Raw genomic sequence first — 57,671 nt, forward strand, 5'->3', positions numbered from 1 at the left:
CCTCACCACCGCATACACCCCCGCCGTCAACAAACTCCCCGCCACGATCGCCAGCAAATACAACACCCCATGATTGATCGCATTCGGAATCAACATCACGAACAACCCCCCATGGGGCGCCATCAACTTGCAGCCAAAGTACATCGACAAGGCCCCGGTCAACGCCCCACCGGCAATGCTAGCCGGGATCACCCGCAACGGGTCCTTGGCCGCGAACGGAATCGCCCCCTCGGAGATAAAGCACAACCCCAGCACCAGGGCCGCCTTGCCCGCCTCCCGCTCGGTCTGGGCGAACTTGCGCCGAGCGATGAAGGTCGCAATGCCCAGGCCAATGGGCGGCACCATCCCCGCCGCCATGGCCGCGGCCATCGGCGCATAACTCTGGGACGCCAGCAGCCCCACCGAAAACGCATAGGCCGCCTTGTTGATCGGACCGCCCAGGTCCACGCACATCATCGCCCCCAGCAACACCCCCAGCAGGATCGCGTTGGTGGTGCCCATGCTGTCGAGGAAATGCGTCAGGGCCCCGAGCATGCCCGCCACCGGCTTGCCCACCACGTAGATCATCACCAGGCCGGTGAACAGGCTGGCCAGCAACGGGATGATCAGGATCGGCTTCAAGGCTTCCAGGCCCTGGGGCAAATGCAGGTAGCGGTTGATCACCTTGGCCGCATACCCGGCCAGGAACCCGGCGACGATACCGCCGATGAACCCCGCGCCCAGGGTGCTGGCCAGCAGGCCACCGATCATCCCCGGGGCCAGCCCCGGCCGGTCGGCGATGGAGTAGGCGATGTAGCCAGCCAGCAACGGCACCATCAGCTTGAAGGCGGTATCACCACCGATCTGCATCAAGGCCGCGGCCAGGGTGCCCTCCTCCTTGTAGGCCGTGATGCCGAAGACGAACGACAGGGCGATCATCAAGCCGCCCGCCACCACCATCGGCAGCATGAACGAAACCCCGGTCAGCAGGTGCTTGTAGACCCCGGCCTTGTCTGGCTTGGCCGGTGCCTGGGCGCCACTGGCCACGGACTCCGGCCGGCCTTCGGCCAGCGCCTTGTGCAGGGTCGCCTCGGCCTGCTTCAGCGCCACCCCGGTGCCGCAGCGATAGATGCGCTTGCCGGCAAAGCGTTCGGTGGCCACTTCGATGTCCGCCGCCAGCAGCACCACATCGGCTTGCTCGATGGCCTCGGCGCTCAGCGGATTGCGCGCGCCCACCGAACCCTGGGTTTCCACTTGCAGCTGGTAACCCAGGCGCTTGGCCGCCTGCTGCAAGGCCTCGGCGGCCATGAAGGTGTGGGCCACCCCAGTGGGGCAAGCGGTGATCGCCACCAACCGTGGCATTGATTGTTCGATGCTGGGCGCGGGCTCACCCGGCTCTTGCGCGGCCATCAGCACCTGGGCGTCCTCGGCGCCCCGGCGCAGCAAGGCATCCACATCCTGCAGGGCCTGGGACGGGCTGCTGCGATAGACCCGCTTGCCGACGAAACGCGACAGATCCACAGGCCCGCTGCTGACCACCAGCACCCACTCGGCCGCCGCCAGGGTCGCGGCCGACAGCTGGCGCTCGGGACGGGCCGGGTCGTGGACCTCGACGCTGGTGCTCCAGCCCTGGCGCTGGGCCGCGGCGTCCAGCAGGCGTGCGCAGAGCACGCTGGTGACCATGCCGTTGGGACAGGCGGTAACGATGGCTAACTTCATGGGCACCTCTCTTATTGTTCTGCCAGGGGCTGCACGCGCACCCCCTGTTCCAGCCGGGCCAGTTGTGCCCGGTCGCCGATGCCGAAACCGATCTGGGTCACCGCCATGGCGGCGATGGCCGTGGCCGTGCGCAGAGCCTGGGCAGCGTCCTGGCCGGCGAGCAGGCCGTGCAGCACCCCGGCCAGCAACGAGTCGCCGGCGCCCACGGTACTGACCACCGCGACCTTGGGCGGCAGCGCCTGCAAGGCTTGGCCAGCGGCGAACCAGTGGACGCCCTCGGCGCCGTGGGAGACCACCACATGCTCGACACCCTGGGCCTGCAACTGGCGCGCAGCGGCGGCTTGGTCGTCCGGCGTGGCCACCGGCCGGCCCAGGGCATCGGCCAGTTCCTCGCCATTGGGCTTGACCAGCCAGGGCCCGGCCGCCAGCCCGGCACGCAAGGCGGCGCCGCTGGTGTCCAGGGCCAGCTTCAGGCCCATGGCCTTCAGGCGCAGCAACAAGGCCTGGAACCATTGCGGGCCCACGCCCTGGGGCAGGCTGCCGGCGACCACCACCGCGTCATGCCCGGGGGCGATCTGCTCCAGGCGCGCCAGCAGCGCTTGCTGGGCGACGGCGTCGACCCGCGGGCCCGGGCCGTTGACGTCGGTAACCCGTCCATCGGCCTCGGCCAGCTTGATGTTGCTGCGGGTTTCCCCCGGCACGCGAACGAAGGCATCGACGAACCCACGGCGGGCGAACAACTCATCGAAAGCCTGGGGATTGCCGGCCCCGAGAAAGCCGCTGACGGTCAGGCGATGGCCCAGGTCGGCCAGGACCTGGGCCACGTTCACCCCCTTGCCGGCGGCATGCACGTGCAGGGCCTCGCTACGGTTGACCTGCCCCACTTCCAGGCGCGCCAGGGGCACGGTCAGGTCCAGCGCCGGGTTGAGGGTCAGGGTGAGAATCTTCGCCATTACATGGCCTCCACTAAGGCGCGCACATCGTTAGCGCTGCCGACGGCCAGGGCCTGTTGAGCAAGGGTTCGGGCCTGGGCCAGGCTGAGTTCGCGGATGCGCGCCTTGACCTCGGCGATGCTGCGTCCGGAGACGCTCAGTTCATCCACGCCCAGGCCCACCAGCACCGGCACCGCCAGCGGGTCGGCCGCCAGCTCGCCGCAGACGCCGACCCACTTGCCCTGGGCATGGGCGGCGCGCACGGTGATGTCGATCAGTTGCAGCACCGCCGGGTGCAGGCCATCGGCCTGGGCCGAAAGGGTCGGATGGCCGCGATCGATGGCCAGGGTGTACTGGGTGAGGTCGTTGGTGCCGACGCTGAAGAAGTCCACTTCCTTGGCCAGTACCGGGGCCAGCAGGGCCGCCGAGGGCACCTCGACCATGATCCCCAGTTGCAGATCGGCCACGGGGATTTCCTGGCGCAGGCGCTCGGTCATGTCCCGGGCCTGGCGCCATTCCTCGACGCTGCCGACCATGGGGAACATGATCCGCAGCGGGCGGTTGTCCGCCGAGCGCAGCAGCGCCCGCAACTGCGCTTCCATGATCTGCGGGCGTTGCAGGGTCAGGCGGATGCCGCGCACGCCTAGGAAGGGGTTTTCCTCCTGGGCGATCGGCCAGTAGGGCAGCGGTTTGTCGCCGCCCACATCGAGGGTGCGCACCACCAGCGGCCGCCCGCCCAGGCCATTGAGCACACGGCGGTATTCGGCTTCCTGGGTGGCTTCGTCCGGGACCTGGGAATGGGCCATGAAGATCAGTTCGGTGCGCAGCAGGCCGATGCCTTCGGCGCCCTGCTCCACCACCGCGGCGACGCCGGCGCTTTCCCCGACGTTGGCGAACACTTCCACCGCGTGACCGTCGCGGGTCTGGGCCGGCAGGTGGCGCTGTTCGGCGGCGGCCTGGAGCCGCTGCTCGCGGTTGTCGCGTTCCTCGGCGGCCCGCTGCAGGGTGTGACTATCGGCGTCGACATGCAGCCGGCCGCGCTGGCCATCCAGCAGCAAGGGCGTGCCGGACTTGATCAGCAGCACGCTGGCGCCCGCGCCCACCAGGGCCGGGATGCCCAGGGCCCGGGCGACGATGGCACTGTGGGCCGTGGCGCCGCCACGGGCGGTGAGAATCCCGGCCACCCGGGCTGGGTCCAGGCGGGCTACATCCGAGGGGCCGACCTCATCCATCACCAGGATGTAGGGTTGCTCCGGCTCCACCGGCGCCAGCACACCACACAGCTGGGCCAGCACCCGGCGGCCGATGTCGCGCAGGTCGGCGGCGCGTTCGGCCAGCAGCACATCCTGCAAGGACTCCTGTTGCCGGGCGGCGCTTTCGATCACGCTCATCCACGCGGCCTCGGCGCTTTCACCCTGCTTGAGGCGGGCCTGCACCTCGTCCACCAGCTCGGGATCGTCGAGCATTTCCAGGTGGGTGATGAAAATTTCGCGGATGGCCTTGGCCTGGCTGCGCTGGATCAGGCCCTGGATGTCCTCGCGCACCTCGCCCAGGGCCTGCTGCAGGCGCTGGCGCTCGATGGCGGGAGACTCACCACGCAGCGGATAGTCGATGGCCTGCTGGACCTGCACATGGGCCGGGCCGATGGCGATCCCGGGGGCCGCCGGTACGGCCTGGACCAGGCTGCCGGGTGCTGGGGCACTGACCCGGGCGGCGAGTTCTTGCGGCACGTCCACGGGCGCCGCGACGGTCGGCAAGGGCTCGACCTCTTCGCCCAGCCCTTGCTCGATAGCCGCCAGCAACACCGGCAAGGCCTCGGTGGCGATGCTCGGCTCGGCGATCAGTTCCAGCACCTGGCCACGGCGGGCGCCGAGGCTGAGCAACTTGCTCAGGCTCTTGAGCGAGACTGCCGGTTCGTTGCCGTCGGCGAGACGAATGCGGATCTCGCCGTCAAACCCCTTGGCCAGTTGCGCCAGCTCCTTGGCCGGGCGCGCGTGCAGGCCATGGGCGTTGGCCAGGGCGATCCGGGCACTGGGCCAGTCCGCCGGCAACTCGCCGCCCAGTACTTCGAGCACCGCGCGGGTGCTGGTGGCACGCCACAACTCCTGGCCACGACCGTCGATCAACAGGGCGCACAGACGTTCGAGCAGGGCCTGGTGGGCTTCACCAAGGCTGGCCAGACAGAAGAGGCCACTCAGCGGCTGGCCCAGGTAACGGATGGGTTTGTCCGGGGTGACGAAGGCCAGGCCCGGACGCAACACGGTCTGTTCACTGTGCAGCCACCACAGGCCATCTCCCAGGGGCAGCGCCTCGACCTGCTGCAGCACGGCGGCAAAGCCGTTGCTCACGCACTCGGCCTGGCGCAGCAGGCGCGCACCGCGCCACACCAGTTCTTCGAAATCTTCGGCCGCCACCCCAAGGCCGATCATCTGCGCATCCAGCGCCAGTTCCTGGGGCGCGCCCTGCAACAGCTTGAGCAACGCCTGCGGCGAGCTGGCGCGTCGCAGGGCCTGGCCCAGGTCGGTCTCGCCCAAGGCGCGGGTCAACAGTTGCAGGAGGCGCAGGTGCTCGTCGGACTTGGCGGCGATGCCGATGGCCAGGTAGACGATCTGCCCGTCGCCCCAGTCCACGCCCTCGGGAAACTGCAGCAGGCGCACGCCGGTGGCGAAGACCTGGTCGCGAGTTTCAGGGGTGCCGTGGGGGATGGCGATGCCTTGGCCAAGGAAGGTCGAGCCCTGGGCCTCGCGCTGTTCGAGGCCGCTCAGGTAACCCGCGGCCACCAGGCCATCGGCCACCAGTTTGTCGGCCAGCAAGCGTAATGCCGCGGACTTATCCACAGCCGTCTGGCCTATGGATATCTGCTCTACGGTGAGTTCGAGCATGGGTTCTCCTATTTAGCGCGGGGCAGCGCTAGGTATTGTTTTAAGTCAGCAGCGTAGGCGCTGTCATGGCCAAAAATGGGACTGGCCAGCCGGCGGAGGCGCTTCTACGTTTACGCTTTGGCCCAGAAAATACGCCTGCTGAAACGTTTAATCTAGCAGGATCGGCAAGTTACTCGATAATCTTCGCCTCTTGAAGCCCTGCTGGTCGCCTGCCGCTTCCGACATTGGTCGCGTGCCCAAATCAGGTAGGATTGGCGAAAATGTCGGGGCAAGCACCAAAAATAAGGAAATCCCGGGTTGAAACTCAGTGATATCGCTCGACTGGCCGGTGTGTCCGTCACCACCGCCAGTTACGTCATCAACGGCAAGGCCGAACAGCAACGGATCAGCAACGCCACCGTGGAGCGGGTGCGAGCGGTAGTCGAAGAACACGGCTTCACTCCCAACCCCCAGGCGGCCGGCCTGCGCAGCCGCCATACCCGGACCCTGGGCTTCATTCTCCCGGACCTGGAGAACCCCAGCTACGCACGGATCGCCAAGTTGCTCGAGCAAGGCGCCCGCGCCCGGGGCTACCAGTTGCTGATCGCCAGCTCCGACGATGCGCCGGACAGCGAACGGCAACTGCTGCAACTGTTTCGCGCGCGCCGCTGCGATGCCCTGATCGTCGCCAGCTGCCTGCCGCCGGAAGACGACAGCTACCAGCAATTGCAGGCCCAGGGGCTGCCGATCATCGCCATCGACCGGGTAATGCCGGCCGGGCAGTTCTGCTCGGTGATCAGCGACGACCTGCAAGCCAGCCTGCACCTGACCCAGAGCCTGCTGCAACCCGAGCCCCGGCAGATCGTGCTGCTCGGCGCCCGCCCGGAGCTGAGCATCAGCCAGGAGCGGGCCGCGGGTTTCCGCCAGGCCCTGGAGGGTTTCGGCGGCGACGTGGTGATCGAGCACGGCGAGGCCTTCAGCCGCGATTGCGGCCGGCAGTTGATGGAAGAGTTGCTGCAGCGCCTGGGCCACCTGCCCGATGCCCTGGTGACCACCTCCTATGTGCTGCTGCAAGGGGTGTTCGATGCCCTGCACGACTTCCCGCTCAAGTCCCGGCCACTGCGCCTGGGGACCTTCGGCGACACCCAACTGTTGGACTTCCTGCCGCTGCCGGTCAACGCCATGGCCCAGCAACATCAGCTGATCGCCGACACCGCCCTGCAACTGGCCCTGGCAGCTATCGAAGAAGGCCAGTACCAGCCCGGCGTACAAGCCATCGCCCGAACCTTCAAGCAGCGTATCCAGCAGGGCTGAACCGTGGAGCTGATCGACAGCCACACCCACCTGGATTTTCCGGATTTCGACGCCGATCGTGCGGCGCTGCTGGCCGACAGCCGCGCCCGGGGCGTCGGCCGGATGGTGGTGCTGGGGGTCTACCAGGGCAACTGGCAGCGGGTCTGGGACCTGGTGCAAGGCGACCCGCAGCTCTATGCGGCCTTCGGCCTGCACCCGGTGTACCTGGACGATCACCAGCCCGCCGACCTGCAGCACCTGGGCGATTGGCTGGCGCGCCTGGCCGGGCATCCGCAACTGTGCGCGGTGGGCGAAATCGGCCTGGACTACTTTCTCCAGCACTTGGACCGCGAGCGCCAGCAGGCGCTGTTCGAGGCCCAACTGCAGCTGGCGGCGGACTTCCAGCTACCGGCGCTGCTGCATGTGCGGCGCAGCCACGCGGCGGTGATCGCCACCCTGAAGCGCTTCAAGCTCCAGCGCGGCGGGATCATCCACGCCTTCGCCGGCAGCCGCGAGGAGGCCCGGGAATACCTCAAGCTGGGTTTCAAGCTGGGCCTGGGCGGCGCCGCGACCTGGCCCCAGGCCCTGCGCCTGCGCAAGGTGCTCGCCGAACTGCCGCTGGAAGCCCTGGTGCTGGAGACCGACGCGCCGGACATGGCCCCGGCGATGTACCCCAACCAGCGCAACAGCCCCCAGCACCTGCCGGATATCTGCGCGGCCCTGGCCGAAATCATCGGCGTCGACGCCGAGCACCTGGCCAGCGCCAGCACCCGTAACGCCTGCGCAGTGTTCGGCTGGTCCTCAGCCGGCCTGTAGCAGCAGGGGGCGGCGCTGTCGGCGCCGGGCAACCGTCATCACCAGCAGGTACCCCACCAGCACCAGCGCCGAGATGCCCAGTTGCAGGCTGCGCTCCAGCAGCCCGATCCATTGCAGCGCCAGGCTCACCAGCAGCACCGTGGCACAGAGCACGATCAACAGCGCCCGCAGGGTGGCGAACGAGCCCAGGGTCTTGAGGCGCTTGACCTGTGCGGGGCAATCGAGCTTGAGCGGCTTGTGGCAGTGCTTGCAGGCGAAAGGCTCCTGCATGGCCATGGCGTTGAGTTGCCAGGGTTCAAGGTCGAGCAGGGCCTGGCAGTGGGCGCAGCGTCCCAGGACTCCGGAAGAAACAGTCATTGGCGTATTTCCTCAGGGCCATGGACACGCCATGGCTGACTGGCCGGGCGCAGGCGGCGCCCGGAAAAAACGCGCAGGAAAACAGGAAAAACACCCCAGACAAAGCGATTAATTACTACAGCTTGTGGCAGCCCGGCCTGGCCGAGCTGCACTACAGGGCGGGCTCAGACCCGGAACGCACCGATCAACTGCTTGAGCTGGACCACCTGGGCCGCGAGCTGGCGGCTGGCATCCTCGGTCTGGTGCGCGCCTTCGGCGGTACGTTCGCCAGCGCGGTTGATCTCGACGATGTTCTGGTCGATGTCGTGGGCCACCGCCGTCTGTTGTTCCACCGCCGCGGCGATCTGCTGGTTCTGGTCGACGATCATGCCCACCGCGCCGAGGATGTTTTCCAGGGCCTGCTGGACCTTCTCCGACTGATCGACCGTGCCATTGGCCATGGCATGGCTGCTGCCCATGGCCTTGACCGCCGCACTGACCCCGCCGTGCAGCTTGCCGATCATGTCTTCGATTTCTTCGGTGGACTGCTGGGTGCGCTTGGCCAGGGTCCGCACTTCATCGGCCACCACGGCGAACCCGCGCCCCTGCTCGCCGGCCCGGGCCGCCTCGATCGCCGCGTTGAGGGCCAGGAGGTTGGTCTGCTCGGCGATGCTCTTGATCACCTCCAGCACCCGGCTGATGGATTGGCTATCGCTGGCCAGCTGGTTGATCACCAGCACCGACTGGTCGATCTCGCTGGCCAGCCGGGCAATGCTGCCTTGCTGGGATTCCACCAGGCCCCGGCCACTGATGGTTTCGTCGTTGACGCTATGGGCGCTGCTGACCGCCGCCGCAGCGCTGCGGGCCACTTCCTGAGAGGTGGCGGACATCTGGTTCATCGCCGTGGCCACCTGCTCGATCTGGCTGCGCTGGCCGGCCACCGCCTGGTTGCTCTGGGCCGAGACGTTTTCCACTTGCCCGGCCTGGCGCTCGACCTCGCTGACGGTATGCCCGACCCGCTCGATCAAGTCGTGGATCTTCAGCACCGTGCCGTTGAACAGGCTGCCCAGCTCTCCCAGCTCATCGCGACTGTGGGCGGTGAAGGTGACGGTCATGTCGCCGGCCGCGACCTTGTCCATCATGGCGCCCAGGCGACGCAGGGTGGTGCGGGTCGAGGCGTAGAAACCGCCATACAGGTAGACGATCGAGAGGAATACCAGGGCCAGGGCCGCCACCAGCAGCACCATGTGGCTACGGTTCTGCGCCAGGCGCTTTTGCAGCTCGACGTCGAGGAACTTCAGGGTGTTTTCGTTGAGCTGGTAGGTCTGCCCCATCAGTTGGCTGACCTGCTCGTAGAACGCCGGCCAGGGCGCCTCCAGGGTCTCGGCCATCACCACCTGCTCCTCGAACAGCTCGCTGGCCTGCTTGAGGCTGGCCTTGCTGGCATTGGCCGCGCCGTCGAGGGCATCGTGGGCGGCGCGGCTGGAACCCAGGGCGTCCTGGAGCTTGAGGCCATACTCGGCCTGGAGTTTTTCGATCTGCACCAGCAGTTCGTCGAAACGGGTGCTGGAGGACGAATTGAGAAAGCCCTGGCCCAGGGAGAAGGCGCCCATGGCCCGGCCTTCGCCCAGGATCTGGGTGACTTGCGGGGTGACGCTGGTGATCAGCTCGCTGAGCTGGCGGATATCGCCCTGGGCATCGCGGCTGAGGCCCGACTGGCTGGCGATGATCTGGCTGAACAGCTGCGCGCTGCCCAGCAGCTTGCCAATCAGCCCGCTCTTGTTCAGCAGCGAGTTTTCCACTTGCTGGGCCTTGAAGGCCGTCACCAGTTCATCGCGCTTGGCGTTGAAGATCTCCACCTGCTGGGGGTCGGTGGTCACCGCTTGCATGGCTTGCAGGCGCTCGAGCACCAGGCGCTCCTGGGCGGCGATCTTGCTCTCCAGGTCCCCCGCCTTGCCGGACTGGCCCAGGCCGGCGTTGATTTGCACCTGGTTGTTCAGGGTCTCCAGGTCGCGGCGCAAGGCCAGGCTGCTGCCCAGCAGGTCGAGGCTTTGCAGTTCGACCCGGGTGCCCTGGAACTCGCGGTAGGAATCGCGCACCAGATAAAAGTTGGTCACCAGCATGGGTACAAAGAACAGCACGCTGATCAGGCTGAACTTCATGCCGAAGCTCAGGCGGTTCATCAGCGCGACAGCGGGATAGAGCAAGCTCTTCACAAAGAAGTCTCCCTTTTCTTTTATTTTTATTGGCAGGCAGGCGAAGGCAGCAGATAGCCACTATTCGGCGCTCCGTCTGTATAGCGTAATTTCGGGGGAGGTTTTGTAACTTAAAGTTAACCGCGCCAGGGCGGCGCTGCGGGGAACAGGGCGAGGGAGCCGGCCCCCTCGCCAGAAGGCTCAGATGAGCACGGTATACAGGGCGAAACCGGCGTACCAGAGCACGGCGGCCCGCAGCAGCAGTTCCCAGATGCGGTCCAGGCTGTTGATGCCTTCGGGGCCGGTGACTGGCGGCGGGATCTCAGCGGCCACCAGGCCGACTTTCTCCACCAGATGCGCGGCGTCGATGTGCCAGTTGAGCAGTTCGTGGAGCATCACCCGGCCCACCGCCACGAAGTTGCCCACCAGGGCGAAGCTTGCCGCCAGCAAGCGTACCGGTAGCCAGTCGAAGGCATGCCGCAGTTGCGCCGCGCGCTCCACCAGGGCCGGGTTCTTGCCGTGTTCGGCGGCCAGCGCCAGCAGGCGATAACTCAGGGCCGCCACCGGCCCCAGCAGGAAGTACCAGAAGATCACCGCGAAGAAGCCCTGGTAGGCCTGCCACAGCAAGTGGCCCTGGACTCGCTCCAGCAACTGCTCGCCGTTGTCGCCACCAATGCCCAGGTCGCGCTTGGCCACGTGCAGCGCCGCTTGCAGGTCCTCGCGCCGCCAGGCATCGCGGAACGGCCCCAGGCCGCCGAGCAAGTCGCCGCGCCCCAGGGCGTAGATCACCACCAGCAGGTGCAGCGGCGCCGCCAGCAGGCCGTAGGCCAGCGGCTGCAAGATCAGCAACAGCAAACCGAGCACCAGCACCGGCAGCAGCACCAGCAAGCCCAGCAGGTTCCAGGGACGCCCGGCCATGCGCGGGCTCGATTCCAGTCGTGCCAGGCGCGCCAGCCACCAGCCGTCGCGCTGCACTTTCTGGCGCAGGGCCGAGAACTTCTCGATCCACACCGCCAGCAGCAACACCAGAAAACTCATTGCCCTTCCCCCTTCTCCAAGGCGGCACGATAGCGTGCCCAGTCGAAAGCCTGGCCCGGATCGGTCTTGCGCCCGGGCGCGATATCGCTATGGCCACAAATCCTGTGTGGCGTGATGGCGCTGAAGGCCGCCTGCAATTGCTCGGTCAAGAGATTCAACGCCTGGTACTGGGCATCGGTGAACGGCAGCTCGTCGGTGCCTTCCAGCTCGATGCCCAGGGAAAAGTCGTTGCAGGTCTCGCGCCCCTCGAAACTCGACACCCCGGCATGCCAGGCCCGCTCCAGACAGGAGACAAACTGGGTGACCGCGCCGTCACGTTCGATCAGAAAATGCGCGGACACGCGCAAGTCGGCGATCCCGGCAAAATAGGGATGCTCTGTGACATCGAGGCGATTCTGGAAGAATTCCTGCACCTTGCCGGTGCCGAACTGCCCCGGCGGCAGGCTGATGTTATGGATCACCAGCAGGGAAATCTCGCCCGCCGGGCGTTCATTGAAATTGGGTGACGGACAGTGACGTACGCCATCGCACCAACCCGTGGCAGGGTCCAGCCGCATACCGATTCCTTCAACTAAAGCCTTGAGTGGCCCAGTATGCCGCGATCCCGGTGCCGGTTGCGATCACTTGCCGTGATTGAGGCGCCGCAGATTGCCGATCACCGATTCCAGAGCCCGGTCGAACAGCAGGGTGTCGTCCAGGGCGTGTACCGCGCCACGCTGGAATTCCAGGGCCAGGCCCATGCGGGTGCGCTCCAGCACCTTCATCCCGGTACGGTTGACGAATACGTACTTGGCCACGGGATGGGGAACGATGGCTGCCAGCTTGCAGCGCAAGATGCTGTCTTCATCCTCCTGGAACTCGACCCAGGCCCCCAGGCGCAGCTGGTCCACCAGTTGCAGGCTCGGGTCATTGACCGGCAAGGCCAGGGGCGCCGCTTCCAGCGGGCCTTCCTCGGCACTGGGCAGGACGATCTGCTGGGCCACCTCGACCATGTCCGTAGGTGCCGGCTCCTGGGCGACCACAGGCTGTTGCGTGGCCAGGGCCTGGTGCTCGAACACCTGCAGGTGCAGAAGCTCCAGCTGGGCGAAGAATTCGCTGGTGGCGAAAGGATCGAAGGCCGCGCCGCTCAGGCCGTCGCGCAGCCCCTTGAGCAGGCCGGGCACCAGGGCCAGCAGGCGCATGGCGGTGTCCGGCTCGGCATGGCGCTGCACACTCCAGATCAGTTGTTCCATGGTCTGTTCGGCCGCCTGCCACTGCGGCGAGTCGTCGCCGTGCTTCAGGCAACTGAGCAACAGCACCTGGCTCCAGGCATCGCGGATGAAATCCACCACCACCTGGGGCATGACCTTGCCCAGCAAGGCCTGGTTCAGCGCCTGTTCCACCCGGCGCCGGGCCAGCTCGGCCTTGGCCCGGCCTTCTTCGGCATCGCGGGTGCGCTGTTCGAGCAACTCGGCCCGACGACGCTCGTCCGCGGTGAAGGCCAGGAAGTCCGCCAGCAGCTCGGAAAAGATCGCCGGGTCGTCGCTGAACTCGCTCAAAAGCCGCTGCACCACTTGTTCGATACGCAGGTACAGGCTGTCACGCTGGTGGTCGTCACAGCCGCCCCAGCCCATGGCTGCGGCGGCGATTTCATTGAGCAGGCGCCGGGCTGGATGGCTGCCACGGCTGAAGAAGCTCTTGTCCAGCACCGCCACCTTGAGCATGGGGATCTGCAGGCGGCCGATCAGCGCCTTGAGCGAGTCCGGCAGGTTGCGGTCGTCCAGGATGCATTCGAACAGCATCGCGATCAGGTTGATCACGTCTTCGTCGGCCACATCCACCACCCGCGACTTGCCGCTCTTGACGCTGACCCGGGTCAGCAACTGCTCCAGCTGGTTGCGCAGGTCGAAATCGTCCTGGAGGCTGGGTGGCGGCACGTACTGCTGCAGGTGCGAGAGCAGGCGCAGCAGGTCGCGAGTGGAGATCGGCTGGGTCTCGGCGCTGGCTTCCAGGGTCGGCGCCACACTGCCGCGCACATGGAGCAACAGGGTCTGCAGGGCAGCGAAGACTTCCTGGACGCTTTCGTCGAAGGGATGTTGTCCGGTTTTACCAGCGCCGCCCTGGCCAGCCTCGTCCTGGACCTCGGCGCGGACCCGGTCCGAAGCACGCCGCGCCGGGGCCGGCAGCAGGTCGGGGAGGATGCCGGTGGCGATCAGCAACTGGTTGGCCTCGGCATAGAGTTGCTCGGCCTCCCTGAGCACGTAGCGCTCGAACAGCTTGAGGATGATCAGCTTGACCTTGATCTCCACCCCCAGGCTGCGACCGGCCTGCAGGAAATATTCGCAGAGCAGCGCCGGCCCCAGGGGGTTCTCGCCTTCGGCCAGGCGCCGGCCCAGCAATACTCCCAGGCGTGCGGTCAGGTGCCCCAGGGCGAAGCCGGCCCGGTTGAGCACCTTGGCCACCATGGCATCCACGGCGACGGTCTTTTCCAGGTCATCGCGGGTGGGTTGCTGCTCCGGGTCGTAGGCCGCGGCATGGGCGATGACCAGGGCCGGGTCGTACTGGACCAGGCCGGCGAAGGCCTCGAAGAACTTCTCGAGAAAGCCGCGCTCGATGCTCTTGCGCTTCAGGCGCAGGTCGCGCATGGCCTCGAACAGGATGTTCTGCTCGATGTTGTCCTGGGCCCGGTCAGCCATCTCGAACAAGGTGTCGTCGGCGTTATCGAACAGCTCTTGCAAGCCATGGCGCAGCTGCTGGGCGGCCTTGTCACGAACCTGAAGCAGAATCACAGGCAGGCGGGCCAACGGCGAAGCGCTCGCCTGATCTGTAGCAGCCTTGTGCAAAGGCACTACATTCCCGTCGTTGTGCATCCAAGCCTCCTGCAAAGGTGTTTCTTCGGTTCGATATCAAGGTCCTGCCGAGCCGGTGACGCTCACAGCCGACTCTGAGCGAAGGCATAAATGCACTGCGCTGCACTTCATGTAAGGGGAAGCCAAAGACACGTCAAAGCTATGACGTCAATTACAAGTCGCATTATCTTGTAAAACTCCCCTGTTACGCCAGCAGACTCTGTCGACTCCTCGGAAATAACCCTTAGGTTTCTAGGAAAAATCTCTCATCAATTCAGACAAAGCGACGAAACACAGGTTCGGTCCGGGGTTGCCGATTAGCCGCCTTGGGTTCGCCGATCCCATGCCCCTATAATCGGCGCACTTTGTTTGTGGAGTCCGTTATGCCGAATCTACGCCTCGCCGACCTGACCGCCGAAATCGAAGCCAACGTGCGCCGCGCACTGCTGGAAGACATCGGCAGCGGCGATATCACCGCGCAACTGATCCCGGCCGAACGCCTGGCCAAGGCCACCATCATTACCCGGGAAGCGGCGGTGATCAGTGGTACCGCCTGGGTCGATGCGGTGTTTCGCCAACTGGACCCACGGGTCGCCGTGCACTGGCAGGTGGCGGATGGCGAGCGGGTAGTGCCCAACCAGGCGCTGTTCCATCTCGAAGGCCCGGCCCGCTCGCTGCTCACCGGCGAGCGCAGCGCCTTGAACTTCCTGCAACTGCTGTCGGGGGTGGCCACCCGCGCTCGCTACCTGGCGGACTTTGTCGCCGATACCCAGGTCAAGCTGCTGGATACCCGCAAGACCCTGCCCGGCCTGCGCCTGGCACAGAAGTACGCAGTCACCTGCGGCGGCTGCCACAACCACCGCATCGGCCTGTATGACGCCTTCCTGATCAAGGAAAACCATATCGCCGCCTGCGGTGGTATCGCCCAGGCGATCAGCGCCGCCCACAAGATCGCCCCGGGCAAGCCGGTGGAGGTGGAAGTGGAAAGCCTGGTGGAATTGAAAGAAGCGCTGGCGGCGGGTGCCGATATCATCATGCTCGACGAGTTGAGCCTGGACGACATGCGCGAGGCTGTGCGCCTGAATGCTGGCCAGGCCAAGCTCGAAGCCAGCGGCGGGATCAACGAAAGTACCTTGCGTCCGATCGCCGAGACCGGCGTGGACTACATCTCCATCGGCGCCATGACCAAGGATGTGAAGGCCCTGGACCTGTCCATGCGCCTGAGCCTCTGAAAACTGCGGCGGGTTTGGCTACAAGCTTCAAGAAGCGTTCTTGAAGCTTGCCGCCGCTAGCGCTCAATCGTCGATTTCGTTGAGTTCCAGATAGTCCTGAAGATCCATGCCCAGTGCCTCGGCAACCTCCTGGTGTACTTCCAGGCGCATGGCCTTCAGCTCCTCGGGCGTCTCGGCCACCAGGTCGAGCACCAGTTCCCACGGCTCGATGCCGCGAGACTCCGCCTCATCTTCAAAGGCCCATTGCGCCTGTTGCTTCTGTTCCTCAGGGCTCAGGGCGCTGATTTCTTCTTGCAAGGAAGGCGTGGCAGCCAGGTACCTTTCAAGCGCTACGTCGATTCTTGCCTCTTTAGGAATCATCTCGTTCTCTCTGATCTTGGGAATGGAAATGGATCGGGGTCGCTGGGATCTCTGGGCCGCTCGATTCAACCGGCCTGCAGAGCCATTCGGGATCATCTGAAAACAGCATGCTGGTACTCAGACAGGGACCGAATATAGGGGCTTTGGCCGGTGATTTATATGACCTGATGCACCCATTGCAGAAAAATCGGAGGTTTTGCGGAGCATCGCCAAACACCAGCCCACCAGAACCCTGCGAAACAGGATTTCGCAGACCCCGCCAAAGCGATGGGCTATATCGGTGTTTCAAAGGGGGTAATGCCCGTCAGTTAAGCGAGGTGATCCCCTGTAGGAGCAGCCGGTCGACGCTCGTTAACGGTAGCGCGCATCGCGGGCAAGCCTCGCTCCTACAAGCGCCTTGACTGATCGGCATTAGCCAATCAGGGCTGCAAGAATCAGCCCGTCGCCGTTGCTTTTCTCAAGCAAGCGCCTGTTTGCCCGACCTCGATAAGGTCTCTCAGACGCTCAAGGATATCGAACTCCTTCACTTCCCCATCCTTGTTAATGATCATCGTTTCCTTGATCAGCCAAAGATGCCCTTCCCTGTTTTTATTGGGAATGACGGTAACGACGATATTGAAGTCCGGATTCTCTGGAGGAACCCCGGTCACCCTGGCTTTGCTGAAATGGAAAGTGAGTTCATTGTCATCATTGGGCGAGACGCCTTGCGCACTGACAGCAGGCAGCCCGGCCTTGACCGCTGATGGCAAAGTGGCGGAATACAACACGCGTCCCCAGCCCACCTGCTTGGTTATCTTCAGAAAATAGTGCTCAAGATCCTTGGTACTCGCTGGAGTCGTGCAATTTTCTCCTTCAGCGGCGAAGTATTGGCCCTCAAACTCATAGGAAGGTCCTTTCTCGCAGCCTGCAAGGGCCAACGACACCACACCGAACACAGCCAACTTCCACTTCTTCACACTGGACACTCCATGATTCCCGGCTGTCATTATGCGCAACGCCCCTAGCGGCCACCACACACTTCATGACCCATCTGGGCATGTACAACGGAGCCCAAAACTCATCCAGGCACAAAGAGCACAAAGCCAGTAGCAACGAATAAGGCGCGAAGCCATTCCGTGATGCTGGTTAAGTACAAGCAAACTCTTAGTTGATGTATTTGTTTATGGATTGTCGGAATCTGCAAATCAGACACATTTCAACAGGCAACTAGAAGGCGCTCAACTGAATTGAGCAGGAAAGCTCTGGAGCTGATAGAGCAAGCTATGACGACCATCTAGCATGGTTTTTAGATACAACCTGCGAACTCGGCATATTGGCTGAAGCGGCCTGGTGACGTTTTGTAGCTCGGTGTCTTTCGGGGTGTTCTAAGGGCGTAGGCAGTGATGAACGGCCCTGGCCTGCTATCTGGTGCCGGAGACAGGAATCGAACCTGCGACCTTCGCGTTACGAGTGCGCTGCTCTACCGACTGAGCTACACCGGCGTGGGCTAAACCTAGCACCGGCGCCCGGGGCGCGCCAGGCAAGAGGGCAAAGAGATATCAAGCGCAGATAGCAAAACGCCCCGAACCAGTCGGGGCGCTTGCTTGTTCAGCGTGAGGCTAGCGGGTGATCAAACGCCCGAAGCCTTGGCTGCCGCCACGTCCTTGATGGACAGCTTGATACGGCCGCGGTTGTCCACGTCCAGTACCAGCACTTCCACTTCCTGGCCTTCTTTCAGGATGTCGGTGACTTTCTCTACGCGAGCGTCGCTCAGCATGGAGATGTGCACCAGACCGTCCTTGCCCGGCAGGATGTTGACGAAGGCGCCGAAGTCGACGATACGCTCGACCTTGCCCAGGTAGATCTTGCCGATCTCGGCTTCTGCGGTGATACCCAGGACGCGCTGGCGAGCAGCTTCTGCCGCTTCCTTGGTTTCGCCGAAGATCTTGATCGAACCGTCGTCTTCGATGTCGATCGAAGCCTTGGTTTCTTCGCAGATCGCGCGGATGGTGGCGCCGCCTTTACCGATGACGTCACGGATCTTGTCGGTGTCGATCTTCATCGCGATCATGGTCGGAGCGTTGGCCGACAGCTCGGTACGCGACTGGCCGATCACTTGGTTCATCTGGCCGAGGATGTTCAGGCGAGCTTCCAGGGCCTGGCCCAGGGCGATCTCCATGATTTCTTCGGTGATGCCCTTGATCTTGATGTCCATCTGCAGCGCGGTTACGCCTTTGGCGGTACCGGCTACCTTGAAGTCCATGTCGCCCAGGTGGTCTTCGTCACCCAGGATGTCGGTCAGGACGGCGAACTTCTCGCCTTCCTTCACCAGGCCCATGGCGATACCGGCAACCGGAGCCTTCATCGGTACACCGGCGTCCATCAGGGCCAGGGAAGCACCGCAGACCGAAGCCATGGAGCTGGAGCCGTTGGACTCGGTGATTTCCGATACCACGCGGATGGTGTACGGGAACGAGTCGGTATCCGGCAGCATGGCCTGGACGGAACGACGGGCCAGGCGGCCGTGGCCGATTTCACGACGACCAGCACCGCCCATGCGGCCACACTCGCCCACCGAGAACGGCGGGAAGTTGTAGTGCAGCATGAAGGGGTCTTTCTTCTCGCCTTCCAGGGTGTCCAGCAGCTGGGCGTCACGGGCAGTACCCAGGGTCGCGACGACCAGGGCCTGGGTTTCGCCACGGGTGAACAGGGCCGAACCGTGGGTCTTGGCCAGGACGCCGACTTCGATATTCAGCGGACGTACGGTGCGAGTGTCGCGGCCGTCGATACGTGGCTTGCCGTTGACGATGTTCTCGCGAACGGTGCGGTATTCGATCTCGCCGAAAGCGGCCTTGACTTCGGCAGCCGATGGCTGGCCTTCTTCGCCGGAGAGCTTGGCGACCACTTGGTCCTTCAGCTCGCCCAGGCGGGCATAACGGTCGGCCTTGACGGTGATGGTGTAGGCCTGGGAGATGGCGTCGCCGAACTCGGCGCGGATGGCACCCAGCAGCTCGGTGGCTTCGGCGGCAGGCGCCCAGTCCCAAGTTGGCTTGGCGGCTTCGGCGGCCAGTTCCTTGACGGCCTTGATTACCGACTGGAATTCGTCGTGGGCGAACAGCACGGCGCCCAGCATCTGGTCTTCGGTCAGTTCCTTGGCTTCGGACTCAACCATCAGTACCGCTTCTTCGGTACCGGCTACGACCATGTCCAGGCTCGAAGCAGCCAGTTGCTCGTAGGTTGGGTTCAGCAGGTAGCCAGTGCTTTCGTGGAAAGCGACGCGGGCAGCGCCGATCGGGCCGTCGAAAGGAATACCGGAGATGGCCAGGGCAGCGGAGGTACCGATCATCGCAGCGATGTCCGGATCGGTCTTCTTGCTGGTGGAAACCACGGTGCAGACAACCTGCACTTCGTTCATGAAGCCTTCTGGAAACAGAGGGCGGATCGGGCGGTCGATCAGACGCGAGGTCAGGGTTTCTTTCTCGGAAGGACGGCCTTCACGCTTGAAGAAACCACCAGGGATCTTGCCGGCGGCGTAGGTTTTTTCCTGGTAGTGGACAGACAGAGGGAAGAAGCCTTTGCCTGGATCGGCTTGCTTGGCACCCACTACGGTCACCAATACGCTGACGTCGTCGTCAACGGTGACCAATACTGCGCCGGAGGCCTGACGGGCGATACGGCCAGTCTCGAGGGTTACGGTCGACTGACCGAACTGGAATTTCTTGATTACCGGGTTCACGGTGTCCTACCTTCTTTGTGGCTCTTGGGGAAACTTGTGTTCTTGCGAAATTCTTGGGCAACGGTGGGAATCGGCCCAGCCTTTATTGTCCAGGTAAAACTACAGCCCAGATAAAACTTGAGGCTGGAAGCCTGCCATACGCCGGCGGAAAAACCGCTGACGCATGGCAAGCAACCAACCTCATAGCGCAATCGCTGATTAGCGACGCAGACCCAGACGACCGATCAGGGTGCTGTAACGGCTCAGGTCCTTGCCCTTCAGGTAGTCCAGCAGCTTACGACGCTGGTTTACCATGCGGATCAGGCCACGACGGGAGTGGTGGTCTTTACCGTTGGCCTTGAAGTGACCTTGCAGTTTGTTGATGTTGGCGGTCAGCAGTGCAACTTGCACTTCTGGCGAACCAGTGTCACCAACAGCTTGCTGGTAGTCGGCTACGATCTGAGCTTTTTCTTCAACGCTGAGTGCCATGTGGGCATTCCTTATATCAGGAAACTGTTCAAGAACAGTTTCAACAGGCCAGGGACAAATCCCTGTATCTAAAAAAGAGTGGTGACCGTGCCTGCTGACAGCCACACTCGCCAGCCCGCTGTTACCCGGGCTGGTTTCGGTCACTCTGACCGAATCAGTCGACGCGGCGCGATGCGCCCGTCTTCGCTCACTTCACCGATACCGATGAAGCGACCGTTGTGATCTTGTACCCGCACCATGCCGAACTTCGGTGCATCGGGAGCGCGTACCGGTTGGCCATTGAGCCAGTAGAACGCACTGTGTTCCGAGAAGTGCAGCAAGGGCCAATCCTGCAGGCCGCTATCCGATGGCATCAGGAAACGATCAACCGCCTCGTTGCCACCTTCGGCATGCACTGCCTCGAGCTCTTCCAGGGTGACCGTCTGGGCCAGGCTGAAAGGGCCGGCCTGGGTCCGCCGCAGTTCCGCGACGTACGCACCACAACCGAGCCTCTCACCAATATCCTCCACCAAGGTGCGGATATAGGTGCCTTTGCTGCAATCCACCGCCAGGCGAGCGGTGTCACCTTCGCAGGCGAGCAATTCCAGGCGCGCAATAGTAACAGAACGCGGTTCGCGCTCCACCACTTCCCCTGCACGAGCCAGCTTGTAGAGAGGCTGGCCGTCACGCTTGAGGGCGGAGTACATGGGTGGTATCTGCTTGATTTCACCACGAAATTCCGGCAATACCGCTTCGATATCGGCACGACCAACGGTCACTTCGCGGGTACGCAGCACTTCGCCTTCGGCATCCGCGGTGCTGGTGGTCTTGCCCATTTGCATCAGGGTTTCGTAACCCTTGTCGGAATCGAGCAGGTATTGCGAGAACTTGGTGGCCTCGCCGAAGCACAGCGGCAGCACGCCGGTGGCCAGGGGGTCGAGGCTGCCGGTATGGCCGGCCTTCTCGGCATTGAGCAGCCAGCGGACCTTCTGCAATGCCGCGTTGGAGGTGAAGCCCAGGGGCTTGTCCAACAGGATGATGCCGCTGACGTTACGGCGGATACGCTTGACCTGGGCCACCGCTTACTCCTTGGTGTTTTCAGGAGCAGAGGCTTCGCCGTGCAGGCTGTCTTCAGCCACGGCACGCTCGATCAGCGCCGACAGGTGCGCGCCACGGGCCACGCTCTCGTCGTAATGGAAGTGCAGTTGCGGCACGCTGCGCAGCTTCATTTCGCGGGCCAGTTGCATGCGCAGGAAACCTGCAGCCGAGTTCAGCACCTTGATGCTCTGGGCGATGGACTCGGCGCCTTCCTGGCCCATGACGGTGATGTAGATCTTCGCGTGGCCGACATCGCGGCTGACGTCCACGGCGGTGATGGTCACCAGGCCGACACGTGGATCCTTGACTTCGCGGCGGATCAGTTGCGCCAGTTCGCGCTGCATCTGATCGCCGATGCGTTGGGTACGGCTATATTCTTTTGCCATGTCTTGTTACCTGTTACTGCCTCACGGCGAAATCCGTGTGGTCTGAAAGCGGCAAACGCCCGGCCTGGCAGAAGCCGGACCGGGCGTTGCGTTTAGAGCCCGCCAGCGATGCCGCGCATTTGCATGCGGCGATCCATCGGGGCTCTTGAAGTGCGCGAGTCAGAGGCTGCGAGCAACCTGGACCTTCTCGAAGACTTCGATCTTGTCGCCAACCTTGACGTCGTTGTAGCTCTTGACGCCGATACCGCATTCCATGCCGGCACGCACTTCGGAAGCGTCATCCTTGAAGCGGCGCAGGGATTCCAGCTCGCCTTCGAAGATAACGATGTCTTCACGCAGTACGCGGATCGGACGGTTACGGTGCACGACACCCTCGATGACCATGCAACCGGCGATCGCACCGAACTTCGGCGAACGGAACACGTCGCGGACTTCGGCGATCCCCAGGATGTTCTCCCGGACGTCGCTGCCCAGCATACCGGTCAGGGCTTTCTTGACGTCTTCGATGATGTCGTAGATCACGTTGTAGTAACGCATATCCAGACCTTCCTGCTCGACGATCTTGCGCGCGCCGGCATCGGCACGCACGTTGAAGCCGAACAGTACAGCGTTGGAAGCCAGTGCCAGGTTGGCGTCGCTCTCGGTGATACCACCGACGCCGCCGCCGACCACGCGTACTTGCACTTCGTCGTTGCCCAGGCCGTTCAACGCACCTTGCAGGGCTTCCAGCGAACCACGGACGTCGGACTTGAGGACGATGTTGAGCGTCTTCTTCTCTTCCTGGCCCATGCTTTCGAAGATGTTTTCCAGCTTGCCGGCGTGGGCGCGGGCCAGCTTGACCTCGCGGAACTTGCCTTGACGGAACAGGGCCACTTCACGGGCCTTCTTCTCGTCAGCCACCACGCTCATCTCGTCGCCAGCGTCCGGGGTTCCGTCCAGGCCGAGGATCTCGACCGGAATGGCCGGGCCCGCTTCCTTGATCGGCTTGCCGTTCTCGTCGAGCATGGCGCGCACGCGGCCATAGTTCGAACCAACTAGCACCATGTCGCCCTGACGCAGGGTACCGTCCTGAACCAGTACGGTAGCCACCGGACCACGACCCTTGTCGAGACGGGACTCGACCACTACGCCACGGCCAGGGGCCGAAGGCATTGCGGTGAGTTCCAATACCTCGGCTTGCAGCAGGACGGCTTCGAGCAGGTCGTCGACGCCAGTACCCATTTTCGCGGAGACCGGTACGAACGGAGTATCGCCACCCCAGTCTTCCGGAGTCACGCCGTGCGCTGCGAGCTCGCTGCGGATACGGTCCAGGTCAGCACCCGGCTTGTCGATCTTGTTCACCGCAACCACTAGCGGAACGCCAGCAGCCTGGGCGTGCTGGACAGCTTCGATGGTCTGCGGCATCACGCCGTCATCCGCCGCGACCACCAGGATCACGATGTCGGTCGCCTTGGCACCACGGGCACGCATTGCGGTAAACGCGGCGTGACCAGGAGTGTCGAGGAAGGTGACCATGCCACGCTCGGTTTCCACGTGGTAGGCACCGATGTGCTGGGTAATGCCACCGGCTTCGCCCGCAGCCACCTTGGCGCGGCGGATGTAGTCCAGCAGCGAGGTCTTACCGTGGTCAACGTGGCCCATTACGGTCACGACCGGCGCACGGGAAACCGCTTCACCTTCGAACTTCAGGGACTCGGCCAGGGAATCTTCCAGGGCGGTGTCGCTGATCAGGGTCACCTTGTGGCCCAGTTCCTCGGCAACCAGCTGGGCAGTTTCCTGGTCCAGTACCTGGTTGATGGTGGCTGGGGTACCCAGCTTGAACATGAACTTGATGACTTCAGCAGCCTTCACCGACATCTGCTGGGCCAGTTCGCCCACGGTGATGGTCTCGCCGATCTGCACGTCACGAATCACCGGCCCGGTAGGGTTCTGGAAACCGTGAGCGTTGCGTTTCTTCAGCTTGGCCTTGCCGCGGCCACCACGACGGAAGCCATCGCTTTCTTCGTCGGTGGTACGCGGGGCAACGCGTGGCGCAGGAGCCTTTTCCTTGACCGAGGCACGATGCGGAGCGTTCTTGCGCTCGCCATCGCCACCACGGCGGTTGTCGTCGTTGCGGGACTTGTCCGGACGACGCTGTTCATCCTTCTTGCGAGCATCCGCAACCGGAGCTGGAGCCGCCGCTGGCGCCTCCTGCACAGGCTCGACCACCACCGGGGCTGGCTCCGCGACAGCTTCGACGACAGGCTCGGCAACCGGAGCAGGCTGACGACGCGCTTCTTCTTCGGCGCGGCGCTTGGCTTCTTCTTCAGCCTTTTGACGGGCAGCATTTTCTACTGCGCGACGCTCTTCCAGTTCACGCTGGCGCTCGGCTTCGATTTCTTCCGGGCTGCGCTGCACGAAGACTTTCTTCTTGCGCACTTCAACGCTGATGCTCTTGCTGCCAGCGACACGCAGGGTGCTGGTGGTCTTGCGCTGCAAAGTGATCTTGCGCGGTTCTTCCACTTTCGCCTTGTGGCTGCTTTTCAGGTGAGTCAGCAGCGATTGTTTCTCGCTGTCGCTCACATGTTCCTCGGCGGCGGTGTGCGGCAGACCTGCCTCACGCATCTGCTGCAGCAGGCGCTCTACCGGTGTTTTGACCTCATCGGCCAGTTGTTTCACCGTGACTTGCGTCATGCACTTCTCTCCTCAGGCCGCGCCTATTACTCGAACCAATGGGCTCGGGCGGCCATGATCAACTTGCCGGCACGATCATCGTCGATGCCGTCGATGTCGAGCAGGTCGTCAATAGACTGCTCGGCCAGGTCTTCGCGGGTAACTACGCCGCGCACCGCCAGTTCCATCGCCAAATCCTTGTCCATACCCTCAAGCGAGAGCAGGTCTTCGGCCGGATGGGCGTCTGCCAGCTTTTCCTCAGTAGCGATGGCTTTAGTCAACAAACGGTCCTTGGCGCGAGCGCGAAGCTCGTTGACGATGTCTTCGTCAAAGCCGTCGATGTTGAGCATTTCTTCCAACGGTACGTAGGCAATCTCTTCCAGGCTGGTGAAGCCTTCATCAACCAGAACCTGCGCCAGCTCTTCATCGACTTCCAGCTCGTCGATGAAATTGCGCAGGATGTCGCCGGTTTCTGCTTGCTGCTTGGCCTGGATGTCCGATTCGGTCATCACATTCAGGGTCCAGCCAGTCAACTGGCTAGCCAGGCGCACGTTCTGACCGCCGCGGCCAATGGCTTGGGCCAAGTTGTCAGCGCCAACGGCGATGTCCATGGCGTGGGCATCTTCGTCGACGATGATGGCCGCTACTTCGGCCGGCGACATGGCGTTGATCACGAACTGCGCCGGGTTCTCGTCCCACAGTACGATGTCTACGCGCTCACCGCCCAATTCGCCGGAAACGGCCTGGACGCGCGAACCGCGCATACCGATGCACGCGCCCTGCGGGTCGATGCGCTTGTCCTTGGAGCGAACGGCGATCTTGGCCCGCGAACCCGGATCACGGGAAGCGGCCATGACTTCGATCAGGCCCTCGGCGATTTCCGGCACTTCGATACGGAACAGCTCGATCAGCATTTCCGGAGCGGTACGCGACAGGATCAGCTGCGGGCCGCGGTTCTCGGTGCGGATTTCCTTGAGCAGCGCGCGCAGGCGCACGCCAACCCGGAAAGTCTCACGGGAGATGATGTCTTCACGAGCCAGCAACGCCTCGGCGTTGTTGCCCAGGTCGACGATCACGTTGTCCCGGGTCACCTTCTTGACGGTGCCGGAGATGATCTCGCCCAGGCGCTCGCGGTAGGCATCCACCACCTGTGCGCGCTCGGCTTCGCGAACCTTCTGCACGATGACCTGCTTAGCGGTCTGGGCAGCGATGCGGCCGAACTCGATGGATTCGATCTTTTCCTCGATCACATCACCGACCTTGGCATCGGGATGAGTCTCGTGGGCCTTGCTCGGCCAGATCTCCACCGCCGGATCATCCAGGTCGGCTTCTTCGACCACAGTCCAGCGACGGAAAGTTTCATAGGAACCGGTGTGGCGGTTGATATCCACACGCAGGTCCACTTCGTCTTCAAAACGCTTCTTGGTAGCAGTGGCCAGGGCCAGCTCCAGCGCTTCAAAAATCACGCTTGCCGGTACACCCTTTTCATTGGATACCGACTCAACAACCAGCAGTACTTCTTTGCTCATCGTACGCCTCGCCTTTCGCAAGCCATTGGATCCGCGGGATCCGCGTCTCAGTCAAAACTGGGAATAATGTTGGCCTTGTCGATCATATCGATCGGCAACAGGAACTCGTGGTTATCTACCTGCACCACTACATCCTGCTCCTCCACCCCGCGGAGAAGGCCCTGGAAATTACGCCGACCTTCGAAGGGCGAGCGCAGCTTGATCTTCACTTGCTCACCGACATACTTGGCAAACTGTTCAAGGGTGAACAGTGGGCGTTCCATGCCAGGAGAGGAAACTTCAAGGGTGTATTCAACGGAAATTGGATCTTCAACGTCCAGGACACCGCTGAGCTGGCGGCTGACGATGGCACAGTCGTCCACCAGCACACCGCCTTCTTTATCGATATAAACGCGCAACAATGAATGGCGGCCCTGAGCCGAAAACTCGATACCCCAGCATTCATAGCCAAGGGCCACGACCACCGGGGCCAACAAGGCCTGCAACTGTTCTAGCTTGCTCGACACCTGAACCCCCTCGTGCATGCTTGTGCAAATAAAAAATGGGCGAAACGCCCATCCCGGAAACGCCGTTGAACAGCGGCGCTATAAAGTGTCCAGCTAACAAAAAGCCCCTGAAAAGGGGCTCTGCTAAAACTGGTTGCGGGGGCCGGATTTGAACCGACGACCTTCGGGTTATGAGCCCGACGAGCTACCAGACTGCTCCACCCCGCGTCAAAGCTGGGGCGGAAGTATACGACTGATCCAATTTTGGGTCAATGTAACCTTCCGCCTACAAGAAAGCCCGCAACAGCGGGCTCTCCTGATAATTGGTACCGAGAAGGGGACTCGAACCCCTACACCCTATGGGCACAACCACCTCAAGGTTGCGTGTCTACCAATTCCACCACCTCGGCATAGACTACGTTACTGCTTGAAACTCTTCTTACTTCTGCTCTGGAGCTGGAGGTACGTCAGTCGCACTATTAGCCGACTTTTGCTCTTGAAGCACCGGGACATCATCAGAAGCCGGCTTTTGCTTTGGTACTTCTAATACTGCTGGATCCGGTAGACCTGCTTGAGTCAGCTGGTGAGCTTTCTCTTTAGCAAAGTAACCTAACCCCAAGCTGGTTATGAAGAAACCGGCGGCAAGTATAGCAGTAAACTTACTAAGAAAGGTAGAGGAACCTTGGCTTCCGAACACAGTATTTGAAGCACCTGCACCGAAAGACGCGCCAGCTTCCGCACCTTTACCCTGCTGCAGCAAAACCAGAGCGACTACGCCCAAGGCGCCCAGCAGATGAAAAACGACTACGACTGTTTCCAGCATTTTTTCAGTTTCCCGCGGCGCGACAAATCGCACCGAACTCATCTGCATTCAGGGAAGCCCCACCAATGAGCCCCCCATCGATATCCGGCATGCCGAACAGTTCGACCGCATTGGCCGCTTTCACGCTGCCGCCGTATAGAAGCCGCACACCTCGTGCCACTTCAGAATTCTCTGCCGCCAGCTGCGCGCGGATGGCTGCATGCACATCCTGAGCTTGCTGCGGTGTTGCCGTCAGCCCGGTGCCAATGGCCCAGACCGGCTCGTAAGCGATAACAGCATTGGCAAACGCACCAACACCCAACTCTTCGATGATGCTGCCCAGCTGACGCCCGACAACCTCAAGAGTCTTCCCGGCTTCGCGCTGCTCCAGGGTCTCCCCTACACACAGAACCGGCTTCAAACCACAGGCCTGCGCTGCTGCGAACTTGCGATTGAGAGTCACATCACGCTCGCCCATCATCTGACGGCGCTCGGAGTGCCCAACCAATACCAGGGAACAACCTGCATCCACTAATTGACTCGGGGCGATCTCGCCCGTCAACGCACCCTGCATCGGCTCTACCGCGGAGTTCTGCGCGCCGACCATGATCGACTTGCCTTTCAAGCCATCAATCACCTGATTGATGTACAAGCAAGGCGGGAACACCGCAACATCAACACCGCTTGGCAAGGCCAGATGACGAAGGCCATTGATCAGCTCAGCGACGCTGGCGCGGGTACCGTGCATCTTCCAGTTACCAGCTACCATAGGGCGACGCATGCTTTACCTCGTCGGTCAAAGTGGGCGCAGATGTTACCCAACCAAAACACCACTGGCAAGCTGAAATCAGCCAGAAACTTCAGCAACCAGTTTTGCCAGCTCATCGGCATAGGCACGAACCTGGATTTCATCGTCACCTTCGACCATGACCCGCACCAGAGGCTCTGTTCCGGACTTGCGCAGCAGGACCCGTCCACGTCCCGCCATCGCGGCAGTCACTCGCTCACAAGCTTCCTTCACCGCAGGGTGCTCGACGGGGCTATCACCACCACCGAAACGTACGTTGACCAGAACCTGTGGACATTTGCGCAGCCCCTGCCGGCACTGGGCCAGGCTTTCGCCACGAGCCTTGAGCGCCATCAGCACCTGCAGTGCAGCGATAATCGCATCGCCCGTGGTGGCATGACGGAAACACACAATGTGCCCGGAGTTCTCGCCACCCACCAGCCAGTTGCGCTCCAGCAACTCAGCAATCACATAGCGGTCACCGACATTGGCACGGACAAAAGGAATACCCAGATCCGCCAAGGCCAATTCCAGGCCCAGGTTACTCATGAGGGTTCCGACCACCCCACCGTGTAGCTTGCCGCGCTCATGCAGGTCGCGAGCGATGATGAACAGCAATTCGTCGCCGTCGACGATCGCCCCCGTCTGGTCGACCATCAGCACTCGGTCACCGTCACCATCGAAGGCGATACCCAGGTCGGCATGTTCAGCCAGGACCGCAGCCTGCAACTGCGCCATATGGGTCGAGCCGCAGTTCTCGTTGATATTCAAACCATTGGGCTGTGCCGACAGCACGGTGACCTGGGCCCCCAGCTCGCGGAACACGCTCGGCGCGACCTTGTAGGTGGCACCATGGGCGCAGTCGAGAACGATCTTCAGGCCCGCAAAGCTGGTACTGGAGGGAACACTGCTCTTGCAGAATTCGATGTAGCGTCCCGAGGCATCATTGATTCGCGACACCTTGCCGAGCTTGCTGGACTCCACCACGGTCATGGGCGCCTCCAACAATTCCTCGATCATCAGTTCGACTTCATCAGGCAGCTTGGTGCCCTCTCCCGAGAAGAACTTGATGCCATTGTCGTCGTGGGGGTTATGCGACGCACTGATGACGATGCCCGCTTCCGCGTGGAAAGTACGCGTCAGATAGGCAATCGCCGGGGTCGGCATAGGCCCGAGCAGCATGACATCAGCACCAGCCGCCGACAGCCCGGCCTCCAGAGCCGATTCGAACATGTAGCCGGAAATTCGCGTGTCCTTGCCCACCAGAACCCGGCAAGCGCCCATGCTGCGAAAAGCCATGCCGGCCGCCCATCCGAGCTTGAGCATGAAATCAGGAGTAATTGGGTATTCGCCCACACGGCCACGAATGCCGTCGGTGCCAAAGTATTTTTTAGTCATAGGTACTCCATCATTCTTATTCGGCGGATTCCACAGCCGTAATCATTCGCACTACATCCACGGTCTCGGCGACATCATGGACGCGGATAATTTTCGCTCCCTTGGCCACGGCCAGCGCAGCCAATGCCAGGCTGCCATGCAGCCGTTCGCCTACGGGACGCTCAAGGGTCTGGCCGATCATGCTCTTGCGCGAGACGCCCACCAATAGCGGCCGCCCCAGGGAGTGCAGGGCCTCCATGTGCTTGAACAGACTCAGATTGTGCTGCAGGGTCTTGGCGAAACCAAAACCAGGATCGAGGATGATCCGCTGCGCATCGATTCCTGCGGCCGCACAGGCGCCCATGCGCTCAGCCAGGAATGCTCCCACTTCACGAGTCACATCCTGATAGTGCGGACTGTCCTGCATATCCCCTGGCTCACCGAGCATATGCATCAGGCATACGGGCAAGCCACTGGCGGCGGCGGCATCCAGAGCGCCGTCACGACGAAGCGAGCGCACATCATTGATCAACCCAGCACCAAGCCGCGCGGTCTCCCGCATGACAGCTGGCGTCGAAGTATCAACAGAAATGATCACGTCCAGTTCGCGGCCTATTCGCTCGACCACTGGCGCCACTCTCTCCAACTCTTCCAGCGGCGATACCGCCCGCGCTCCTGGGCGAGTCGACTCTCCGCCTATATCGATCAGCGTAGCACCGGCCGCAACCATAGCTTCGGCATGGCGCAAAGCCACATCCAGCTGGTTGAACCGGCCGCCGTCGGAAAAGGAATCGGGAGTGACATTCAAGATACCCATGACATGCGCACGGGCCAAATCAAGAACCCGGTTGCCGCAAGGCAACCGGGTGGAGGAAGAAACAGAAGTCATTTAGAACCTTAGTGATCGGCGGCAGGGCCACCGATAGGTGTTTCCGGACGCTCGTTCTGCACCACTGGAGGCGTAGTACCCGAGCCACCTTCCCAGTCACGAGGTTCACGTGGAGTGCGCCCGGCCATGATGTCGTCGATCTGATCGGCATCGATGGTCTCGTACTTCATCAAGGCGTCTGCCATGGCATCGAGCTTGTCGCGGTTATCAGTAAGGATTTGCTTGGCAGTGCCATAGCACTGATCGATGATGCTGCGAACTTCGGAGTCGATCAGCTTCGCCGTTTCAGCAGACAGACTGGCATGCTGGCTAGCCGCGCTACGACCCAGGAACACTTCGCCTTCTTCCTCCGCATACATCAGCGGCCCCAGCTTCTCGGAAAGCCCCCATTTGGTCACCATGTTCCGGGCAATCTGACTGGCCCGCATGATGTCGTTCGAGGCACCGGTGGTCACGCCATCAAAGCCCAGGGTCATCTCCTCGGCGATACGACCACCGTAAAGCGAGCAGATCTGGCTGATCAGGGCGCGCTTGGACAGGCTGTAGCGATCCTCTTCCGGCAGGAACATGGTGACGCCCAGAGCCCGACCACGAGGGATGATTGAGACTTTGTAGACCGGATCATGCTCAGGCACTACTCGACCGACGATGGCATGACCAGCTTCGTGGTAGGCGGTGTTCTGCTTTTCTTTCTCGGACATGACCATCGATTTGCGCTCGGCGCCCATCATGATCTTGTCCTTGGCCAGTTCGAACTCCTTCATCTCGACGATGCGCTTGCCACCACGCGCAGCGAACAACGAAGCCTCGTTGACCAGGTTGGCCAGGTCGGCACCGGAGAAGCCCGGGGTACCGCGCGCGATCACTGCAGGAGCAACGTCGTCGCCCATCGGCACCTTGCGCATGTGAACCTTGAGGATCTGCTCACGGCCACGAATGTCCGGCAGGCCGACCACTACCTGGCGGTCGAAACGACCAGGACGCAACAGCGCAGGGTCCAGTACATCAGGACGGTTAGTGGCGGCGATCACGATGATGCCGTCATTCATTTCGAAACCATCCATCTCCACCAGCAACTGGTTGAGAGTCTGCTCGCGCTCATCATGACCGCCGCCCATGCCGGCACCACGGTGACGACCGACAGCATCGATCTCATCGATGAAAATGATGCAGGGAGCATGTTTCTTGGCCTGTTCGAACATATCGCGAACACGGCTGGCACCCACACCGACGAACATCTCGACGAAATCGGAACCGGAAATAGTGAAGAACGGTACCTTCGCTTCACCGGCAATAGCCTTGGCCAGCAAAGTCTTACCAGTACCTGGCGGACCGACCATCAGCACGCCACGAGGAATACGACCACCCAAGCGCTGGAACTTGCCCGGATCACGCAGGAATTCAACCAACTCACCAACTTCTTCCTTGGCCTCGTCGCAACCGGCGACGTCAGCCAGGGTAGTTTTCACCTGATCCTCGGACAGCAGGCGAGCCTTGCTCTTGCCGAAGCTCATCGGCCCACCCTTGCCGCCAGCGCCACCTTGCATCTGGCGCATGAAGAACATGAAGACCGCGATGATCACCAGAATCGGGAAGCTGGCCACCAGCAACTGTGTCCAGATGCTCTGCTGCTCAGGCTGCTTGCCTTCGACCACTACATGGTTATCCACCAGGTCGCCGATCAGACCGTTGTCCTGGATCGCGGGACGGATGGTCTTGAAGCTGTCGCCATCATTGCGCTTGCCGGTGATCACATAACCGTCAACGGCAACTCGCTCGACCTTGCCATCCTTAACTTGTTGAATAAAGTCGGAATAGTTGAGGGTCTGCGGCTCGTTAGGGCTGGAGAAGTTGTTCATCACCGTCACCAGGACAGCCGCGATGATCAACCAAAGGATCAGATTCTTTGCCATGTCGTTCAATTAACTACCCTCTGAAGCAAGCTCCGCTACTGGCGCGCGCTTCGCATGATATTCACCGGCCTAACTTACTACATTACCTACAGCTCTGGCAGGCGCCGTCTGTAACCCTATGTGAAACCTAGACTACACAATATTCGCTTAATCCAACGGGGCGAAATACGAAAATCCTATCACCCCGCCCAAAACCTTCATTTACTCGGCGCGACCACGAAAGCCACGCCCCAGCAGGTACTGTTCCCTAGAGCGATCACGAGAAGATGTCGGCTTGCGCATCTGCACTTTCTCGAACATCTGCCGGACACTCTTGTGGAACTCATCGAAACCTTCTCCCTGGAAGATCTTGATCAGGAAATCGCCACCCGGACGCAGCACCCGACCGGCAAGATCCAATGCCAGCTCGCACAGGAACATCGCTCGCGGCATATCTACGGCTGGTAATCCACTCATATTGGGGGCCATGTCGGAAATCACAAGGTCGACCTCGGAATTTCCTACAGCTTCAAGAATCCGCGCGAACACTTCGTCTTCAGTGAAGTCGCCCTGAATGAAGGTCACATCGGGGATACTGTCCATTTCCAGGATATCGGAAGCGATCAAGCGCCCCTGGCCACCAATCAGACGACTGGTCACCTGCGACCAGCCCCCAGGAGCCGCCCCCAGGTCGATAACACTCATGCCCGGACGGATCAGGCGATCCTTTTCCTGGATTTCCAGCAACTTATAGCTGGCACGGGAACGGTACCCGTCTTTTTGCGCCATTTTGACGAATGGGTCGTTGAAATGTTCTTTCAGCCAGTTATGGCTAGTCTTGGAACGGGCCACGGGCCACCTCAAAAATAAAACGCGTCGTGATTAACTGGGCGGTCCCGGACTCGCTCGGGTAAACTGGCCGCCGCTTTTTTTCAAGATCAGACGCAGGGGTCAGATTATGCCGCTCACTCAAGAGCAGAAGAAACAGTTCAAATCCATTGGCCACCATCTGAAACCAGTATTGACTGTGGCTGATAACGGTTTGACCGAAGGTGTACTAGCCGAACTTGAACGCGCCTTGAGCGATCACGAGCTGATCAAGATCAAGCTCAACATCCTCGAGCGCGAGTCGCGCCAGGAAGCCATTACCGAACTGTGCAAGGCCGGCAAGGCGGACCTGGTGCAATCCATCGGTAAAATGGCGTTGATCTACCGCAAAAACGCCAAGGTAAACAAGCAACTGTCGAACGTCCATCGCTTCAACTGACGTCGACCCGGGTCAAGGGTGTGCTTGTCGCACCCTGCCACCCCATCCCGGCACCGGTTGCAAGACCAGCAGCAAACCGGAAAATCCCAGGATCAGATAGCTGAACAGCTGCCAGCGCTGAGACTCAGGCAACAGTATGTGCACAGCGAAATACATCGCACATGCATACGTCGCCATCAACAGCAGTTGCCCCCGAATGTCCCGCCACAAGCTCTGCACTCCCTCGGACTGGATCAACACCAACGTCTGAAGGACCAGGCATACCGCTGAAAAACCCACCAGCAGCGCACTGAGCAGCGTCGAGATCTCCTCGATCAACAACGGCGCAAGGCCAATCTGCCCAAGAGCTGGCAGCAGCCCAAGATGCAGTAGCCACAAGCCGCCGACCCACAACATCTGGGTCAGCTGCCAAAGCATGGCGCCCGCATGCAGCGGGCGCCTTCTTTCAGATGTGACGAACTTCGACAATCTCATACTCGATAACGCCACCAGGCGTTGTGACCGCAACCACATCACCTTCTTCCTTGGCGATCAGGGCACGGGCGATTGGCGAAGCAACGGAGATCTTGCCGAGCTTGATATCAGCCTCGTCCTCACCAACGATCTGGTAGGTCACGCTTTCGTCGGTCTCGACGTTGGCGATCTCCACCGTGGTGCCAAAGATCACCTTGCCAGTATGAGCGATGGTCGTGACATCGATGACCACCGAGTTCTGCAGGCGGCCTTCGATATCGCGGATCCGCGCCTCGACCATACCCTGCTGCTCGCGCGCAGCATGGTATTCGGCGTTTTCCTTCAGGTCACCCAGCTCGCGGGCCGTGCCGATGTCCTGGCTGAGCTTCGGACGCACGACCTTGGTCAGGTGAGCATGCTCTTCTTCCAGGGCGCGAGCGCCCTGGACGGTCATAGGGTATTTGTTCATGCCTTCAATCCTGCGTGTAGATCCTGCAAGCGACGCACGGTTTTTTCAGGACCGAACTTCAACGCTTCGCAGATAGCTTCGCCAGCAGCGATCGTAGTGGTGCAGTAGATCTTGTGCTGCAAGGCGTTACGACGAATGGAGTAGGAGTCAGCGATCGATTGACGACCTTCAGTGGTGTTGATGATCAGGGTTACTTCGTCGTTCTTGATCATATCGACCACATGCGGACGACCTTCAGTCACCTTGTTCACACGACGCACTTTCAGACCGGCTGCCTCGATCACCTTGGCAGTGCCCGCAGTGGCCACTACTTCGAAGCCCAAGTTGATCAGATCACGAGCCACGCCTGCAACCAGGGGCTTGTCGTCATCCCGTACGCTGATGAACGCAGTACCGCCGGTAGGCAGAACCTCGCTGGCGCCCATCTGGGCCTTGGCGAAGGCTTCGCCGAAGGTATCGCCCACACCCATCACTTCGCCGGTGGACTTCATTTCCGGGCCGAGGATCGGGTCGACACCCGGGAACTTGGCAAACGGGAACACCGCTTCCTTGACGCTATAGAAGTTCGGAATGATTTCCTGAGTGAAGCCCAGCTCTTTCAGCGACTTACCAGCCATGACACGGGCCGCGATCATCGCCAGAGAGGTGCCGATGCATTTGGAAACGAAGGGCACGGTACGCGAGGCGCGCGGGTTGACCTCGATCACGTAGATCTTGTCGCCCTGCAGTGCCAGCTGCACGTTCATCAGGCCGACCACACCCAGCTCCAGGGCCATCTTCTTGACCTGTACGCGGACTTCGTCCTGCACTTCCTTGCTCAGCGAGTAAGGTGGCAACGAGCAGGCGGAGTCACCGGAATGAACACCTGCTTGTTCGATGTGCTGCATGATCGCGCCGATTACCACGTCGGTGCCGTCGCAGACCGCATCCACGTCCATCTCGATGGCGCAGTTGAGGAAGTGGTCGAGCAGCACCGGGCTGTCGTTGGACACCTGTACCGCTTCACGCAGGTAGCGCTTGAGCTCGTCCAACTCGTAGACGATCTCCATGGCGCGACCGCCCAGCACGTAGGACGGACGAACCACCAGCGGATAGCCGATGGTACCAGCGGCACGGATGGCCTCGTCTTCGCTGCGCACGGTGGCGTTCGGCGGCTGCAGCAGGTTCAGGCGCTGAACCATCTGCTGGAAGCGCTCGCGATCCTCCGCGCGGTCGATGGCGTCAGGGCTGGTGCCGATGATCGGCACGCCGGCCTCTTCCAGGGCACGAGCCAGCTTCAACGGAGTCTGGCCGCCGTAGTGGACGATCACGCCCTTCGGCTTCTCGACCCGCACGACTTCCAGCACGTCTTCCAGGGTCAGTGGCTCGAAATACAGGCGATCAGAGGTGTCGTAGTCAGTGGAAACGGTTTCCGGGTTGCAGTTGACCATGATGGTCTCGTAACCGTCTTCGCGCAGGGCCAGCGCCGCGTGCACACAGCAGTAGTCGAACTCGATGCCCTGGCCGATACGGTTCGGACCGCCGCCCAGGATCATGATCTTGTCGCGGGTCGACGGATTGGCCTCGCACTCTTCCTCGTAGGTCGAGTAAAGGTACGCAGTGTCGGTGGCGAACTCGGCCGCACAGGTGTCGACACGCTTGTAGACCGGGAACACTTCCAGCTTGTGGCGGTGACGACGCAGGTTCTTGTCGGTGATACCCAGCAACTTGGCCAGCCGCTGGTCCGAGAAGCCCTTGCGCTTGAGGCGCAGCATCAGCGCCTTGTCGATGTTGGCCAGGCCCAGGGTCTTGACCTTCTCTTCTTCCTTGATCAGGTCTTCCATCTGCACCAGGAACCAGTGATCGATACCGGTCAGGGCGTAGATTTCGTCGCAGCTCATACCCGAGCGCAGGGCGTCGGCCACATACCAGATACGCTCAGCACCCGGAACGGTCAGTTCGCGCTTGAGGATGGCGGCAGCCTCGGGGCTGGCCAGGTCGACCTTGGGATCCAGGCCGCAAACACCGACTTCCAGGCCACGCAGGGCTTTCTGCAGCGATTCCTGGAAGGTACGGCCGATGGCCATGACTTCACCCACGGATTTCATCTGCGTGGTCAGGCGGGCGTCGGCTTTCGGAAACTTCTCGAAAGCGAATCGCGGCAGCTTGGTTACCACATAGTCGATCGAAGGCTCGAAAGACGCGGGGGTACGACCACCGGTGATGTCGTTCTGCAACTCGTCGAGGGTGTAGCCGACAGCCAGCTTGGCGGCGATCTTGGCGATGGGGAAGCCGGTAGCCTTGGAAGCCAGGGCCGAGGAACGCGATACCCGCGGGTTCATCTCGATCACGACCATGCGGCCAGTGTTCGGGCAGATACCGAACTGCACGTTGGAACCACCGGTCTCGACGCCGATTTCACGCAGCACCGCCAGCGAGGCGTTGCGCATGATCTGGTATTCCTTGTCGGTCAGGGTCTGGGCCGGAGCGACGGTGATCGAGTCGCCGGTGTGCACACCCATCGGATCGAAGTTCTCGATGGAGCAGACGATGATGCAGTTGTCCTTCTTGTCACGGACCACCTCCATCTCGTATTCCTTCCAGCCGATCAGCGATTCGTCGATCAGCAGCTCCTTGGTTGGTGACAAGTCCAGGCCACGGGCGCAGATTTCTTCGAACTCTTCACGGTTGTAGGCAATGCCACCACCGGTGCCGCCCATGGTGAAGGACGGACGAATGATGCAAGGGAAGCCCAGCTTGTCGAGGACTGCATTGGCCTCCTCCATGCTGTGAGCGATACCGGAGCGCGGGCACTCCAGGCCGATGGCCTTCATCGCCTTGTCAAAACGCGAGCGATCTTCGGCCTTGTCGATGGTATCGGCGTTGGCGCCGATCATTTCCACACCGAATTTCTCCAGGACGCCTTCGCGCTCCAGGTCCAGGGCGCAGTTCAGCGCGGTCTGGCCACCCATGGTCGGCAGCAGGGCGTCAGGACGCTCCTTCTCGATGATCTTGGCCACCGATTGCCATTTGATCGGCTCGATGTAGGTGGCATCGGCCATGGCCGGGTCGGTCATGATGGTGGCCGGGTTGGAGTTCACCAGGATGACGCGGAAACCTTCTTCGCGCAGGGCCTTGCAGGCCTGGGCGCCGGAATAGTCGAACTCGCAGGCCTGGCCGATCACGATCGGGCCAGCGCCGAGAATCAGGATGCTTTTAATGTCTGTACGTTTTGGCATGGTTGTCACTCAAATCCGCAGGTCAGTCGGCAAGCCGTCTTGAACATTCTCTGAGGCGCCTGAGGGGACTCCACCGGTTCACCGGGGCCGCCCTCGGGCGCGTCTCGCTACACTTTCAAGGCGAGCGCTTAGCGTCGCTTGGCCATCTCGTTGATGAAGCGGTCGAACAGCGGCGCCACATCGTTCGGGCCAGGGCTGGCCTCAGGGTGGCCCTGGAAGCTGAACGCGCTCTTGTCGGTACGCTCGATACCCTGCAGGGTGCCGTCGAACAGCGACTTGTGGATCGCCCGGACGTTATCCGGCAGGGTAGTTTCGTCCACCGCGAAACCGTGGTTCTGGCTGGTGATCATCACCACGCCGATATCCAGGTCCTGGACCGGGTGGTTGGCACCGTGGTGACCGTGGCCCATCTTCACGGTCTTGGCACCGGAAGCCAGGGCCAGCAGTTGGTGGCCCAGGCAGATACCGAACACCGGGATCTCGGTCTCCAGGACTTCCTTGATCGCCTTGATCGCGTAGTCGCAAGGCTCGGGATCGCCAGGGCCGTTGGACAGGAACACGCCATCAGGGTTGAGTGCAAGCACGTCGCTCGCCGGCGTCTGGGCCGGCACCACGGTGACGCGGCAACCGCGCTCTACCAGCATGCGCAGGATGTTCAGCTTGACCCCGTAGTCATAGGCAACCACGTGGTAAGGCAGTTCTGAGGCATCGATAGTGGCATGGCTGTCGGTCTTCAGGTCCCAGACAGTCGAACGCCATTCGTAGCTCTGCTTGGTGCTGACGACTTTCGCCAGGTCCATGCCCTTCAGGCCCGGGAAGCCACGCGCTGCGGCGATGGCGGCTTCCTCGGAAATATTGTCGCCCGCCATGATGCAGCCGTCCTGTGCACCTTTCTCACGCAGGATGCGGGTCAGGCGACGGGTATCGATACCGGCGATTGCCACCACGTTGTTGGCTTTCAGGTAATCGGACAGGGACAGGGTGTTACGCCAGTTGCTGGCCACTAGGGGCAGGTCGCGAATGACCAGGCCGGCCGACCAGACGCGATCGGACTCGGCATCTTCCGGCGTGGTGCCGGTATTGCCGATATGAGGGTAGGTCAGGGTAACGATTTGCTGGGCGTAGGAAGGATCGGTAAGGATTTCCTGATAGCCGGTCATTGCGGTGTTAAACACCACCTCACCAACGGTTTGACCGTCGGCTCCAATGGCTTCGCCGCGAAAAATGCTGCCATCAGCAAGGGCGAGTATGGCTGGCTTAGTCAAGAGACCTCCCGTATATAGAGCCTGAAGGGGCGATCGCAGGTTGCAAAAAAGCGGAATGACGTTTGGACACGTCACCCCGCTTCTTCACCGAATTATCTGCGCGCTTTTAGTGGACACACTAAAGCTGTAGCTTACAGAAAAATGCTTTTTCGGTCCACCGCTAATGAGCCTCAAAGGCTGGAGAATGCGACAGGAAATCGCTTGGCGGCCTGGAGCGGAGCCGAGCTCGAGGCCCGACACCGCTCCGGATACATCTCAACGCAGGTCCAGCACGTCCTGCATGTCGTACAACCCAGGCTCACGACTATCCAACCACAAGGCCGCACGCACCGCCCCCTTGGCGAAGGTCATCCGACTGGAGGCCTTGTGGGTGATCTCCAGGCGCTCGCCCTCGGTGGCGAACAGCACGGTGTGATCGCCCACCACGTCACCACCGCGCACTGTCGCAAAGCCGATGGTTTCACGCTCGCGAGCCCCAGTGTGACCCTCACGCCCATACACCGCGACCTGCTGCAGATCGCGCCCCAGAGCGCTGGCAATCACCTCACCCATGCGCAGGGCAGTGCCCGACGGCGCATCGATCTTGTGCCGGTGATGAGCCTCGATGATCTCGATGTCCGCATCATCGCCCAGCACCCGGGCCGCCATGTCCAGCAGCTTCAGCGACAGGTTCACACCGACGCTGAAGTTGGCTGCAAAGACGATCGGGATTTCCTTGCCCGCTTCCGCCAACAGTTGTTTTTCCTTGACCCCCAAACCCGTGGTGCCGATCACCATGGCCTTGCCGGCCTTGCGGCAAAACGCCAGGTTCTTGAGCATCACCTCGGGCAGGGTGAAGTCGATCAGCACATCGAACTCGTCGACCACTTTGTCCAGGCTGTCGGACATCGGCACACCCAGGCGCCCCAGGGATGCCAACTCACCAGCATCCGCCCCGACCAGCGAACTGCCCGGACGCACGATGGCGGCCGTCAGGCCGGAGAGCGGCGAGCGCAACTGCACGGCCTCGACCAGGGTCTTGCCCATGCGCCCGGCGGCGCCCATCACAGCTATACGTCGCATGCCTTACTCCTTACAGGTCGCCGAAGAAGCGCTTGACGCCCTCGAACCAGCCAGCGGTCTTGGGCGAATGCGAGTTATCGCCTTCCAGCGAGCCGCGCAGCTCTTCCAGCAACTCACGCTGACGACGACTCAGGTTGACCGGGGTTTCCACCGCAACCCGGCACATCAGGTCGCCGGCACCACCACCGCGCACCGGTGCCACGCCCTTACCACGCACCCGGAATTGCTTGCCGGTCTGGGTACCCTCAGGGATCTTCAGCTTGACCCGGCCATCCAGGGTCGGAATCTCCAGCTCGCCACCCAAGGCCGCATCGGCAAAACTGATCGGCACTTCACAGAACAGATGCTTGCCATCGCGCTGGAAGATCGCGTGCTCGCGCACATTGATCACCACATACAGATCGCCGGTCGGACCACCCTGGGTCCCGGCTTCGCCCTCACCCGACAGGCGGATACGGTCGCCGGTATCGACACCAGCCGGCACCTTCACCGACAGGGTCTTGTACTCTTCGACCCGACCTTCGCCGTGGCACGACTCGCACGGATCGGAAATGATCTTGCCCTGGCCATGGCAGCGCGGGCAGGTTTGCTGCACCGAGAAGAAGCCCTGCTGCATCCGCACCTGGCCAATACCGCCACAGGTTGGGCAAGTGACCGGCGACGACCCCTTCTTGGCACCCGAACCATCGCACGGCTTGCAATTGACCAGTGTCGGCACACGGATATTGACCGTGGTACCGCGCACCGCTTCTTCCAGGTTCAGCTCCAGGGTGTAGCGCAGGTCGCTGCCACGCTGGGCGCCGCCGCGCGAGCTGCCGCGGCCGCCACCGAAGAAGTCGCTGAACACATCGCCGAAGATATCGGAGAAGTTTTGCCCGCCGAAACCGGCACCGCCGCCACCCATGCTCGGATCCACACCGGCATGGCCATACTGATCATAGGCTGCGCGCTTGCTGGAGTCGGACAGCACTTCATAGGCCTCATTGGCCTCTTTGAACAGATCTTCCGACGCTTTGTCGCCGGGATTACGGTCCGGGTGGTGCTTCATCGCCAGGCGACGATAAGCCTTCTTCAGCTCCGCTTCGCTGGAGCCACGCTCCACACCCAACACTTCGTAATAGTCACGCTTTGCCATAAGTCTTTGCACTCTTAAGGACGTCCGGCAAACCCCTCCTGAGCTCCGCCAAACTCGCTGAGCCCCTCTACAGGCCCGGACCCAACTCACGTCAATTCAACGATCCTGGTCTTGGAAGCCGACCCGGTTGCGGATCGACCATCACAGTCATCGCAGCTGGAAAGCAGGAGCTTTCGAAGCTGACCGCCAGCACGCAAACCAGGGTTGCATACCGTTAGAAATTCACTGACTCCAGACACGCCAACGCGGGAGCAAGCTCCCGCGCGGCGACATCCTACCAGTCACCGCCAGAAGGCAGTCAACCGGCCGACCAACAAGCCATTACTTGTTGTCTTTCACTTCTTCGAACTCGGCATCGACCACGTCATCGGCCTTTTCGGCGGACTCGGCGTGCGGGGCCGCGCCTTCAGCAGGCTGGGCCTGTTCGGCGTACATCTTCTGGGCAACCGGAGCCGAAACCTTCGACAGCTCTTCGACCTTGGCTTCGATGGCAGCCTTGTCGTCGCCCTTGACGGCAGCTTCCAGGGCAACCACGGCAGCTTCGATGGCGGCCTTCTCTTCAGCGGTCACCTTGTCACCGGCGTCAGCCACCATCTTGCGAGTCGAATGCACCAGCGCATCGCCCTGGTTACGGGCAGTCGCCAGCTCTTCGAACTTGCGGTCTTCTTCCGAGTTGGCTTCAGCGTCACGGATCATCTGCTGGATTTCTTCATCCGACAGGCCAGAGTTGGCCTTGATCACGATCGACTGGGTCTTGCCGGTCGCCTTGTCCTTGGCACCTACATGCAGGATGCCGTTAGCGTCGATGTCGAAGGTCACTTCGATCTGCGGCACGCCACGTGGAGCCGGTGGAATGTCGGCCAGGTCGAACTTGCCCAGCGACTTGTTCTGCGCGGCTTGCTTGCGCTCGCCCTGCAGTACGTGGATGGTCACCGCGCCCTGGTTGTCATCGGCAGTCGAGAATACCTGGGACTTCTTGGTCGGAATGGTGGTGTTCTTCTCGATCAGCGCAGTCATCACGCCACCCATGGTTTCGATACCCAGGGTCAGCGGGCTGACGTCCAGCAGCAGTACGTCCTTCACGTCACCGGCCAGTACAGCGCCCTGGATGGCAGCACCCATGGCAACGGCTTCATCAGGGTTGACGTCCTTGCGAGCTTCCTTGCCGAAGAAATCGGTCACGGCTTTCTGCACCAGCGGCATACGGGTCTGGCCGCCGACCAGGATCACGTCGTTGATCGAGCCAACGTCGATACCGGCGTCTTTCAGGGCGATACGGCATGGCTCGATGGTGCGCTGAACCAGGTCTTCGACCAGCGACTCCAGCTTGGCGCGGGAGATCTTCACGTTCAGGTGCTTAGGACCGGTGGCGTCTGCAGTGATGTACGGCAGGTTGACGTCGGTCTGCTGGCTCGAGGACAGCTCGATCTTGGCCTTCTCGGCAGCTTCCTTCAGGCGCTGCATGGCCAGCGGGTCACCCTTGAGGTTCATGCCGCTTTCTTTCTTGAACTCGTCTACCAGGTAGTCGATCAGGCGGATGTCGAAGTCTTCGCCACCCAGGAAGGTGTCGCCGTTGGTAGCCAGTACTTCGAACTGGTGCTCGCCGTCGACTTCAGCGATCTCGATCACCGAAACGTCGAAAGTACCACCGCCCAGGTCATAGACGATCACGGTGTGGTCGCCCTTGGCCTTGTCCATGCCGTAGGCCAGAGCGGCTGCGGTTGGTTCGTTGATGATGCGCTTCACGTCCAGACCGGCGATGCGACCGGCATCCTTGGTGGCCTGGCGCTGGCTGTCGTTGAAGTAGGCCGGAACGGTGATCACCGCTTCGGTCACGGACTCGCCGAGGTAGTCTTCGGCGGTCTTTTTCATTTTCTTCAGGATTTCAGCCGAAATCTGTGGTGGAGCCATCTTCTGGCCGTTCACTTCGACCCAGGCGTCGCTGTTGTCGGCCTTGACGATCTTGTAAGGGACCATCTGGATGTCTTTCTGCACCACTTCTTCATCGAAGCGGCGACCGATCAGACGCTTTACCGCGTACAGGGTGTTGTGCGGGTTGGTTACAGCCTGACGCTTGGCCGACTGACCTACCAGGATTTCGCCATCGTTGGCGTACGCGATGATCGATGGAGTGGTACGCGCGCCTTCGGCGTTCTCGATAACTTTTACGTTGCCGTTTTCAAGAATGGAAACGCACGAGTTGGTGGTCCCCAGGTCGATACCAATGATTTTGCCCATGTTAACTCTCCCGAAACTTTGGATTTGGATGCCGCAGTTGTGGTGGCAAACTGCGGTAGCACTTAAACGCTTGACTAATAAATGGGGGCTCTACAGCCGTTTTCAAGCCTTCTCGTTGATCGAAGGCGAAACCGGTGCTGGAGCCTTGCTGACCACGACCATGGCCGGGCGCAACAGGCGACCGTTGAGCTGGTAACCCTTCTGGAACACCTTGAGAACGCTGTTGGGCTCGACGTCGGCGCTTTCCTGCATGGCCATGGCCTGGTGCTGTTCAGCGTTGAAGGGCTCGCCATGGGGGTCGATGGCTTCCAGCTGGTAGCGCTTGAGGGTGTCGTGGAACATCTTGAGGGTCAGCTCGATGCCTTCGCGCATCGGACGAATGCTCTCGTCATCCGGGCTGGACAGCTCCAGGCCGCGCTCCAGGCTATCGATCACCGGCAGCAGGTCGCCGGCAAACTTCTCTAGAGCGAACTTGTGGGCTTTTTCCACGTCCTGCTCGGCACGGCGGCGGACGTTCTGCAGATCGGCAGCGACGCGCAGAGCCTGGTCCTGCGCGGTAGCCAGCTGCTCTTCGAGCACTTGTACGCGAGCTGCAAGGTCTTCACCCGCAACCTCGGGGGCCTGGTTGGTATCCGGGTTTTGCGTGTCCAGGGTCTGTTCGTCAGCCATGAAATTCTCCTTTCAATATCGTCCGTGGGCCGAACCCACTCTTCTGCCCAGCTATATGGGGACGCATTTTCCGGGTTCAAGCCCGCCACCATGGCAAAAGTCGGCACGGACCGACAAATCCACGGCAACCTCATTCCCGAACGCACTAAATAGCAACGAAAGCCAAGCGAATCGAGCTAAGGGAAGGCATTGTCAGCCAGAAACAAAACACTGTATAAATAACCAGACATCTAGTTTGGGAGCGGCCTTAATGCTGGTGCACCTGTCCGTACATAATTACGCCATCGTCGAACACCTGGACCTGGAACTGGATCGCGGGATGAGCGTCATCACAGGCGAAACCGGCGCCGGCAAGTCGATCATGCTCGACGCGCTTGGTCTGACCCTGGGCGATCGTGCCGACAGCGGCGTGGTGCGACCGGGCGCGGACAAGGCCGACATCCTCGCCACCTTCGATCTGGGAGACATACCAGAAGCCCGCACCTGGCTGGCCGAGCGCGACCTGGACACCGACGGCCCCTGCATCCTGCGCCGGGTGATCACCGCCGAAGGCCGCTCCCGCGGCTACATCAACGGCACCCCCTGCCCTCTCGGCGACCTCAAGGCCCTGGGCGAGCTGTTGATCGACATCCACAGCCAGCACGAACACCAGTCGCTGCTCAAGACCGATACCCATCGCCGCCTGCTGGATGAATATGCTGGTGCCACCGACCTGGCGCGCCAGGTGCAGCTTGCCGCACAACGCTGGCGCCAGACCCGCCTGGAGCTGGAGCGCCTGTCCAATTCCGGCGACGAACAACGAGCCCGCCACCAACTGCTCAGCTACCAGCTGGAAGAACTCGCAAACCTCGGCCTGGGCGAGAACGAACTCGAGGAATTGGAGCAGGAACACAAGAACCTGACCAACGCCGAAACCCTGCTGGGCATCTGCCGGCAAGTAGTAGAACAGTGCAGCGAAAGCGACTCGGGCAATGTACTCAACGCCCTGACCGTCAGCCTCAACCGCCTGACCAGCATCGGCAGCTCGTCAGGAGCCCTGGCTGAGGCTACCAACCTGCTGGCCAGCGCCCAGATCCAGGTGGAAGAAGCCGTAGGGGAACTGAATCGCTTCGTCGACAACTTCGACGCCGACCCGGCACGGCTGCAGCACCTGGAGGAGCGTCTCGACTCCATCTACACCTTGGCCCGCAAGCATCGCATCCAGCCCTTCGAACTGGCCGCGATGCAACAGACCTTGCTGGACGAGATCGAGACCCTGGACGCCAACGACGAATCCATCGAGCGGCTGGGCGACGAACTGCAGTCTTTCGCACGGCATTATCACGACAAGGCCCAGGAGTTGAGCCAACTGCGCCAGCAGGCCGCCACCGGCCTGGCCAACGCAGTGGAGCAGGAGATCCAGCGCCTGGGCATGCCCGGCGGGCGCTTCACCATCGAACTACGAGCCAATGCTGGCGACGAACTGCTGCCACACGGCCTGGAACAGGTCGAGCTGCTGGTCAGCGCCAACCCCGGCCAGCCCCTCAAAGGCCTGGCCAAGGTCGCCTCGGGTGGCGAACTGTCACGCATCAGCCTGGCGATCCAGGTCATCACCGCCCAGACATCACGAGTCCCGACCCTGGTATTCGACGAAGTCGACGTGGGTATTGGCGGGCCGACCGCCGAGATCGTCGGCCAGTTGCTGCGTCGCCTGGGCGAGCGTGGGCAGGTACTGACCGTCACCCACTTGCCACAGGTCGCCGCGCAAGGACACCAGCATCTGTTCGTGCACAAGGTGCGCGGCAGCAACGCGACCCACACCGCGGTATCCAAGCTGGGTAAAAACGAAAGAGTAGAGGAAATCGCCCGGATGCTGGGCGGCATCGACCTGACCAAGGAATCCCTGGCTCATGCCAAAAAGATGGTGGTGACCACCAAGGCCTGAGCCCCGACCCCTTCCTTTATATAAGAGTCTTCATACTAGAAAACACGAAGGCGACCCTAGGGTCGCCTTCGATCGTTTCACGACTATGAAAGTCGCGTAGGAAGCTTATTTCTTCTTGTTGCGCACATACAGCACAAGATTGTGATCTACCAGTTCGAAACCGTGCTTCTCGACAATCGCCTTCTGAAGCTTCTCGATTTCTTCGTCGAAGAACTCGATCACTTCGCCAGACTCCACATTGACCATATGGTCGTGGTGGCCGCCGTCAGCCAGTTCGAATACAGCATGGCCGCCATCGAAGTTATGACGTACCACCAGTCCGGCGGCTTCGAATTGAGTCAGTACACGGTAGACCGTGGCCAACCCGACATCTTCACCAGCCTCCATGAGCGCCTTGTAGACATCTTCAGCGCTCATGTGCCGCTGCTCGGTGGAATCGAGCATTTGTAGAATCTTGACCCGTGGCAGAGTCACTTTAAGGCCGGCTTTACGTAGTTCGCTATTTTCAACCATGGTCAGCTTTCTCGCCGATGCTGCTTCGCAGCTTCTCTTAATGCGGGTATGATCGGGGTTTACGTTGTCCCAGCCAAGATAGTGGAAGTCGCCCACCGATGCAAAACACCAAGCTCTTGCTAACCAGTTTCACCTTCGTGGGACTGCTCGCACTCGCCGGTTGTTCATTCCCCGGGGTTTACAAAATCGACATCCAGCAGGGCAATGTCGTGACGCAGGACATGATAGACCAGTTGCGCCCTGGAATGACCCGGCGGCAAGTACGGTTTATCATGGGCAACCCTCTGCTGACCGACACGTTCCATGCCAATCGCTGGGATTATCTCTACAGCCTGCAACCTGGTGGTGGCGAACGCCAGCAGGAACGCATCAGCCTGATCTTCAATGAAGGCGATCAACTGGTCAGCCTGGCCGGCGACTTCATGCCTGGCGTGAGCCGCGACGAGGCCCTGCTGGGTAAAGAGAACGGCAACACCGTTACCACTCCAGCCGAAAACGCCGAGAAGCCCAAGGCCGAGAAACCGGCCAAGCCTGGCTCCTTGCTGGACCAGATCCAGAAGGACGTGGATGGTGTCGAAACCGTTCCAGTACCTACGCCAGAGCCACTGGACACCTCGCCGCAATAAATCTGCGGCCACTAAAAAGCCCGGGATTAGCCGGGCTTTTTTATTGCCTGTCGCAACCTGCAGCTACCCTTCGAGCTTGCGCGCCTGGGCAGCCTTGGCCGCTCGCATGCGCCGCACTTCCTTGGGGTCGGCCAGCAGCGGACGGTAGATCTCGATCCGCTCCCCATCCTGGAGCACATGCCGCTCCGGGTCGTTGACCTGCTTGCCGAAGATCCCGACCGGACAGCTTACCAAGTCCAGCTCGGGAAAATGCTCGCCCAGGACAGAAGCCAGCAGCGCAACACGCAGGGTCGTACCTTCAGGCACCTGCACCTCGACCAGCAATTGGCGATCGACCGCGGCATGCACCACTTCGATCCGCATCATGGGCTCAGCCATGCAGTTGCTTGGCGCGCTGGCAGAAGGCATCCACCAGGGTATTCGCCGCCTGGTTGAACAACGGCCCCAGGGTGGCGCGAACCAGCGGCCCGGCGTAGTCGAACGACAGGTCGAGGCTGATCTTGCAGGCCTTTTCTCCCAGCGGCTTGAATATCCACAAGCCGTGCAGCTGGTTGAACGGCCCCTCCTCCAGATTCATCTCGATCGACTGACCCGGCACCAGGGTGTTGCGAGTGACGAAGTGCTGGCTCAGCCCCCCCTTGGCCACCTCCAGGCTGGCACGCATCTGTTCGGCGCTGCTCTCCAGCACCGTGGACGAAGAACACCAAGGGAGGAACTCCGGATACCGGGCCACATCGTTGACCAGGTCATACAGAAACTGCGCCGGATAGGGCAAAAGGGCCGAACGTTGAATATGGGTCGTCATCTGAGCTTCATTTCCACAACTGGGCGGCAAACACCACAAGAATGCCGACGGGCGCCACATAGCGCATCAAAAACAAGGCCAGGGCGAAAAACAAGGGGCTACGCAGCGACAGCTCATCACGCACCGCCTCACGGCCCATCACCCAACCTGCAAATACCACGAAGCACAAACCGCCTAGAGGCAACATGATCCGCGAGGTGAAGAAGTCGATCACGCCGAAGAAGTCCAGGCCGCCAGCCGCCCCCCATTGGTAGAGGTGGAAAGCGCCGCCTTCGTTCACGAAAAACTTGGCCTGCTGCCAGATGTTGAAGGAAAACACCGTTCCCAACCCCACGAACCAGCAGCTGAACGCCAGCCAGAATGTCACCCAGGCGCGGCGGATTTTAGTCCTCTCGACAAGATAAGCCACCATCGGCTCCAGCAGAGAGATGGCCGAACTCCATGCGGCGATGGCCACCAGGATGAAAAACACTACGCCCATGAGCTGGCCGAACGCCACATTTCCGAAGGCGAACGGCAGGCTGATGAACATCAGTCCCGGCCCCTCACTGGGGTTCAGGCCCGCCGCGAAGACGATGGGGAACAGCGCCATCCCGGCCAACAGCGAGACAAAGGTGTCCAGCAGCGCCACGCCCACCACCGTTCCGGCCAGGGACGAATGCTTGGGCATGTAGGCGCCGTAGATCATGATCGACCCAACCCCCACGCTCAGGGAGAAGAAGGCATGGCCCATGGCCGGCAACAGGCCATCCAGCAGGCGCTCCAGGCTGAAGTCGAACATGAAGTGCAGGCCCTGCATGAAGTGCCCAGTAGTCATGCTGTAGCCCAGCAGCACCAGCAACATGACGAACAGCAGCGGCATCATGACCCGCAGGCTACGCTCGAGCCCGGCGACCACGCCCTTGGCGATCACCAGCGCCGACAGCGCCATGAACAGGGTATGCCAGAGGGTCAGGCGCCAAGGATCGGCGGTCACCGAAGCGAAGTAGGCGCTGACCTGGTCGGCCGTGACGCCGCTGAAATCACCGCGACCCATGTCGATGATGTAGTCCAGCGACCAACCACCGACCACGCTATAGAAGGAAAGGATCAGCAACGCCGTGATCATTCCGGCGAAGGCCCCCCAGGACCACTTGGCCGAATGCCCGGCCTCTTGGGCCAGGACTTTCAAGGCGTTGGCCGGACTCTGCCGAGCCCGGCGCCCGATCAGGGTTTCGGCCAGCATCACCGGCAAGCCAATCAGGGCGATACACGCCAGGAACACCAGGACAAAAGCACCGCCACCATAGACACCGACCATATAGGGGAATTTCCAGATGCTCCCCAGGCCCACGGCCGAACCAGTTGCTGCGAGTATAAAGACCCAGCGGCTTGCCCAGCCGCCGTGGACAGAGACCCTGTCTGTCGACATCGTTAACGCGCCCAACCGAAAAAAAGAGCGCGCATTGTCCGGGATTCAATCAACCTGCTCAAGCACGCTGCATCACCGTAGCGGGCGACCGCGCAACTCCCTATAATGCCGCCCCTATGGCTAAACAGAAGAAACACCCAACAGGGACCATCGCGCAAAACAAAAAGGCGCGTCACGATTACTTCATCGAACATCGTTTCGAGGCTGGACTGGTCCTGGCCGGCTGGGAAGTAAAGAGCCTGCGGGCGGGCAAGGCACAACTGGTAGACAGTTACGTGCTGCTCAAGGATGGCGAGGCCTGGCTGTTCGGCAGCCATTTCACCCCGCTGACCACCGCCAGCACCCACGTCATCGCCGACCCGACGCGCACGCGCAAGCTGCTGCTCAACCAGCGCGAGCTGGAAAAGCTGTTCGCCGCGGTGCAGCAGAAGGGTTATGCCTGCGTCTGCCTTTCGCTCTACTGGAGCAAGCACTTGGTCAAGTGCGAGATCGCACTGGGCAAGGGCAAGAAGGAATATGACAAGCGGCACACCGAGCGCGAGCGCGATTCCGACCGGGAATTGCAGCGCGCCGTGCGGACCAAGGGCAAGGAAGACTGACCGTCCTACCCTGAAGTCGTCATCGCCGGTACTGCGGTTTCTGCACCATCGATGCAGGAACCGCAGTACCGGCGATTTGCATCAGATGCCCTTGCGCCGTTCGGCCCGGGCCACCCGCTGTACTTCCTGACGCACCTCCTCGAGCACCTCCTGCACATAGAGAATGTGCCGACTGGAGACTTCGCGCGCGTCCTGCGCACGCCCTTCGATAATCGCCAGGTACAGGTCACGGTGCTGGCTGATCAGCATCTCGCGGGTTTCCGTGCGCTGCTTGTACATACCGCCGATATTGGTCACCACGTTGCGCTTGAGCAGATCGAACAGCCCGCGAATGGTGTGCAACAGCACAGCGTTATGGCTAGCCTCGGCAATCGCCAGATGGAACCGGGCATCCGCCGCCCCCTCCTCGCTGCGGCTGTCGTCATTGGCATGGGTATAGCAATCCTGCAGTTCCTCGAAGGCCTGGGTCAGGCGCTCGCGATCCACCGGGGTCGCCCGCAGCGCCGCGTAGTAGGCGCAGGACGCTTCGAGGGTATGGCGGAACTCCAATAGATCACGCTGGGCCTCGGGATTGTTTTCCAGAAGATGCAGCAGTGGATCGCTGAAGGTCGAGCCCAGGGCTTCCACCACATAATTGCCGCCGCCCTGGCGGCTCATCAGCAACCCCTTGGCGGTCAACTTCTGGATCGCTTCACGCAGCGATGGACGTGAAACCCCGAACTGCTCGGCCAGGGCGCGCTCGGCCGGCAAGCGTTCACCCGCCTTCAAGGTACCTTCGAGAATCATCGCTTCCAGGCGCTCGACTATGTCGTCGGACAAACGGCGCTGGCGTATCTGGTCAAACCCCATCACTCACTCCCCAGCCTCCGACCCATCGTCGGGGGGCTCTATTCTGGCCTATTCACGCCGCGCCAACACCTGGCAGAAGGCAGACATTTCCAGCGATCAGATGCGCTCCCGCGCCCGCTTTCGACAAAAGTTCTAGGGCGGCAAATTGACACACCGAGCATCGGGCTTTTACCCTAGCCAACAGCGATTGTAAATTGGTCTTACCAATTAACCAAGTCGCTAGCAGTGCCTGACCAACAACAATTAGGGGCCACCCCACTATGCAAACCTGGCAACAGCTCTATAGCCCGCTTGGCAGCCTCGGCCTGTCCGCTCTCGCCGCTGTCATCCCGATCGTGTTCTTCTTCCTGGCTCTGGCCGTGTTCCGCCTCAAGGGACATGTCGCCGGGAGCATCACTCTGGCCTTGTCGATCCTGGTGGCGATCTTCGCCTTCCAGATGCCCGCCGACATGGCCCTGGCTGCCGCTGGCTATGGATTTGCCTACGGTCTTTGGCCCATCGCCTGGATCATCGTCGCCGCCGTATTCCTCTACAAGCTGACCGTGAAGAGCGGCCAGTTCGAGATCATCCGCAGCTCGGTGCTGTCGATCACCGACGACCAGCGCCTGCAGGTACTGCTGATCGGCTTCTGCTTCGGCGCCTTCCTCGAAGGTGCCGCAGGCTTCGGCGCGCCAGTGGCGATCACCGCCGCCCTGCTGGTGGGCCTGGGCTTCAACCCGCTGTACGCCGCGGGCCTGTGCCTGATCGCCAACACCGCGCCAGTGGCCTTCGGCGCCCTGGGCATCCCGATCATCGTCGCCGGCCAGGTGACCGGTATCGACGCCTTCAAGATCGGCGCCATGACCGGCCGCCAACTGCCCCTGCTGTCGCTGTTCGTGCCGTTCTGGCTGGTGTTCATGATGGACGGCCTGCGCGGCGTCAGGGAGACCTGGCCAGCGGCACTGGTGGCCGGCCTGAGCTTCGCCGTGACACAGTACTTCACCTCGAACTTCATCGGCCCGGAGCTGCCGGACATCACCTCGGCCCTGGCCAGCCTGGTCGCCCTGACGCTGTTCCTGAAGATCTGGCAGCCCAAGCGCAGCGCCGGCGCGCGCATTCCCGGGGTCAGCGCCGACATCGCCATCACCGCCAGCGCCGGCGGCTTCGGCCAGCCACGCAGCACCCTGACCTCGCCCTACAGCCTGGGCCAGATCTTCAAGGCCTGGTCGCCCTTCCTGATCCTCACCGTGCTGGTCACCATCTGGACCCTCAAGCCGTTCAAGGCGATGTTCGCCGCCGGCGGCGCGATGTACGCCTGGGTGTTCAACTTCGCCATCCCGCACCTGGATCAGCTGGTGATCAAGGTGGCGCCGATCGTCACCACGCCCACAGCCATTCCTGCGGTGTTCAAGTTCGACCCGATCTCGGCCACTGGCACCGCGATCTTCTTCTCGGCACTGCTGTCCATGCTGGTACTGAAGATCGACTTTAAAACTGGTCTGACCACTTTAAAGGAAACCTTCTACGAGCTGCGTTGGCCGATCCTGTCCATCGGCATGGTGCTGGCCTTCGCCTTCGTCACCAACTACTCGGGCATGTCTTCGACCATGGCCCTGGTCCTGGCGGCCACCGGCGCGGCCTTCCCGTTCTTTTCGCCGTTCCTGGGTTGGCTGGGGGTGTTCCTCACCGGTTCCGATACTTCGTCCAACGCCCTGTTCAGTTCGCTGCAGGCCACCACCGCGCATCAACTGGGGGTCAACGACACCCTGCTGGTGGCGGCCAACACCAGCGGTGGCGTGACCGGCAAGATGATCTCGCCGCAGTCGATCGCCGTGGCCTGCGCCGCCACCGGCCTGGTGGGAAAAGAGTCCGATCTGTTCCGCTTCACCCTCAAGCACAGCCTGTTCTTTGCCACTATCGTCGGCCTGATCACTCTGGCCCAGGCCTACTGGTTCACCGGCATGCTGGTGCACTAGGCAATACTGATGGCGCCGCAAGGAGTCGCGGCGCCAGTCATTCACCACCCGGTCTGCAAGGCTGCTGAAAGCTTGCTGGTTTATCTTTCAGCCGCCGCGACAGACGAATAACCGGGACCACCCGGAGACACGCCTGATGAGCGAGCTTTTCTACAACGCCGTGCCCAATGCGACCCGTGTCGCGCCACCCTTGGCCGAGCCCCGGCAGTACCCTGGCGCCAAGCCGGCGCGGGTCTACCTGTTCGGCACTTGTGTGGTCGATCTGTTCTATCCCGAAGCCGGGATGGATGCGATCCACCTGCTGGAGCGCGAAGGCATTCGCGTGGAATACCCACAGGGGCAAAGCTGCTGCGGACAACCGGCCTACACCAGCGGTTACACCGAGCAGGCTCGCACCGTGGCCCGCGCACAACTGGCGTTGTTCGCCGGGGACTATCCGGTGGTGGTGCCCTCGGGCTCCTGCGCCGGGATGATTCGCGAGCACTACGCGGACTTGTTCAAGGACGAGCCCGAGACCCTGGCACAGGTCCAGGCCCTGGCCGCACGCACCTACGAGCTGGCCGAGTTCCTCCTGCATGTGTGCAAGGTGCAACTCAAGGACAGCGGTGAGCCGATCAAGGTGGCCTTGCACACTTCCTGCTCGGCGCGCCGGGAAATGAACACCCACCTGCACGGGCGTGAGCTGCTGTCACAACTGGGCAACGTGGAACGGGTAGAACACAGCCACGAAAGCGAATGCTGTGGCTTTGGCGGGACTTTCAGCGTCCGAATGCCGGATATCTCTGGCGCCATGGTCGCGGACAAGACCCGCGCACTGAAGGACTCCGGCGCGCACCAGGTGGTCAGTGCCGACTGCGGCTGCTTGATGAATATCAACGGTGCCCTGGAGAAACAAAGAGAGGCATTGCGCGGCCAGCACCTGGCGAGCTTCCTCTGGCAGCGTACCGGAGGTGCCCAATGAGCACTCCCGAGCTGATTCCGACCACGACGGTGGCGGACGATTTTCGCACCCGGGCCCACCAGGCCCTGGGCGACCAGCAACTGCGCAACAACTTTCGCAGCGCCATGGATTCACTCATGGCCAAGCGTGCGGCCTCGTTCAGCGATGCCTTTGAGCGCGAACACCTGCGCGCCCTGGGCAATGCAATTCGCGCCCGGGCGTTGTCCAAGCTGCCCGACCTGCTCGAGCGCCTGGAACAGAACCTGACCCGCAACGGTGTGACAGTGCACTGGGCGGAAACGGTGGACGAGGCCAATGGCATCGTTCTTTCGATCATCCGTGCTCACGAGGCACGGCAAGTGATCAAGGGCAAATCGATGGTCAGCGAGGAAATGGAAATGAACCATGTCCTCGCTGAACAAGGCATTGAATGCCTTGAGTCGGACATGGGCGAGTTCATCGTCCAGCTCGACCACGAGAAGCCTTCACACATCATCATGCCGGCGATCCACAAGAATGCCGGTCAGGTCGCGTCCTTGTTCCACGACAAACTTGGCGTGGAGTACACCAAGGACGTCGACCAACTCATCCAGATCGGTCGCAGGGTCCTGCGGCAGAAATTCTTCGAAGCCGACATCGGCGTCTCCGGCGTCAACTTCGCCGTGGCCGAGACCGGCACCCTGCTGCTGGTGGAAAACGAAGGCAACGGGCGCATGTCCACCACCGTGCCGCCGGTGCACATCGCTGTCACCGGGATCGAGAAAGTGGTCGAGAACCTGCGCGACGTAGTACCGCTATTGTCGCTGCTGACCCGCTCGGCCCTGGGCCAGCCCATCACCACCTACGTCAACATGATCTCCGGCCCACGCAAAGAGCATGAGCTCGACGGCCCCCGGGAAGTGCACCTGGTGTTGCTGGACAACGGCCGCAGCCAGGCGTTTGCCGACAGCGAACTGCGCCAGACCCTGAACTGCATCCGCTGCGGCGCCTGCATGAACCACTGCCCGGTGTACACGAGGGTCGGCGGCCACACCTATGGCGAGGTCTACCCGGGGCCGATCGGCAAGATCATCACCCCGCACATGGTGGGCCTGGCCAAGGTCCCGGATCACCCCAGCGCTTCGTCGCTGTGCGGTGCCTGCGGCGAAGTCTGCCCGGTGAAGATCCCGATCCCTACGTTGCTGCGGCGCCTGCGCGAAGAGAACGTCAAGGCCCCGGACAGCCCGCACCCGGTAATGCGCGGCCAGGGCAGCAAGTTCTCGCGCAAGGAGCGTTTCATCTGGAACGCCTGGGCACGGCTGAACAGCTCGCCCACCCTGTATCGCCTGTTCACCCTGGCGGCCACCCGGTTGCGGGCGCTGGCCCCGAGCAACGTCGGCCCCTGGACCCAGAACCACAGTGCGCCAAAACCCGCCGCCCGGTCGCTGCACGACCTGGCCCGCGAGCACCTGGCCAAGCAGGAAGATCGCTGATGAGCGCCAAGCACAACATCCTCGCCAAGCTGCGTAACAGCCTGAGCGGCACCACGCCTATTGTGGATAACTTCGACGAGGCGCTGGTCACCGAGCCCTATACCTACACCGCCGAGCAACGCATCCCGCAGTTGCGCAAGCAGATGGAAGCGGTGCACACCGAAATCCACCTGAGCCGCGCGGCCGAGTGGCCCGGATTGCTCGCCCGCCTGCTCCAGGAGCGCCAGCTGCGCAGCCTGCTGATCGCCCCGGGCACCGCCCATGGCCAGCAGGTGCAGCAGCACTGGGCCGAACATCCCAAGCTGCCCGAGCTCAAGACCTACGATCGGCCAGTGGAAGAATGGAAGGCCGAGCTGTTCAACGACACCCCGGCCAGCCTCACCGGCACCCTGGGCGCCATCGCCGCCACCGGCAGCCTGATCCTCTGGCCGACCCGCGAGGAACCGCGGCTGATGAGCCTGGTGCCACCGGTGCATTTCGCCCTGCTCAAGGCCAGCGAGATCCGCGACAACTTCTATCAGGTGCAGCAACAGATGAACTGGGCCGCCGGCATGCCGACCAACGCGCTGCTGGTTTCCGGCCCGTCGAAAACCGCTGATATCGAGCAAGTCCTGGCTTACGGCGCCCACGGCCCGAAAGATCTGGTGGTGCTGATCCTGGAGGACCAATGAGCCTGCCAGCCGCTTTTCTGCGTGATGCCCAGCGCCTGATTCCCCAGGAACGGCGCTTCGACGACCCGCTCTCGACCCTGGCCTTCGGCACCGACGCCAGCTTCTACCGGCTGATCCCCAAGCTGGTGATCCGCGTCGAATCCGAGGACGAAGTGGTCGCCCTGCTGCAACTGGCCCAGCGCGACCAGGTACCGGTGACCTTCCGCGCCGCCGGCACCAGCCTTTCCGGGCAGGCCATCAGCGATTCGGTGCTGATTGTCCTCGGGGATAACTGGAACGCCCGGGAGATCCGCGACCAGGGCGCGCAGATCCGCCTGCAACCCGGAGTCATCGGTGCCCAGGCCAACGCCTGGCTGGCGCCGTTCGGACGCAAGATCGGCCCCGACCCGGCCTCGATCAACGCCTGCAAGATCGGCGGCATCGTCGCCAACAACGCCAGCGGCATGTGCTGCGGCACCGCCCAGAACAGCTACCACACCCTGGCCGGCATCCGCGTGGTCCTGGCCGATGGCACCCGCCTGGACACCGAGGACGCCGCCAGCGTCGGCACCTTTCGCCACAGCCACGCTGCGCTGCTGCAACGCCTGGCGGAACTTGGCCGCGCCACCCGCGCCAACAGCGAGTTGGCCAGCCGCATCCGCCACAAGTATCGGCTGAAGAACACCACCGGCCTGTCCCTCAATGCCCTGGTGGACTTCGACGAGCCGCTGGAGATCCTCAGCCACCTGCTGGTGGGCTCCGAGGGCACCCTGGGGTTCATCAGCGCAGTGACCTACGACACCGTGGTCGATCATCCGCACAAGGCCTCGGCCCTGATCGTCTTCCCCGATGTGGAGACCTGCTGCAACGCGGTGACCGTGCTCAAGAGCCAACCGGTGTCGGCGGTGGAGCTGCTGGACCGTCGTAGCCTGCGCTCGGTGCAGGACAAGCCCGGCATGCCGGCCTTCGTCCGCCAGCTCTCGGCCAACGCCTGCGCCCTGCTGATCGAGTCCCGCGCGGCCTCCTCGTCGCTGCTGCATGAGCAACTGGCGCAGATCATGGATTCCCTGGCCGCCTTCGCGGTGGAAAAACAGGTGGACTTCAGCGAAGACCCGCAGGAAAACGCCAAGCTCTGGGCGATCCGCAAGGACACCTTCCCGGCCGTCGGCGCAGTGCGCAAGACCGGCACCACGGTGATCATCGAGGACGTGACCTTCCCGGTTGAACAACTGGCCATCGGTGTCAATCGCCTGATCGAGCTGTTCGACAAGCACCGCTACGACGAGGCGATCCTGTTCGGCCATGCCCTGGAGGGCAACCTGCATTTCGTCTTCACCCAAGGCTTCAACAGCACTGAGGAAGTGCAGCGCTACCAGGCCTTCATGGACGACGTGGCGCAACTGGTGGCCGTGGAGTTCGGTGGTTCGCTCAAGGCCGAGCACGGCACCGGGCGCAACATGGCGCCCTTCGTCGAGCTGGAGTGGGGCAGCGATGCCTACCAGCTGATGTGGCAGCTCAAGCGCCTGCTGGACCCCAACGGTATTCTCAACCCCGATGTGGTGCTCAGCGAAGATCCGCAGATCCACCTCAAGCACCTCAAGCCGCTACCGGCAGCTGACGAGATTGTGGACAAGTGCATAGAGTGCGGCTTCTGCGAGCCGGTGTGCCCGTCCAAAGGGCTGACCCTGAGCCCACGCCAGCGCATCGTTATCTGGCGTGATATCCAGGCCCGCAAGCGTGCCGGCATCGATACCACGGAGCTGGAGGCGGCCTACCAGTACCAGGGCGTCGACACCTGCGCCGCCACCGGCCTGTGCGCCCAGCGTTGCCCGGTGGGCATCAACACCGGCGAGCTGGTGAAGAAACTGCGCAGCGAGCACGCCACTCATAACGGCACCGCCGACTGGCTCAGCACCCACTTCGCCAGCACCTTGCAAGGCGCCCGCTTTACGTTGCACGTGGCCAATGGTGCGCGCCTGCTGCTGGGGGCACCGCGCCTGGGCAGGCTGTCGGCGGGCCTGACCCGACTGTCCAAAGGGCGGGTGCCGCAATGGACCAACGCCATGCCACAACCGGAGAAAGCCATTCGCTTCAGCCCGGCCGAGCAGGATTCACGCCCGAAGGTGGTGTACCTGGCGGCCTGCGTGTCGCGGGTGATGGGGCCGGCGGCAGGTGACAAGGAGCAAGGCTCGTTGTACGAGAAAACCCGCGGCCTGCTGGAGAAGGCCGGCTACCAGGTGGTGCTGCCGGACAACCTGGACAACCTCTGCTGCGGCCAGCCGTTCGCCTCCAAGGGTTATGCGACCCAGGCCGAGGACAAGCGCCAGGAACTGATCGGCGCCCTGCTCCACGCCAGCCGTGGCGGCCTCGACCCGATCTATTGCGATACCAGCCCCTGCACCCTGCGCCTGGTGCAGGACCTGGGCGACGTGCGCCTGGACCTCTACGATCCGGTGCGCTTCATCCGCAGCCACCTGCTGGATCGCCTGGAGTTCACCCCCCA

48 protein-coding genes and 3 tRNA genes (1 of these 51 running past the window's edge) are annotated in these 57,671 nt (G+C 62.0%); 12 read left to right on the forward strand and 39 right to left on the reverse strand.

Translation table 11 applies throughout. The annotated features are described in order from the left end of the window. From AC3WK8_RS19470 to ptsP, 3 genes are all read right to left on the reverse strand, one after another. Nucleotides 1-1,698, reverse strand: a 1,698-nt coding sequence (locus AC3WK8_RS19470) for a PTS fructose-like transporter subunit IIB (RefSeq protein WP_103325637.1), incomplete at its 3' end; no start/stop codon positions are given. An 11-nt stretch (nt 1,699-1,709) separates the two neighbouring features. Further along, nucleotides 1,710-2,651, reverse strand: a complete 942-nt coding sequence (pfkB, locus tag AC3WK8_RS19475) for a 1-phosphofructokinase (RefSeq protein WP_103325638.1) — start codon at nt 2,649-2,651, stop codon at nt 1,710-1,712. Then, complete coding sequence (ptsP, locus tag AC3WK8_RS19480; protein ID WP_103325639.1) at nt 2,651-5,512, reverse strand: phosphoenolpyruvate--protein phosphotransferase; 2,862 nt, start codon at nt 5,510-5,512, stop codon at nt 2,651-2,653. Before ptsP ends, pfkB begins: the two co-directional genes overlap by 1 nt. A gap of 297 nt (nt 5,513-5,809) precedes the next feature. Between ptsP and cra the strand changes: the two genes are divergently transcribed. Together cra and AC3WK8_RS19490 are read left to right on the forward strand one after the other, a co-directional pair. Continuing rightward, nucleotides 5,810-6,805 carry a catabolite repressor/activator gene (gene cra / locus AC3WK8_RS19485; protein ID WP_022642192.1) on the forward strand — a complete coding sequence of 332 codons (996 nt, stop codon included), beginning with the start codon at nt 5,810-5,812 and terminating at the stop codon, nt 6,803-6,805. A gap of 3 nt (nt 6,806-6,808) precedes the next feature. Continuing rightward, nucleotides 6,809-7,600 (forward strand): TatD family hydrolase, encoded by a 792-nt coding sequence (locus AC3WK8_RS19490; protein WP_103325640.1) that lies wholly within the window; start codon nt 6,809-6,811, stop codon nt 7,598-7,600. Here AC3WK8_RS19490 and AC3WK8_RS19495 read toward each other — a convergent pair. The 5 genes from AC3WK8_RS19495 to AC3WK8_RS19515 form a co-directional block, all read right to left on the reverse strand. Then, nucleotides 7,586-7,957: a hypothetical protein gene (locus AC3WK8_RS19495; RefSeq protein WP_103325641.1), complete on the reverse strand. Its 372-nt coding sequence runs from the start codon at nt 7,955-7,957 to the stop codon at nt 7,586-7,588. The two genes, AC3WK8_RS19490 and AC3WK8_RS19495, sit on opposite strands and share 15 nt — an antisense overlap. A 164-nt stretch (nt 7,958-8,121) precedes the next feature. After that, nucleotides 8,122-10,152 carry a methyl-accepting chemotaxis protein gene (locus AC3WK8_RS19500; RefSeq protein ID WP_103325642.1) on the reverse strand — a complete coding sequence of 677 codons (2,031 nt, stop codon included), beginning with the start codon at nt 10,150-10,152 and terminating at the stop codon, nt 8,122-8,124. Between the two features lie 180 nt (nt 10,153-10,332). Then, nucleotides 10,333-11,169, reverse strand: coding sequence for a regulatory signaling modulator protein AmpE (ampE, locus tag AC3WK8_RS19505; protein ID WP_103325643.1), 837 nt, complete (start codon nt 11,167-11,169; stop codon nt 10,333-10,335). Continuing rightward, nucleotides 11,166-11,726: a 1,6-anhydro-N-acetylmuramyl-L-alanine amidase AmpD gene (ampD, locus tag AC3WK8_RS19510; RefSeq protein WP_022642186.1), complete on the reverse strand. Its 561-nt coding sequence runs from the start codon at nt 11,724-11,726 to the stop codon at nt 11,166-11,168. The genes ampE and ampD overlap by 4 nt, the downstream gene beginning before the upstream one ends. A gap of 63 nt (nt 11,727-11,789) precedes the next feature. Continuing rightward, complete coding sequence (locus tag AC3WK8_RS19515) at nt 11,790-14,018, reverse strand: DUF1631 domain-containing protein (RefSeq protein ID WP_085599017.1); 2,229 nt, start codon at nt 14,016-14,018, stop codon at nt 11,790-11,792. A gap of 362 nt (nt 14,019-14,380) precedes the next feature. Here AC3WK8_RS19515 and nadC point away from each other — a divergent pair, with 362 nt between their 5' ends. Then, the gene (gene nadC, locus AC3WK8_RS19520; protein WP_053136962.1) at nt 14,381-15,229 is read left to right on the forward strand and encodes a carboxylating nicotinate-nucleotide diphosphorylase; all 849 of its coding nucleotides are present in this window, start codon (nt 14,381-14,383) and stop codon (nt 15,227-15,229) included. Nucleotides 15,230-15,292: 63 nt separating this feature from the next. Here the strand turns inward: nadC and AC3WK8_RS19525 are convergent, their stop codons facing one another. The 18 genes from AC3WK8_RS19525 to rlmE all read right to left on the reverse strand — a co-directional run bounded on the left by AC3WK8_RS19525 (nt 15,293) and on the right by rlmE (nt 32,500). Further along, nucleotides 15,293-15,589 (reverse strand): DUF6388 family protein, encoded by a 297-nt coding sequence (locus AC3WK8_RS19525; protein WP_031320853.1) that lies wholly within the window; start codon nt 15,587-15,589, stop codon nt 15,293-15,295. A 434-nt stretch (nt 15,590-16,023) separates the two neighbouring features. Next, nucleotides 16,024-16,545 carry a hypothetical protein gene (locus AC3WK8_RS19530; protein WP_103325644.1) on the reverse strand — a complete coding sequence of 174 codons (522 nt, stop codon included), beginning with the start codon at nt 16,543-16,545 and terminating at the stop codon, nt 16,024-16,026. Between the two features lie 449 nt (nt 16,546-16,994). Next, nucleotides 16,995-17,070 (reverse strand) — tRNA-Thr (locus AC3WK8_RS19535). Between the two features lie 128 nt (nt 17,071-17,198). Further along, nucleotides 17,199-19,304, reverse strand: coding sequence for a polyribonucleotide nucleotidyltransferase (gene pnp, locus AC3WK8_RS19540; protein ID WP_085599016.1), 2,106 nt, complete (start codon nt 19,302-19,304; stop codon nt 17,199-17,201). Nucleotides 19,305-19,502: 198 nt separating this feature from the next. Beyond that, nucleotides 19,503-19,772: a 30S ribosomal protein S15 gene (gene rpsO, locus AC3WK8_RS19545; RefSeq protein ID WP_022642180.1), complete on the reverse strand. Its 270-nt coding sequence runs from the start codon at nt 19,770-19,772 to the stop codon at nt 19,503-19,505. A 140-nt stretch (nt 19,773-19,912) separates the two neighbouring features. Beyond that, the gene (gene truB / locus AC3WK8_RS19550) at nt 19,913-20,830 is read right to left on the reverse strand and encodes a tRNA pseudouridine(55) synthase TruB (protein WP_085599014.1); all 918 of its coding nucleotides are present in this window, start codon (nt 20,828-20,830) and stop codon (nt 19,913-19,915) included. A 3-nt stretch (nt 20,831-20,833) separates the two neighbouring features. Further along, nucleotides 20,834-21,235 carry a 30S ribosome-binding factor RbfA gene (gene rbfA / locus AC3WK8_RS19555; protein ID WP_103325645.1) on the reverse strand — a complete coding sequence of 134 codons (402 nt, stop codon included), beginning with the start codon at nt 21,233-21,235 and terminating at the stop codon, nt 20,834-20,836. Between the two features lie 159 nt (nt 21,236-21,394). Further along, nucleotides 21,395-23,908, reverse strand: a complete 2,514-nt coding sequence (gene infB, locus AC3WK8_RS19560) for a translation initiation factor IF-2 (RefSeq protein ID WP_103325646.1) — start codon at nt 23,906-23,908, stop codon at nt 21,395-21,397. Nucleotides 23,909-23,934: 26 nt separating this feature from the next. Next, nucleotides 23,935-25,416 (reverse strand): transcription termination factor NusA, encoded by a 1,482-nt coding sequence (nusA, locus tag AC3WK8_RS19565; protein ID WP_085599010.1) that lies wholly within the window; start codon nt 25,414-25,416, stop codon nt 23,935-23,937. A 47-nt stretch (nt 25,417-25,463) separates the two neighbouring features. Next, nucleotides 25,464-25,922: a ribosome maturation factor RimP gene (rimP, locus tag AC3WK8_RS19570; RefSeq protein ID WP_053137000.1), complete on the reverse strand. Its 459-nt coding sequence runs from the start codon at nt 25,920-25,922 to the stop codon at nt 25,464-25,466. A gap of 130 nt (nt 25,923-26,052) precedes the next feature. Then, nucleotides 26,053-26,129: transfer RNA gene (locus AC3WK8_RS19575), tRNA-Met, on the reverse strand. Between the two features lie 96 nt (nt 26,130-26,225). Further along, nucleotides 26,226-26,311, reverse strand: a tRNA-Leu gene (locus AC3WK8_RS19580). Between the two features lie 29 nt (nt 26,312-26,340). Further along, nucleotides 26,341-26,724: a preprotein translocase subunit SecG gene (secG, locus tag AC3WK8_RS19585; protein WP_085066035.1), complete on the reverse strand. Its 384-nt coding sequence runs from the start codon at nt 26,722-26,724 to the stop codon at nt 26,341-26,343. Between the two features lie 4 nt (nt 26,725-26,728). Next, the gene (tpiA, locus tag AC3WK8_RS19590; RefSeq protein ID WP_085599008.1) at nt 26,729-27,484 is read right to left on the reverse strand and encodes a triose-phosphate isomerase; all 756 of its coding nucleotides are present in this window, start codon (nt 27,482-27,484) and stop codon (nt 26,729-26,731) included. A gap of 66 nt (nt 27,485-27,550) precedes the next feature. Further along, nucleotides 27,551-28,888, reverse strand: a complete 1,338-nt coding sequence (glmM, locus tag AC3WK8_RS19595) for a phosphoglucosamine mutase (protein ID WP_103325647.1) — start codon at nt 28,886-28,888, stop codon at nt 27,551-27,553. A 16-nt stretch (nt 28,889-28,904) separates the two neighbouring features. Then, a complete protein-coding gene (gene folP, locus AC3WK8_RS19600) occupies nt 28,905-29,756 on the reverse strand; it encodes a dihydropteroate synthase (RefSeq protein ID WP_103325648.1) in 852 nt (283 codons plus the stop codon). 8 nt (nt 29,757-29,764) lie between these two features. Next, nucleotides 29,765-31,669, reverse strand: coding sequence for an ATP-dependent zinc metalloprotease FtsH (gene ftsH / locus AC3WK8_RS19605; protein ID WP_053136931.1), 1,905 nt, complete (start codon nt 31,667-31,669; stop codon nt 29,765-29,767). Between the two features lie 201 nt (nt 31,670-31,870). Next, nucleotides 31,871-32,500, reverse strand: coding sequence for a 23S rRNA (uridine(2552)-2'-O)-methyltransferase RlmE (rlmE, locus tag AC3WK8_RS19610; RefSeq protein WP_031320836.1), 630 nt, complete (start codon nt 32,498-32,500; stop codon nt 31,871-31,873). Nucleotides 32,501-32,606: 106 nt separating this feature from the next. On the opposite strand from rlmE, the gene AC3WK8_RS19615 reads away from it, so the two are divergent. After that, entirely contained in the window at nt 32,607-32,915 is a 309-nt protein-coding gene (locus AC3WK8_RS19615; RefSeq protein ID WP_022642160.1) for a YhbY family RNA-binding protein, read from the forward strand. A gap of 12 nt (nt 32,916-32,927) precedes the next feature. On the opposite strand, the gene AC3WK8_RS19620 is transcribed toward AC3WK8_RS19615, so the two are convergent. From AC3WK8_RS19620 to grpE, 8 genes are all read right to left on the reverse strand, one after another. Next, a complete protein-coding gene (locus AC3WK8_RS19620; RefSeq protein ID WP_103325649.1) occupies nt 32,928-33,332 on the reverse strand; it encodes an MFS transporter in 405 nt (134 codons plus the stop codon). Nucleotides 33,333-33,360: 28 nt separating this feature from the next. Next, nucleotides 33,361-33,837: a transcription elongation factor GreA gene (gene greA / locus AC3WK8_RS19625; RefSeq protein WP_053136925.1), complete on the reverse strand. Its 477-nt coding sequence runs from the start codon at nt 33,835-33,837 to the stop codon at nt 33,361-33,363. Then, nucleotides 33,834-37,055, reverse strand: a complete 3,222-nt coding sequence (gene carB / locus AC3WK8_RS19630) for a carbamoyl-phosphate synthase large subunit (RefSeq protein WP_053136922.1) — start codon at nt 37,053-37,055, stop codon at nt 33,834-33,836. The genes greA and carB overlap by 4 nt, the downstream gene beginning before the upstream one ends. Nucleotides 37,056-37,183: 128 nt before the next feature. Next, nucleotides 37,184-38,320 (reverse strand): glutamine-hydrolyzing carbamoyl-phosphate synthase small subunit, encoded by a 1,137-nt coding sequence (gene carA, locus AC3WK8_RS19635; RefSeq protein ID WP_103325650.1) that lies wholly within the window; start codon nt 38,318-38,320, stop codon nt 37,184-37,186. A 255-nt stretch (nt 38,321-38,575) separates the two neighbouring features. Further along, nucleotides 38,576-39,382, reverse strand: a complete 807-nt coding sequence (gene dapB / locus AC3WK8_RS19640; RefSeq protein ID WP_085598998.1) for a 4-hydroxy-tetrahydrodipicolinate reductase — start codon at nt 39,380-39,382, stop codon at nt 38,576-38,578. Nucleotides 39,383-39,392: 10 nt separating this feature from the next. Further along, the gene (gene dnaJ / locus AC3WK8_RS19645; protein ID WP_022642154.1) at nt 39,393-40,517 is read right to left on the reverse strand and encodes a molecular chaperone DnaJ; all 1,125 of its coding nucleotides are present in this window, start codon (nt 40,515-40,517) and stop codon (nt 39,393-39,395) included. Nucleotides 40,518-40,838: 321 nt separating this feature from the next. After that, complete coding sequence (dnaK, locus tag AC3WK8_RS19650) at nt 40,839-42,755, reverse strand: molecular chaperone DnaK (RefSeq protein WP_103325651.1); 1,917 nt, start codon at nt 42,753-42,755, stop codon at nt 40,839-40,841. Nucleotides 42,756-42,857: 102 nt separating this feature from the next. After that, nucleotides 42,858-43,424 (reverse strand): nucleotide exchange factor GrpE, encoded by a 567-nt coding sequence (gene grpE, locus AC3WK8_RS19655; RefSeq protein ID WP_022642152.1) that lies wholly within the window; start codon nt 43,422-43,424, stop codon nt 42,858-42,860. A gap of 250 nt (nt 43,425-43,674) precedes the next feature. Between grpE and recN the strand changes: the two genes are divergently transcribed. Then, a complete protein-coding gene (gene recN, locus AC3WK8_RS19660) occupies nt 43,675-45,348 on the forward strand; it encodes a DNA repair protein RecN (protein ID WP_103325652.1) in 1,674 nt (557 codons plus the stop codon). 105 nt (nt 45,349-45,453) lie between these two features. Here the strand turns inward: recN and fur are convergent, their stop codons facing one another. Next, complete coding sequence (fur, locus tag AC3WK8_RS19665; protein ID WP_031320826.1) at nt 45,454-45,861, reverse strand: ferric iron uptake transcriptional regulator; 408 nt, start codon at nt 45,859-45,861, stop codon at nt 45,454-45,456. A 98-nt stretch (nt 45,862-45,959) separates the two neighbouring features. Here fur and AC3WK8_RS19670 point away from each other — a divergent pair, with 98 nt between their 5' ends. Then, nucleotides 45,960-46,487: an outer membrane protein assembly factor BamE gene (locus AC3WK8_RS19670; RefSeq protein ID WP_022642149.1), complete on the forward strand. Its 528-nt coding sequence runs from the start codon at nt 45,960-45,962 to the stop codon at nt 46,485-46,487. A gap of 63 nt (nt 46,488-46,550) precedes the next feature. Here the strand turns inward: AC3WK8_RS19670 and AC3WK8_RS19675 are convergent, their stop codons facing one another. Genes AC3WK8_RS19675 through AC3WK8_RS19685 form a run of 3 tightly spaced genes read right to left on the reverse strand, consistent with a single transcriptional unit; the run spans nt 46,551 to nt 48,703 of the window. Beyond that, nucleotides 46,551-46,865, reverse strand: coding sequence for an RnfH family protein (locus tag AC3WK8_RS19675; RefSeq protein ID WP_103325653.1), 315 nt, complete (start codon nt 46,863-46,865; stop codon nt 46,551-46,553). Further along, nucleotides 46,858-47,292 carry a type II toxin-antitoxin system RatA family toxin gene (locus AC3WK8_RS19680; RefSeq protein WP_022642147.1) on the reverse strand — a complete coding sequence of 145 codons (435 nt, stop codon included), beginning with the start codon at nt 47,290-47,292 and terminating at the stop codon, nt 46,858-46,860. Before AC3WK8_RS19680 ends, AC3WK8_RS19675 begins: the two co-directional genes overlap by 8 nt. Nucleotides 47,293-47,299: 7 nt before the next feature. Continuing rightward, a complete protein-coding gene (locus AC3WK8_RS19685) occupies nt 47,300-48,703 on the reverse strand; it encodes a sodium-dependent transporter (RefSeq protein WP_103325654.1) in 1,404 nt (467 codons plus the stop codon). A gap of 116 nt (nt 48,704-48,819) precedes the next feature. Here AC3WK8_RS19685 and smpB point away from each other — a divergent pair, with 116 nt between their 5' ends. After that, nucleotides 48,820-49,302, forward strand: coding sequence for an SsrA-binding protein SmpB (smpB, locus tag AC3WK8_RS19690; protein WP_022642145.1), 483 nt, complete (start codon nt 48,820-48,822; stop codon nt 49,300-49,302). 81 nt (nt 49,303-49,383) lie between these two features. Here smpB and AC3WK8_RS19695 read toward each other — a convergent pair whose 3' ends face one another. Further along, nucleotides 49,384-50,151, reverse strand: a complete 768-nt coding sequence (locus AC3WK8_RS19695) for a GntR family transcriptional regulator (protein ID WP_103325655.1) — start codon at nt 50,149-50,151, stop codon at nt 49,384-49,386. 260 nt (nt 50,152-50,411) lie between these two features. Here AC3WK8_RS19695 and AC3WK8_RS19700 point away from each other — a divergent pair, with 260 nt between their 5' ends. The 5 genes from AC3WK8_RS19700 to AC3WK8_RS19720 form a co-directional block, all read left to right on the forward strand. Then, complete coding sequence (locus tag AC3WK8_RS19700; protein WP_103325656.1) at nt 50,412-52,106, forward strand: lactate permease LctP family transporter; 1,695 nt, start codon at nt 50,412-50,414, stop codon at nt 52,104-52,106. 136 nt (nt 52,107-52,242) lie between these two features. After that, the gene (locus tag AC3WK8_RS19705; RefSeq protein WP_103325657.1) at nt 52,243-53,067 is read left to right on the forward strand and encodes a (Fe-S)-binding protein; all 825 of its coding nucleotides are present in this window, start codon (nt 52,243-52,245) and stop codon (nt 53,065-53,067) included. Next, nucleotides 53,064-54,518: a LutB/LldF family L-lactate oxidation iron-sulfur protein gene (locus AC3WK8_RS19710; RefSeq protein ID WP_053136905.1), complete on the forward strand. Its 1,455-nt coding sequence runs from the start codon at nt 53,064-53,066 to the stop codon at nt 54,516-54,518. The genes AC3WK8_RS19705 and AC3WK8_RS19710 overlap by 4 nt, the downstream gene beginning before the upstream one ends. Then, nucleotides 54,518-55,189: a LutC/YkgG family protein gene (locus AC3WK8_RS19715; RefSeq protein ID WP_103325658.1), complete on the forward strand. Its 672-nt coding sequence runs from the start codon at nt 54,518-54,520 to the stop codon at nt 55,187-55,189. The genes AC3WK8_RS19710 and AC3WK8_RS19715 overlap by 1 nt, the downstream gene beginning before the upstream one ends. Then, a protein-coding gene (locus AC3WK8_RS19720) for an FAD-binding and (Fe-S)-binding domain-containing protein (protein ID WP_103325659.1) crosses the window boundary here: on the forward strand, nt 55,186-57,671 show its 5' portion. Its footprint extends 325 nt past the window's final position; only the first 2,486 of its 2,811 coding nucleotides appear in the window; it begins with the start codon at nt 55,186-55,188; its stop codon lies off the right edge, out of view. The genes AC3WK8_RS19715 and AC3WK8_RS19720 overlap by 4 nt, the downstream gene beginning before the upstream one ends.

This window comes from Pseudomonas sp. FW507-12TSA (assembly GCF_058781435.1).

What these genes read in the sequence shown, in the direction of transcription:
- pfkB (WP_103325638.1), bottom strand. Translation starts at nt 2,651, where the DNA reads ATGGCGAAGATTCTCACCCTGACCCTCAACCCGGCGCTGGACCTGACC.
- ptsP (WP_103325639.1), bottom strand. Translation starts at nt 5,512, where the DNA reads ATGCTCGAACTCACCGTAGAGCAGATATCCATAGGCCAGACGGCTGTG.
- AC3WK8_RS19495 (WP_103325641.1), bottom strand. Translation starts at nt 7,957, where the DNA reads ATGACTGTTTCTTCCGGAGTCCTGGGACGCTGCGCCCACTGCCAGGCC.
- ampE (WP_103325643.1), bottom strand. Translation starts at nt 11,169, where the DNA reads ATGAGTTTTCTGGTGTTGCTGCTGGCGGTGTGGATCGAGAAGTTCTCG.
- ampD (WP_022642186.1), bottom strand. Translation starts at nt 11,726, where the DNA reads ATGCGGCTGGACCCTGCCACGGGTTGGTGCGATGGCGTACGTCACTGT.
- AC3WK8_RS19515 (WP_085599017.1), bottom strand. Translation starts at nt 14,018, where the DNA reads ATGCACAACGACGGGAATGTAGTGCCTTTGCACAAGGCTGCTACAGAT.
- nadC (WP_053136962.1), top strand. Translation starts at nt 14,381, where the DNA reads ATGCCGAATCTACGCCTCGCCGACCTGACCGCCGAAATCGAAGCCAAC.
- AC3WK8_RS19525 (WP_031320853.1), bottom strand. Translation starts at nt 15,589, where the DNA reads ATGATTCCTAAAGAGGCAAGAATCGACGTAGCGCTTGAAAGGTACCTG.
- rpsO (WP_022642180.1), bottom strand. Translation starts at nt 19,772, where the DNA reads ATGGCACTCAGCGTTGAAGAAAAAGCTCAGATCGTAGCCGACTACCAG.
- rbfA (WP_103325645.1), bottom strand. Translation starts at nt 21,235, where the DNA reads ATGGCAAAAGAATATAGCCGTACCCAACGCATCGGCGATCAGATGCAG.
- infB (WP_103325646.1), bottom strand. Translation starts at nt 23,908, where the DNA reads ATGACGCAAGTCACGGTGAAACAACTGGCCGATGAGGTCAAAACACCG.
- nusA (WP_085599010.1), bottom strand. Translation starts at nt 25,416, where the DNA reads ATGAGCAAAGAAGTACTGCTGGTTGTTGAGTCGGTATCCAATGAAAAG.
- secG (WP_085066035.1), bottom strand. Translation starts at nt 26,724, where the DNA reads ATGCTGGAAACAGTCGTAGTCGTTTTTCATCTGCTGGGCGCCTTGGGC.
- tpiA (WP_085599008.1), bottom strand. Translation starts at nt 27,484, where the DNA reads ATGCGTCGCCCTATGGTAGCTGGTAACTGGAAGATGCACGGTACCCGC.
- glmM (WP_103325647.1), bottom strand. Translation starts at nt 28,888, where the DNA reads ATGACTAAAAAATACTTTGGCACCGACGGCATTCGTGGCCGTGTGGGC.
- folP (WP_103325648.1), bottom strand. Translation starts at nt 29,756, where the DNA reads ATGACTTCTGTTTCTTCCTCCACCCGGTTGCCTTGCGGCAACCGGGTT.
- ftsH (WP_053136931.1), bottom strand. Translation starts at nt 31,669, where the DNA reads ATGGCAAAGAATCTGATCCTTTGGTTGATCATCGCGGCTGTCCTGGTG.
- AC3WK8_RS19615 (WP_022642160.1), top strand. Translation starts at nt 32,607, where the DNA reads ATGCCGCTCACTCAAGAGCAGAAGAAACAGTTCAAATCCATTGGCCAC.
- AC3WK8_RS19620 (WP_103325649.1), bottom strand. Translation starts at nt 33,332, where the DNA reads ATGCTTTGGCAGCTGACCCAGATGTTGTGGGTCGGCGGCTTGTGGCTA.
- greA (WP_053136925.1), bottom strand. Translation starts at nt 33,837, where the DNA reads ATGAACAAATACCCTATGACCGTCCAGGGCGCTCGCGCCCTGGAAGAA.
- carB (WP_053136922.1), bottom strand. Translation starts at nt 37,055, where the DNA reads ATGCCAAAACGTACAGACATTAAAAGCATCCTGATTCTCGGCGCTGGC.
- dapB (WP_085598998.1), bottom strand. Translation starts at nt 39,382, where the DNA reads ATGCGACGTATAGCTGTGATGGGCGCCGCCGGGCGCATGGGCAAGACC.
- dnaJ (WP_022642154.1), bottom strand. Translation starts at nt 40,517, where the DNA reads ATGGCAAAGCGTGACTATTACGAAGTGTTGGGTGTGGAGCGTGGCTCC.
- dnaK (WP_103325651.1), bottom strand. Translation starts at nt 42,755, where the DNA reads ATGGGCAAAATCATTGGTATCGACCTGGGGACCACCAACTCGTGCGTT.
- grpE (WP_022642152.1), bottom strand. Translation starts at nt 43,424, where the DNA reads ATGGCTGACGAACAGACCCTGGACACGCAAAACCCGGATACCAACCAG.
- recN (WP_103325652.1), top strand. Translation starts at nt 43,675, where the DNA reads ATGCTGGTGCACCTGTCCGTACATAATTACGCCATCGTCGAACACCTG.
- fur (WP_031320826.1), bottom strand. Translation starts at nt 45,861, where the DNA reads ATGGTTGAAAATAGCGAACTACGTAAAGCCGGCCTTAAAGTGACTCTG.
- AC3WK8_RS19670 (WP_022642149.1), top strand. Translation starts at nt 45,960, where the DNA reads ATGCAAAACACCAAGCTCTTGCTAACCAGTTTCACCTTCGTGGGACTG.
- AC3WK8_RS19675 (WP_103325653.1), bottom strand. Translation starts at nt 46,865, where the DNA reads ATGGCTGAGCCCATGATGCGGATCGAAGTGGTGCATGCCGCGGTCGAT.
- AC3WK8_RS19680 (WP_022642147.1), bottom strand. Translation starts at nt 47,292, where the DNA reads ATGACGACCCATATTCAACGTTCGGCCCTTTTGCCCTATCCGGCGCAG.
- AC3WK8_RS19685 (WP_103325654.1), bottom strand. Translation starts at nt 48,703, where the DNA reads ATGTCGACAGACAGGGTCTCTGTCCACGGCGGCTGGGCAAGCCGCTGG.
- smpB (WP_022642145.1), top strand. Translation starts at nt 48,820, where the DNA reads ATGGCTAAACAGAAGAAACACCCAACAGGGACCATCGCGCAAAACAAA.
- AC3WK8_RS19695 (WP_103325655.1), bottom strand. Translation starts at nt 50,151, where the DNA reads ATGGGGTTTGACCAGATACGCCAGCGCCGTTTGTCCGACGACATAGTC.
- AC3WK8_RS19700 (WP_103325656.1), top strand. Translation starts at nt 50,412, where the DNA reads ATGCAAACCTGGCAACAGCTCTATAGCCCGCTTGGCAGCCTCGGCCTG.
- AC3WK8_RS19705 (WP_103325657.1), top strand. Translation starts at nt 52,243, where the DNA reads ATGAGCGAGCTTTTCTACAACGCCGTGCCCAATGCGACCCGTGTCGCG.
- AC3WK8_RS19710 (WP_053136905.1), top strand. Translation starts at nt 53,064, where the DNA reads ATGAGCACTCCCGAGCTGATTCCGACCACGACGGTGGCGGACGATTTT.
- AC3WK8_RS19715 (WP_103325658.1), top strand. Translation starts at nt 54,518, where the DNA reads ATGAGCGCCAAGCACAACATCCTCGCCAAGCTGCGTAACAGCCTGAGC.